Origin of the sequence: Winogradskyella alexanderae (assembly GCF_020166335.1) — a bacterium.
Classification (GTDB): domain Bacteria; phylum Bacteroidota; class Bacteroidia; order Flavobacteriales; family Flavobacteriaceae; genus Winogradskyella; species Winogradskyella alexanderae.
Map to the genome: position 1 here is coordinate 346028 of NZ_JAIUJR010000001.1, position 57671 is coordinate 403698.

At 34.6% G+C, this 57671-nt stretch carries 50 protein-coding genes and 1 tRNA gene (2 of these 51 running past the window's edge); 37 read left to right on the forward strand and 14 right to left on the reverse strand.

Annotation, left to right across the window (positions count from 1 at the left end; all coding sequences use genetic code 11):
* Window positions 1–863, forward strand: the 3' end of a protein-coding gene (gene lepA, locus LBU54_RS01525; RefSeq protein ID WP_224524606.1) for a translation elongation factor 4. Its footprint begins 934 nt before the window's first position; only the last 863 of its 1797 coding nucleotides appear in the window; the start codon falls outside the window, past its left edge; the stop codon is at window positions 861–863.
* On the opposite strand, the gene LBU54_RS01530 is transcribed toward lepA, so the two are convergent.
* Window positions 860–2686: a cation:proton antiporter gene (locus LBU54_RS01530; RefSeq protein ID WP_224524609.1), complete on the reverse strand. Its 1827-nt coding sequence runs from the start codon at window positions 2684–2686 to the stop codon at window positions 860–862. The two genes, lepA and LBU54_RS01530, sit on opposite strands and share 4 nt — an antisense overlap.
* A gap of 113 nt (window positions 2687–2799) precedes the next feature.
* On the opposite strand from LBU54_RS01530, the gene LBU54_RS01535 reads away from it, so the two are divergent.
* The 3 genes from LBU54_RS01535 (at window position 2800) to LBU54_RS01545 (ending at window position 7248) form a co-directional block, all read left to right on the forward strand.
* Complete coding sequence (locus tag LBU54_RS01535; protein WP_224524612.1) at window positions 2800–3660, forward strand: MBL fold metallo-hydrolase; 861 nt, start codon at window positions 2800–2802, stop codon at window positions 3658–3660.
* A 5-nt stretch (window positions 3661–3665) separates the two neighbouring features.
* Entirely contained in the window at window positions 3666–5270 is a 1605-nt protein-coding gene (locus LBU54_RS01540) for a S8 family peptidase (protein WP_224524615.1), read from the forward strand.
* Between the two features lie 166 nt (window positions 5271–5436).
* Window positions 5437–7248: a M1 family metallopeptidase gene (locus tag LBU54_RS01545; protein ID WP_224524618.1), complete on the forward strand. Its 1812-nt coding sequence runs from the start codon at window positions 5437–5439 to the stop codon at window positions 7246–7248.
* 38 nt (window positions 7249–7286) lie between these two features.
* On the opposite strand, the gene LBU54_RS01550 is transcribed toward LBU54_RS01545, so the two are convergent.
* Together LBU54_RS01550 and LBU54_RS01555 are read right to left on the reverse strand one after the other, a co-directional pair.
* Complete coding sequence (locus tag LBU54_RS01550) at window positions 7287–8477, reverse strand: succinylglutamate desuccinylase/aspartoacylase family protein (RefSeq protein WP_224524621.1); 1191 nt, start codon at window positions 8475–8477, stop codon at window positions 7287–7289.
* 1 nt (window position 8478) lies between these two features.
* Window positions 8479–10323 (reverse strand): CBS domain-containing protein, encoded by a 1845-nt coding sequence (locus tag LBU54_RS01555; protein WP_224524625.1) that lies wholly within the window; start codon window positions 10321–10323, stop codon window positions 8479–8481.
* 170 nt (window positions 10324–10493) lie between these two features.
* Between LBU54_RS01555 and rnpA the strand changes: the two genes are divergently transcribed.
* From rnpA to LBU54_RS01570, 3 genes are all read left to right on the forward strand, one after another.
* Window positions 10494–10841 (forward strand): ribonuclease P protein component, encoded by a 348-nt coding sequence (gene rnpA / locus LBU54_RS01560; protein WP_317196316.1) that lies wholly within the window; start codon window positions 10494–10496, stop codon window positions 10839–10841.
* Window positions 10838–12472 (forward strand): S41 family peptidase, encoded by a 1635-nt coding sequence (locus LBU54_RS01565; RefSeq protein WP_224524631.1) that lies wholly within the window; start codon window positions 10838–10840, stop codon window positions 12470–12472. Before rnpA ends, LBU54_RS01565 begins: the two co-directional genes overlap by 4 nt.
* A gap of 64 nt (window positions 12473–12536) precedes the next feature.
* Window positions 12537–13376 carry an OmpA family protein gene (locus LBU54_RS01570; protein WP_224524633.1) on the forward strand — a complete coding sequence of 280 codons (840 nt, stop codon included), beginning with the start codon at window positions 12537–12539 and terminating at the stop codon, window positions 13374–13376.
* On the opposite strand, the gene LBU54_RS01575 is transcribed toward LBU54_RS01570, so the two are convergent.
* The 3 genes from LBU54_RS01575 to rpiB are packed head-to-tail and all read right to left on the reverse strand — an operon-like array spanning window position 13373 to window position 15175.
* A complete protein-coding gene (locus LBU54_RS01575; protein WP_224524635.1) occupies window positions 13373–13816 on the reverse strand; it encodes a GNAT family N-acetyltransferase in 444 nt (147 codons plus the stop codon). The two genes, LBU54_RS01570 and LBU54_RS01575, sit on opposite strands and share 4 nt — an antisense overlap.
* A 6-nt stretch (window positions 13817–13822) precedes the next feature.
* On the reverse strand, window positions 13823–14740 hold the full coding sequence (locus tag LBU54_RS01580; RefSeq protein WP_224524637.1) for a cation diffusion facilitator family transporter: 918 nt from the start codon (window positions 14738–14740) through the stop codon (window positions 13823–13825).
* Window positions 14741–15175, reverse strand: a complete 435-nt coding sequence (rpiB, locus tag LBU54_RS01585; RefSeq protein WP_224524639.1) for a ribose 5-phosphate isomerase B — start codon at window positions 15173–15175, stop codon at window positions 14741–14743.
* Between the two features lie 623 nt (window positions 15176–15798).
* Here rpiB and rnr point away from each other — a divergent pair.
* Genes rnr through LBU54_RS01610 form a run of 5 tightly spaced genes read left to right on the forward strand, consistent with a single transcriptional unit; the run spans window position 15799 to window position 20389 of the window.
* Entirely contained in the window at window positions 15799–17997 is a 2199-nt protein-coding gene (rnr, locus tag LBU54_RS01590) for a ribonuclease R (RefSeq protein ID WP_224524641.1), read from the forward strand.
* Window positions 17998–18023: 26 nt separating this feature from the next.
* The gene (locus tag LBU54_RS01595; protein WP_224524644.1) at window positions 18024–18323 is read left to right on the forward strand and encodes a YbjQ family protein; all 300 of its coding nucleotides are present in this window, start codon (window positions 18024–18026) and stop codon (window positions 18321–18323) included.
* A 15-nt stretch (window positions 18324–18338) separates the two neighbouring features.
* On the forward strand, window positions 18339–19010 hold the full coding sequence (locus LBU54_RS01600) for a head GIN domain-containing protein (protein WP_224524646.1): 672 nt from the start codon (window positions 18339–18341) through the stop codon (window positions 19008–19010).
* 40 nt (window positions 19011–19050) lie between these two features.
* Entirely contained in the window at window positions 19051–19734 is a 684-nt protein-coding gene (locus LBU54_RS01605) for a LysE family translocator (protein WP_224524648.1), read from the forward strand.
* 7 nt (window positions 19735–19741) lie between these two features.
* On the forward strand, window positions 19742–20389 hold the full coding sequence (locus LBU54_RS01610; protein WP_224524650.1) for a hypothetical protein: 648 nt from the start codon (window positions 19742–19744) through the stop codon (window positions 20387–20389).
* A 33-nt stretch (window positions 20390–20422) separates the two neighbouring features.
* Here LBU54_RS01610 and LBU54_RS01615 read toward each other — a convergent pair.
* The 3 genes from LBU54_RS01615 to LBU54_RS01625 form a co-directional block, all read right to left on the reverse strand.
* Window positions 20423–20493, reverse strand: a tRNA-Cys gene (locus tag LBU54_RS01615).
* Between the two features lie 33 nt (window positions 20494–20526).
* Window positions 20527–20889 (reverse strand): dihydroneopterin aldolase, encoded by a 363-nt coding sequence (folB, locus tag LBU54_RS01620; RefSeq protein ID WP_224524652.1) that lies wholly within the window; start codon window positions 20887–20889, stop codon window positions 20527–20529.
* Between the two features lie 44 nt (window positions 20890–20933).
* Window positions 20934–21212: a zinc ribbon domain-containing protein gene (locus LBU54_RS01625; protein ID WP_317196317.1), complete on the reverse strand. Its 279-nt coding sequence runs from the start codon at window positions 21210–21212 to the stop codon at window positions 20934–20936.
* 12 nt (window positions 21213–21224) lie between these two features.
* Here LBU54_RS01625 and LBU54_RS01630 point away from each other — a divergent pair, with 12 nt between their 5' ends.
* The gene (locus LBU54_RS01630; protein WP_224524665.1) at window positions 21225–23231 is read left to right on the forward strand and encodes a glutamine--tRNA ligase/YqeY domain fusion protein; all 2007 of its coding nucleotides are present in this window, start codon (window positions 21225–21227) and stop codon (window positions 23229–23231) included.
* A gap of 92 nt (window positions 23232–23323) precedes the next feature.
* Window positions 23324–23800 (forward strand): DUF1761 domain-containing protein, encoded by a 477-nt coding sequence (locus LBU54_RS01635; protein ID WP_224524667.1) that lies wholly within the window; start codon window positions 23324–23326, stop codon window positions 23798–23800.
* A gap of 65 nt (window positions 23801–23865) precedes the next feature.
* On the opposite strand, the gene LBU54_RS01640 is transcribed toward LBU54_RS01635, so the two are convergent.
* On the reverse strand, window positions 23866–24786 hold the full coding sequence (locus LBU54_RS01640; protein WP_224524668.1) for an SPFH domain-containing protein: 921 nt from the start codon (window positions 24784–24786) through the stop codon (window positions 23866–23868).
* An 86-nt stretch (window positions 24787–24872) separates the two neighbouring features.
* On the opposite strand from LBU54_RS01640, the gene LBU54_RS01645 reads away from it, so the two are divergent.
* Window positions 24873–25571, forward strand: a complete 699-nt coding sequence (locus tag LBU54_RS01645) for a hypothetical protein (RefSeq protein WP_224524672.1) — start codon at window positions 24873–24875, stop codon at window positions 25569–25571.
* A 5-nt stretch (window positions 25572–25576) separates the two neighbouring features.
* Here LBU54_RS01645 and gltX read toward each other — a convergent pair whose 3' ends face one another.
* Both gltX and LBU54_RS01655 read right to left on the reverse strand, forming a co-directional pair.
* The gene (gltX, locus tag LBU54_RS01650; protein WP_224524674.1) at window positions 25577–27094 is read right to left on the reverse strand and encodes a glutamate--tRNA ligase; all 1518 of its coding nucleotides are present in this window, start codon (window positions 27092–27094) and stop codon (window positions 25577–25579) included.
* Between the two features lie 38 nt (window positions 27095–27132).
* Window positions 27133–28197 carry an alkane 1-monooxygenase gene (locus tag LBU54_RS01655; RefSeq protein WP_224524676.1) on the reverse strand — a complete coding sequence of 355 codons (1065 nt, stop codon included), beginning with the start codon at window positions 28195–28197 and terminating at the stop codon, window positions 27133–27135.
* Window positions 28198–28298: 101 nt separating this feature from the next.
* Here LBU54_RS01655 and LBU54_RS01660 point away from each other — a divergent pair, with 101 nt between their 5' ends.
* The 5 genes from LBU54_RS01660 to LBU54_RS01680 all read left to right on the forward strand — a co-directional run bounded on the left by LBU54_RS01660 (window position 28299) and on the right by LBU54_RS01680 (window position 35882).
* Window positions 28299–31898, forward strand: a complete 3600-nt coding sequence (locus LBU54_RS01660; protein ID WP_224524678.1) for a DUF4175 family protein — start codon at window positions 28299–28301, stop codon at window positions 31896–31898.
* A complete protein-coding gene (gene ybeY / locus LBU54_RS01665; RefSeq protein WP_224524694.1) occupies window positions 31885–32292 on the forward strand; it encodes an rRNA maturation RNase YbeY in 408 nt (135 codons plus the stop codon). The genes LBU54_RS01660 and ybeY overlap by 14 nt, the downstream gene beginning before the upstream one ends.
* A gap of 81 nt (window positions 32293–32373) precedes the next feature.
* Complete coding sequence (mnmG, locus tag LBU54_RS01670) at window positions 32374–34245, forward strand: tRNA uridine-5-carboxymethylaminomethyl(34) synthesis enzyme MnmG (protein ID WP_224524697.1); 1872 nt, start codon at window positions 32374–32376, stop codon at window positions 34243–34245.
* A gap of 43 nt (window positions 34246–34288) precedes the next feature.
* On the forward strand, window positions 34289–35158 hold the full coding sequence (locus tag LBU54_RS01675; protein ID WP_224524700.1) for a class I SAM-dependent methyltransferase: 870 nt from the start codon (window positions 34289–34291) through the stop codon (window positions 35156–35158).
* A gap of 196 nt (window positions 35159–35354) precedes the next feature.
* Window positions 35355–35882, forward strand: a complete 528-nt coding sequence (locus LBU54_RS01680) for an OmpH family outer membrane protein (protein WP_224524703.1) — start codon at window positions 35355–35357, stop codon at window positions 35880–35882.
* 27 nt (window positions 35883–35909) lie between these two features.
* Here the strand turns inward: LBU54_RS01680 and LBU54_RS01685 are convergent, their stop codons facing one another.
* Window positions 35910–37067 (reverse strand): DNA polymerase III subunit, encoded by a 1158-nt coding sequence (locus LBU54_RS01685; protein ID WP_224524707.1) that lies wholly within the window; start codon window positions 37065–37067, stop codon window positions 35910–35912.
* Between the two features lie 100 nt (window positions 37068–37167).
* Between LBU54_RS01685 and LBU54_RS01690 the strand changes: the two genes are divergently transcribed.
* Genes LBU54_RS01690 through LBU54_RS01700 form a run of 3 tightly spaced genes read left to right on the forward strand, consistent with a single transcriptional unit; the run spans window position 37168 to window position 40971 of the window.
* Window positions 37168–38355, forward strand: a complete 1188-nt coding sequence (locus LBU54_RS01690) for a phosphoglycerate kinase (protein WP_224524711.1) — start codon at window positions 37168–37170, stop codon at window positions 38353–38355.
* A gap of 59 nt (window positions 38356–38414) precedes the next feature.
* A complete protein-coding gene (locus LBU54_RS01695) occupies window positions 38415–39968 on the forward strand; it encodes a LysM peptidoglycan-binding domain-containing protein (protein ID WP_224524714.1) in 1554 nt (517 codons plus the stop codon).
* Between the two features lie 22 nt (window positions 39969–39990).
* Entirely contained in the window at window positions 39991–40971 is a 981-nt protein-coding gene (locus LBU54_RS01700; protein ID WP_224524715.1) for a DUF4837 family protein, read from the forward strand.
* 53 nt (window positions 40972–41024) lie between these two features.
* On the opposite strand, the gene LBU54_RS01705 is transcribed toward LBU54_RS01700, so the two are convergent.
* A complete protein-coding gene (locus tag LBU54_RS01705; RefSeq protein WP_224524717.1) occupies window positions 41025–41204 on the reverse strand; it encodes a twin-arginine translocase TatA/TatE family subunit in 180 nt (59 codons plus the stop codon).
* Between the two features lie 113 nt (window positions 41205–41317).
* Between LBU54_RS01705 and LBU54_RS01710 the strand changes: the two genes are divergently transcribed.
* The 14 genes from LBU54_RS01710 to LBU54_RS01775 form a co-directional block, all read left to right on the forward strand.
* Window positions 41318–42187 (forward strand): M23 family metallopeptidase, encoded by an 870-nt coding sequence (locus tag LBU54_RS01710; RefSeq protein WP_224524728.1) that lies wholly within the window; start codon window positions 41318–41320, stop codon window positions 42185–42187.
* Window positions 42187–43689 (forward strand): GH3 auxin-responsive promoter family protein, encoded by a 1503-nt coding sequence (locus LBU54_RS01715; protein WP_224524731.1) that lies wholly within the window; start codon window positions 42187–42189, stop codon window positions 43687–43689. The genes LBU54_RS01710 and LBU54_RS01715 overlap by 1 nt, the downstream gene beginning before the upstream one ends.
* Before the next feature lie 26 nt (window positions 43690–43715).
* Entirely contained in the window at window positions 43716–45407 is a 1692-nt protein-coding gene (locus LBU54_RS01720) for a DUF6909 family protein (protein ID WP_224524734.1), read from the forward strand.
* Window positions 45408–45410: 3 nt separating this feature from the next.
* Window positions 45411–46463 (forward strand): hypothetical protein, encoded by a 1053-nt coding sequence (locus tag LBU54_RS01725; protein WP_224524737.1) that lies wholly within the window; start codon window positions 45411–45413, stop codon window positions 46461–46463.
* A complete protein-coding gene (gene rfbB, locus LBU54_RS01730) occupies window positions 46456–47478 on the forward strand; it encodes a dTDP-glucose 4,6-dehydratase (protein ID WP_224524741.1) in 1023 nt (340 codons plus the stop codon). Before LBU54_RS01725 ends, rfbB begins: the two co-directional genes overlap by 8 nt.
* On the forward strand, window positions 47475–48338 hold the full coding sequence (rfbA, locus tag LBU54_RS01735) for a glucose-1-phosphate thymidylyltransferase RfbA (RefSeq protein ID WP_224524744.1): 864 nt from the start codon (window positions 47475–47477) through the stop codon (window positions 48336–48338). The genes rfbB and rfbA overlap by 4 nt, the downstream gene beginning before the upstream one ends.
* A 1-nt stretch (window position 48339) precedes the next feature.
* A complete protein-coding gene (gene rfbC / locus LBU54_RS01740; RefSeq protein WP_224524746.1) occupies window positions 48340–48879 on the forward strand; it encodes a dTDP-4-dehydrorhamnose 3,5-epimerase in 540 nt (179 codons plus the stop codon).
* A 1-nt stretch (window position 48880) separates the two neighbouring features.
* Window positions 48881–49732 (forward strand): dTDP-4-dehydrorhamnose reductase, encoded by an 852-nt coding sequence (rfbD, locus tag LBU54_RS01745; RefSeq protein ID WP_224524757.1) that lies wholly within the window; start codon window positions 48881–48883, stop codon window positions 49730–49732.
* A gap of 1443 nt (window positions 49733–51175) precedes the next feature.
* The gene (locus LBU54_RS01750; protein WP_224524759.1) at window positions 51176–51676 is read left to right on the forward strand and encodes a hypothetical protein; all 501 of its coding nucleotides are present in this window, start codon (window positions 51176–51178) and stop codon (window positions 51674–51676) included.
* A gap of 339 nt (window positions 51677–52015) precedes the next feature.
* Window positions 52016–53143, forward strand: coding sequence for a non-hydrolyzing UDP-N-acetylglucosamine 2-epimerase (gene wecB, locus LBU54_RS01755; RefSeq protein ID WP_224524761.1), 1128 nt, complete (start codon window positions 52016–52018; stop codon window positions 53141–53143).
* A gap of 1 nt (window position 53144) precedes the next feature.
* A complete protein-coding gene (wecC, locus tag LBU54_RS01760; RefSeq protein ID WP_224524762.1) occupies window positions 53145–54365 on the forward strand; it encodes a UDP-N-acetyl-D-mannosamine dehydrogenase in 1221 nt (406 codons plus the stop codon).
* Window positions 54366–54372: 7 nt separating this feature from the next.
* Window positions 54373–55806, forward strand: a complete 1434-nt coding sequence (locus LBU54_RS01765; RefSeq protein WP_224524764.1) for an oligosaccharide flippase family protein — start codon at window positions 54373–54375, stop codon at window positions 55804–55806.
* Window positions 55799–56902: a polysaccharide pyruvyl transferase family protein gene (locus LBU54_RS01770; RefSeq protein ID WP_224524766.1), complete on the forward strand. Its 1104-nt coding sequence runs from the start codon at window positions 55799–55801 to the stop codon at window positions 56900–56902. Before LBU54_RS01765 ends, LBU54_RS01770 begins: the two co-directional genes overlap by 8 nt.
* A gap of 328 nt (window positions 56903–57230) precedes the next feature.
* A protein-coding gene (locus LBU54_RS01775; RefSeq protein ID WP_224524783.1) for a hypothetical protein crosses the window boundary here: on the forward strand, window positions 57231–57671 show its start. It continues 444 nt past the right edge of the window; 441 of the gene's 885 nt are visible here — the first part of the coding sequence; it begins with the start codon at window positions 57231–57233; its stop codon lies off the right edge, out of view.

Here is a 57671-nt window from a genome sequence, read left to right on the forward strand (position 1 = left end):
CCATGGAAAAATTACAACTAAATGATGCTTCCTTAGTTTTTCAGCCTGAAAGCTCTGCTGCCTTGGGCTTTGGCTTTAGATGTGGGTTTTTAGGAATGCTGCATCTAGAAATTATACAGGAACGGCTTGAGCGTGAATTTGACATGACTGTTATCACTACGGTTCCTAACGTTAGTTACTACGCTTACACAAACAAGAATCCGGACGAAATCATCATTGTTAATAATCCTTCTGATTTACCGGAGCCATCAACACTAAACAGAGTAGAAGAACCTTATATCAAGGCTACAATTATCACCAAATCGGATTTTGTTGGTCCCGTAATGAGCCTTTGTATAGAGAAACGTGGCCAGATTACCAACCAGACTTATCTAACAACTGAGCGTGTGGAGTTGAGTTTTGATATGCCTCTTGCTGAAATTGTTTTTGACTTTTATGATCGTTTAAAAACAGTATCAAAAGGTTATGCGTCTTTTGATTATTCTCCTATTGGCATGAGAGCATCCAAGCTAGTACGTGTAGATATATTATTGAATGCTCAAACTGTTGATGCCCTTTCGGCATTGGTGCACGCAGATAATGCATACACTATTGGAAAGAAAATGACAGAAAAACTTAAAGAGCTTATCCCAAGGCAACAATTTGATATTCCTGTTCAAGCGGCTATTGGAGCGAAAATTATAGCGCGCGAAACCATAAAAGCACTTCGAAAAGATGTTACGGCTAAATGTTATGGTGGTGATATTTCGCGTAAACGTAAACTTTTAGAGAAGCAAAAGAAAGGTAAAAAGCGTATGCGTCAAGTTGGAAACGTTGAAATACCACAGCAGGCTTTCATGGCGGTTTTAAAGCTTAATGATTAGGCGACCGACTTTCCTAAGTAAACTAATTTACTTTTGGTGTCTATTTCCTTAGCCATTTTAGCATCAATGGATGGAATAATATGAATGTCACCGCTACCTGTTTTTACAAATAAGGGAACTTGATCCTTATTTGCCTTTATCTTTTCTAGCAAATTATTATAGTCTTCGGTATTTTTAATCTTTATTTCTCTGATCTGAGGGTATTTTTCAGAGACTTCCGCTAGGCTATTGAAATCATCTGACAGAGTAAATAAGCCATCTTCTGACGATATTCCTCCTGCTTCAAGCTCTATTTTGGACGCTATCCTAAACGATCCGTGTTCACCAAATTGTTCTCTGTATTTTTCCACAGCATACCTGTTTATATCAGCATTACCTGTTAATGCCAATAAGTAGCCCACATCATTTAATTCAACATTATCTGCCAATTTATCCGAATAAATATTTTCAGTATGTGCTTCCATACCCATTTCCTTGGCCTTGTTAACATTGTCTAGATTACTATCTACTAATACAACGTGCCTTCCGTTATCTACCAAGTACTGTGCTATTAAGCGAGATACTTTAGACGCCCCTACAATTAAAATCCCTTCTGACTTTGTTAAGAAAACACCAGAGACTCTAGCAAATAATCGAGCCGTGGTTGCATTTAACAAGACGGTGCCTAAAACAATCATAAACACTAAGGGTGTAATGTATTCCGCCCCTGTAATGCCCTGAGAGCTTAATTTGCTACCAAAAAGTGAGGCAATACCTGCGGCTACAATACCTCTAGGGCCTACCCAACTGATAAATACTTTTTCATTGGTCTTTAGTTTAGAGCCTTGTGCGCTTATAAATACCGCCAGGGGTCTAACAAATAGAACAACAGCTAAAAATAAGGCTAAAGTTTCCCAGCGGTATAGCAACATCATATCATCATAATTTATGTTTGCTGCTAGAAGTATGAATAAAATTGAAATAAGCAATACACTAAGAGACTCTTTGAAATAAAGCAGTTCTTTAATATTGTCTAGTTTGCTGTTTCCTATTACCATTCCCATTACCACAACGGCTAACAACCCCGACTCGTGAGCAAATACCTCTGACTCAATAAAAACCAGCAAAACAACAGATAGCGAAACAACATTCAATAAATAGTGGGGAATAAATTTCTTGTTAATAGCAAATACGAGCGCATGAGCAAATGTAAAACCAAAGGTTGTTCCAAAAAGTACAATTTTACCAAATTCCATTAATGCTGTTTGGGTAAAACCCGCTTCGCCTCCAACGGAGATAAATTCAAACACAAGTACAGCAACTAACGCTCCAATCGGATCGATCAGTATCCCTTCCCATTTAAGAACTGCCGAAACATCTCGTTTCAATGGGATATTTCTTAAAATTGGTGTTATTACTGTTGGCCCAGTGACAATTATAAGTCCAGAAAAAAGAAAGCATAGATCCCAAGACAATCCAAAAAGGTAATGGGCCAAGACAGCACCACCAAAAAATGTAACTGTTGCGCCAAGGGTTATAAGCTTTGTGATAACTGGTCCTACATTTCTAATTTCACTGCGTTTTAATGTTAGGCCTCCTTCAAAAAGAATAATACTAATAGCTAAAGACACAAAGTAAAATAACCCTTCGCCCGGAAAGAGTCCTTTTTTACCATTCCAAATAGGCTCTATCCATTTAGTGCCATCTTCGTTGATAAACTCTGCCGCGATAGGTCCGACTAATAACCCTATTAAAATTAATGGTAAAATTGCAGGTATCTTAAATTTCCACGCAACCCACTGTGCCAATATACCAAGAATAATTATGCCTGCTAATTCAACCATTCATGTTTGTTTTTTGATGTTCTCGAAAATAGAGTTTTTTTTGCAACTCAAAAAATCCTAATAAAACCTTAAGATTTAAGGCCGTTCAATTACATTTTGTAAATTGCGATTCTATGAACTTGTACCCTATAAATGCTGGTAATTTTAAACTAGATGGTGGCGCTATGTTTGGCGTTGTACCAAAATCTTTGTGGTCCCGAACCAATCCAGCAGATTCAAATAACATGATTGATATTGCGGCGCGTTGTTTATTAGTTGAAGACGGCAACCGTTTGATTTTAATTGATACTGGCATGGGCGATAAACAGAGTGATAAATTCTTTGGATACTATTATCTATGGGGTGACGACACCATAGATAAATCACTAGCGCGCCACGGTTTCACTAAAGATGATATAACAGATGTGTTTATGACACATCTGCATTTTGATCATTGTGGCGGTAGTATTCAGTGGAATAAAAACAAAACGATTCTCGAACCTGCTTTTAAAAATGCGCGGTTTTGGAGCAATAAAGACCATTGGAAATGGGCCACACAACCAAACAGAAGAGAAAAAGCATCTTTTTTAAAAGAAAATATCTTGCCTATGGAGGAGTCTGGTCAATTAAAATTTATTGGCCTTCCTGAAATTGACTTACTGGAGAATTCAGAACTAGGCTTTGATGTTTTTTATGCTAATGGACATACAGACAAACAAATGATACCTATGATACGTTTTAAAGGGAAAACTATTTGTTTCATGGCAGATCTTTTACCAACAGCTGGCCATTTGCCTATACCTTTTGTAATGGGTTATGACACAAGGCCATTACTAACACTAGATGAGAAAGAAAAATTTCTGAATATGGCTGCGGATAACAACTATTATCTTTTCTTGGAACATGATGCTCACAATGAAATTATTACTGTGCAACATACCGAAAAAGGCGTAAGATTAAAAGAAATTTATACGTGTAACGAGATTTTTAATTAAAATATATGAATTTAAGTAAGAAACTATTTGGAATTATTTTATTGGTGTCTGCGCTATTTTTTGGTTGTGGCGGTACTGCCGATATATTATCAACACCTGTTGAAAACATTGATACCTCACCTCTTAAGGTTACCGAATTAACCGAGGCCGAGAAGAAAAATTGGGGTCATTTAGACTTAGAAAGGGATACAATTCCTGGTATGGCAGTAGATAGGGCGTATTCTGAAATAATTAAAGGCAAAAAGGGTAAAAAAGTTATCGTTGCTGTTATCGATTCGGGAATAGATATTGATCACGAAGACTTAGACGAGGTAATTTGGACAAATAAAGACGAGATTCCTAACAATGGTAAAGACGACGATAATAACGGTTATATTGACGATAGACATGGATGGAATTTTTTAGGCGATACGTATAATGAACAATTAGAGTATGTGCGCCTTATTGTTTCTGGAAATACTTCAGACCCGAGGTTTGAAGAAGCAAAGAAACAATACGAAGAAGATTATCAAATGTGGTCCAACAGAAAAATGCAATACGATCAAATCGCACAAGCTGTAAATAATGCCCACACAACCCTAACTAAGCAACTTGGCAAAGAAGATTATACGATCAAAGAAGTTAATGGTATAAAATCAGAAGATCAAAATGTTATTCAAGCAGTACAAATTGCAAATAATATCAATGCTAACGGCCTTACGACGCAGGACGCTAAGGTAGAAATTGATGCGGCGCTTGTAAGCATAAACGAACGCCTTAACTATAATCTAAATAAAAACTTTAAAGGAAGAAAGGTTAATGACGATATCAATGATTTATCTGATACGGGTTATGGTAACGGAAATGTAAAGCCTATGGTAAAAGACGAATCTCACGGTACTCATGTTGCGGGTATAATAGCTGCCGAAAGAAATAACGGAAAAGGCGCTAATGGTGTAGCTAACAATGTTGAAATTATGGCCTTAAGAGTGGTGCCAAATGGTGACGAATACGATAAAGATGTAGCACTTGCCATACGTTATGCGGTTGATAACGGAGCAACAGTAATTAATGGAAGTTTTGGGAAATCATTTTCTCCTTACAGCGAATGGGTAAGAGACGCTATTAAATATGCAGGAAATAATGATGTTGTTTTTGTTCATGCTGCAGGCAATGACAGCAATAATGTTGACGTTAAACCAAATTTTCCAGACGATAATGTAGACTTTGTTGAAGTATCAGATAATTACATAAGAGTGGGTTCATTAACTGAGAAGTACGGCTCAAAAATGGTTTCAAGTTTTTCTAATTATGGTAAAAAGAATGTTGATGTTTTTGCTCCTGGGTCTTCAATTTATTCAACCATGCCGGAAAATGAATACGATTTTAACAGTGGTACGTCGATGGCCGCTCCAGGTGTTGCGGGAATTGCCGCGCTAATTAGATCGCAATACCCAAAATTATCGGCTTCGCAGGTTAAACAGGTAATCGTAGATTCTGGTTTGCCTTTAACAACAAAGGTTGTGGTTGGTGGAGACGCTTCTAATGTTAAACCATTTTCTGAATTGTCAAAATCAGGAAAAATAGCTAATGCATACAACGCATTGATACTAGCTTCAAAAATTAAATAAGCCCTTTTGCGAACTTTAAAAAAGTAACTATTATATGACCTATAGAATAGTTGCTTTTTGATTTATATAGATCTCAAAATAAAGTATTTATGATTGAATCTTAAACAAAGTCTTTATTTAATAGCTCTAAAATACAAATTGGTCTTTGAGACAAAAAAATGAAAAAATGAAAGAATTGCATTTTAAAATTATTGTTATCGCTTTGGTGTTCTCATGTGGGGCAACGGAAAAACCGTTGAAAAACATAGCTAAAGCAAACGCAGGTACTTCATCCTATGGTTACTGGCAACAACATGTAGACTATGATATGGAAATTGATATGGATGTAAATACATATCAATATAAAGGAAAACAGAAGTTGGTCTACACCAATAACTCACCAGATGTACTTAATCGCGTATATTATCATTTGTATTTCAATGCATTTCAACCTGGAAGCGAAATGGATGTACGCTCAAGAACCATTGCTGATCCAAGTGCTAAAATAGGAGATAGAATAAGCAAATTAAACCCAAACGAAATAGGTTACATAAAAGTAAATTCATTAAACCAAAATGGATCTCCACTTAAATATGAAACGGTAGGGACCGTTCTTGAGGTTTCGCTTAACAAACCTATACAGCCTGGCGAAATTGTCACTTTTGATATGGTTTTTGATGCTCAAGTCCCTGTTCAAATACGTCGTTCTGGACGAAATAATAAAGAGGGGGTTACGCTTTCTATGGCACAATGGTATCCTAAACTAGCGGAATATGATGATGAAGGTTGGCATGCAGATCCATATATAGCTAGAGAATTTCATGGTGTGTGGGGTAATTTTGACGTGAAGATTTCTATTGACAAAAACTATGTTGTTGGTGGTACAGGATACTTACAGGGAGAACCAGAAGTAAAAAGTGGTACGAAGATTTATCATTTTAAAGCACCCAAGGTTCACGATTTTACATGGGCTGCAGATCCGGACTTTATCCACGACACTTATCAAGTTCCCAATGGACCGTTATTGCATTTTTACTACAAAAAAACTATGGATCAAGAGTATCTCGATAATTGGAAAAAATTGCAACCAGATACGGCTAAATTAATGCAGTTTTTCAGTGATAATGTTGGTAAATACCCTTACAAACAATACTCAGTAATTCAGGGTGGTGATGGAGGAATGGAATACGCTATGTGTACTTTAATTACCGGTGAACGCAACTATAGAAGTTTACTAGGCGTCACTTCCCACGAAATGGCCCACACTTGGTTTCAGTTTTTGCTTGCCAGCAATGAAGCTAAGCACGAGTGGATGGACGAAGGATTTACAAGTTACATTTCTTCTCTTGCGACAAATTCTTTAAGAGGAAACAATAGCTCAAACCCGTTTGCTAGTTCATATAGAGGTTACATTGGTCTTGCGAAATCTGGTTACGAACAACCGCTAACAACGCATGCTGATCGTTATTCATATAACCAAGTTTATGGTGCCGCGGCTTATAGCAAAGGATCGGTGTTTCTTGCTCAGCTTGGATATGTAATTGGTGAGGAAAATCTTAAAGCAACAATTAAGAGGTATTTTAAGGATTTTGCTTTTAAGCACCCCAAGCCAATGGATATAATCCGTACTGCAGAAAAGATAACTGATTTGGAGCTAGATTGGTATTTAATTGATTTTGCACAAACTACAAATACTATCGATTATGGTATCAAGTCTGTTGAAGGCAACAAAATTGAACTGCAACGAATTGGTTTGATGCCAATGCCAATAGATTTAAGTGTAACATATACCGACGGTTCTGTAGAAGAATTTTACATTCCCTTGCAAATGATGCGTGGCGAAAAACCAACGACGGCAACCATTATAAAGGATTGGCCTTGGGCTATGCCAACTTACACGTTTAACACCAAAAAATCCGTAAAATCTGTTGAGATTGATCCCTCGCAGATGATGGCTGATGTAGAACGAGGAAACAATACATTTGTGATTTCAAAATAATAGAAAGCCTAAAAAACCGCAATTGATAAGTTGGGTTTTTAATACCAGCTTTCGTTCTTATACATCTCCTTTTTGGATACGCGTTCTCTATTGTAAAGTAGCAGGTGGGTTTCGTCTATTTGCTTGTTTCTATAACCAAATAGATGAAATATTGACTTTGCTAAAAACCTAGTGACGGATAAATTAGCTTTCAGAATCCCTTGTTTTTTGTCGTACCAAGTTATTCCTGGTAAAATTGTTAATAAAACATCGGCCTTAATGTCTCTTAGCGAAGTAGATAGTTTAAGAAAGAATCTTGGGATTTTTCTTATTATAAAAAACCCGTCGTTTCCGGAGTTCTGATAAAGTGGCATGAACAATTGCGCGTTAAAATCAGAATAAAGGCGCTTGCCGTTTGACGTTGCTAAAAAAGTCCCCTTCTCTATGTTTTGAAAGCTCTTAAAACCAGGTTTCATCACAAAAATTTCTCTTGGTTGAATATGATGCTTGTAAATAACTTCAAATATTGAGTTTACATTTTTAGAAGCTTCTATGAGAGTTTTTTCATGAATAGTATAATCCCCAAGTTCATTGTTTAATAAATGACCTGTGTGTTTAAGTACCAACGAAACAAATGCAACACAACTCTTTATAGATTGGGGGTCTACATGTTGACCCGCTTCAAAACCCAAGGAAACATATCCCAATTTATTCAAATAACTAAGAAGTGGGCCTTCTAAATACTCTTCAATTCCTAAAACAATTGGCACCGGGAAACACTGAGAAAACTTTCTGTTAATGATCGCATCGTTTATGGTTATAAACGGAAGACTCTTGCTAGAGGTTGTGTGCAGATCTATAAAATATAAAGGTGAAGGTGATTTTTGAAATAATTGCTTTATAAATTCAAAAAGTTCAATCTGTTCTTCCTCTTCTTGTGTGAATTTGGATTTACCTTCAAGAATATCCAGTTTTTGCGTGGTCCACATTCTATTAAGGTCTAATTCTAAAAATCTTTTATTTTCCTTAAGTGCCTTTATATTGCCGTAGACCGCATATATTTCTCCGTTCAGATTGGCCGCATCAACTTTGTTTAATACTTTGTTAAGGGCATCAACACCGGCAAATTCATTGCCGTGTATACCGGCAAAAAAAACAACAGTAGCGCCAGGATATTTTCCTTTTAAATAATGAAAAACTCTTTCTGGTTTGCTCTCAGCTTCTTTATGGGACTTAATTGCTGTTTGCATTTTAAAAATCGCTTGATGTAAGTATTCCTAAAAGCTCTTTTTTTCTTACAACAGGCAAACAGTTTATATCATGGGTTTTCATTAAGTTTTTTGCATCCTCTAAATGGGCTTCTTGTGATATTGTAATTAGATTTCTTGTCATAATGTCCTTCACTCTCAAATGTAAGCTTTTATTGCCTAATTTAATCAAATCTGTCCATGACAATAGACCGGTTAATTCTTTCTTTTTATTTATTACTGGCATATGGTGGATTTTTTTCCAGCGCATTATATTGCTTACCAACTCCAAACTATCATTTTGGTCAACCATTAATGTTTTTGTGTTCATATTGTGTTTTACAATTCTGCTAACATCAATTTTTAAATTATCATCCGGATTGAAAATTCCCCATTTATCAACAGTTTCATCTTTAAATTGATGCTTATACATAAATGCTGTTAAAATTTGTAGCGCTTCAAAATTTGTTTTAGTTTTTTGTAGGTTTCTGAAGTTTTTTATCATCCATTCCGATCCGTTATTTGAATTTACGCGATCCCTTATGATAGAAAGATATTTATCAATATCGGTTTTATTTATGCCCGATTCGGTCAGTCCTGCTCTAGAAATAGGAAGTAATTCTTCTAGAATCAAGGTTCTTGCCGGTACCTGTTTGCCGTTCCATTTAAACTGGGATTCCATACCATTTCTTGCGGCTTTAAAGAAGTTGTTTTTTACATCTCTAAAATCCATTCTATTATGGACAGACTTAAAATGTTCTGGTTGCCCCTTAATTAAACCAACCCAAAACATCATGTTTGCTATCTCATCGGTTAGTGTTGGGCCAGAAGGTATATAACGACATTCTATTCTTAAATGTGGTTTACCGCCACCAACTCCATAACAAACACGATTCCATTTGTAAACCGTTCCATTGTGCAATTGTAATGCTCTTAATTTTGGAATTTCACCATTCTTATATACTTCAAAACTATCATCATGTTCGTCTGAGGTTAGTAAGCTTCTAAATCGAGATATATGATCTCTAAAAATATCGGTTACGCTTCCGCGCTCCCAATCTTCACCAAAACTTACACGAGATTGCTTTTCATGATGAATAAAAGAATTTGCTCTAGTATCAATACTCTGTGTAAACAAAGCTATCCTGGTTTCTGCCCAAAGTTCTCTGCCAAATAATAATGGTGAATTTGTGCAACTCGCCAAAACAGGTCCTGCAATGGCTTGTGCCCAATTGTATTTATCAACAAATTCCGTTGGGCTTATTTGCAAATGCGTCTGAAAACTAGTGTTACAGGCTTCTAGCATTACGCAATTATGCCTTAAGTTTAGTTCATCTATACCTTTTATATGGATATTAAAATTTTCCCTTCTTGAATCCTTTAAAGCCTCATTTAATATATGATACCTTGGTTTATCGGTCATATATTTTTTACTTATGTGCTTTAAGCGTAGTGTTGGTAAAATACCGGTTAATATAATTTTAGAATTCTTCTTCTTTGCTCCTTCAACCGCTTTCTCTAGTAGTTCTTTTAGTCTATTGTGTAATTGAGAGAAACAGTCGCCTTCTAATTTTAAGGGGTTTGAGTTTATTTCCAAGTTATACTTGCCAATCTCTGTAGTAAAGTGTTCATCGCCTATCTCATCCAGAACCTCTATGCTATTGTTATTGGGAAAATAATCTTTAGTTACTAAGCAAAACTCTTGTTCCGCCCCAATTCTTATCGGTCCTTCTTCGATAATTCCTTTTTTAAGCATCATATCCAACACTTCCAAATCTTTTACCAAATGATGGATATATAATGCTTTATCTTTGGGGCTTTTAAGTTGTTTTACATCTAAATGTCCCATAACGAAAGCCAAATATTGATTAATCTATGTAAGTTAGTCGAATTAATAGGCTTAAAACATGATTTTTATCATGGCATATAGCCTGTAACACTAGTAAAAGCTGGTAACAGTACTAATTTTATAGCCTACAATTCTTTAATATGTCATTAAAATACGGTAAAAAAGATAAATTGAAAAGTAAAAAGTTAATTGAACAGCTCTTTGCTGAGGGCGATTCATTGACAGTTTTTCCATTGCGACTAGTTTATTTAAAAACCAATTTTAACGACAATAATAATCTAAAAGCAGGAGTATCTGTGAGTAAAAAACTGCACAAAACTGCAGTTTCTAGAAATAGAATAAAACGTTTAATAAGAGAAGCTTACAGGCTTAATAAGAGCGCTTATTTTAACAATAGTTCAACATCTTATGCGTTAATGATTTTGTACATTGGCAAGAAAGGAACAACTTTTGATGAAATCAATGAAACCATGAAGAAGTTGTTTCAAAAATTTCTTGATAAAACCTTAATTAAATGAAAAATGCCCTAAAAAAAAGAATAATTGTGCCCCTTTTAGCGTCTATACTATTTTTGAGCACAACGGCTTTTAAGAATGACTTTTTCGAAATTGCAAAACAAATAGAAATTTTTACAACTCTATTTAAGGAACTCAACATGAATTATGTTGATGACACTAATCCGGGTGAGCTTATGGATACAGCCATAAAAAGCATGCTAGATAAATTAGATCCCTATACACAGTTTTACAACGAACAAGATGTTGAAGCTTCTCGAATCAATAACGCTGGTGATTATACGGGAATTGGCGCAAAAGTTTTAACCCTTAAGGATAAGTTAGTGATTGTTGAGCCTTATAAAGACTATGCTGCAGACAAGGCGGGTCTTAAAGCGGGTGACGAAATCATAAAAGTTGATAATGTAAGCGTTGCAGACTTTAAGGATGATGCAGCAAATCTATTGCAAGGCGCCGCTGGTACAGAGGTCAATATTACATATAACCGCCAAGGAAAGACAAACACGACAAAGATTATTCGTGAGTCACTAGAAATTAAGGCAGTTCCGCATTACTCTATGGTAGATCAAAAAACCGCTTACATTGTTCTTCGTAAGTTTAATGAAAAAGCTTCTTCTGAGACAATAAGTGCACTAAGAGTATTAAAAAATCAAGGCGCTTCCCAGCTTATTTTAGACCTTAGGGGTAATCCCGGGGGACTTCTAAGTGAGGCTGTAAATGTTACAAATATTTTCGTGCCAAAAAATCAATTGGTTGTTACGACGAAATCTAAGGTTAAGAAATACAACAAGACCTATTATACCAGAAGGGATGCTGTAGATACTGAAATTCCATTAGTTATTTTAATTGATGGCAGAAGTGCATCGGCAAGCGAAATAGTATCGGGAGCCCTTCAAGATATGGATAGAGCCGTAATCGTGGGTACACGGAGTTTTGGAAAAGGATTAGTGCAGCGTCCTAAAGCCCTCACATACGGTACACAAATGAAAATTACGATCTCAAGATATTATACACCATCAGGCCGATGTATACAGGCTCTTGATTACTGGAATAGGGATGAGGACGGGAAAGCAACACGTGTTAAAAAAGAGAATTACAATAGCTTTAAGACCAGAAATGGTAGAGAGGTCTTTGACGGTGGTGGTATAGAACCAGATGTTGAAGTAGAATTTGCAAAAGAATCTGCAATTACAAAAGCAATATTGCTTGATAATTTGGTGTTCAACTATGCAACAAACTATTACTATAACAATTCTGTTGAGAATTTAGATAGTTATTCATTTTCAGATTCAGATTTTAACGACTTCAAAACCTACTTGAAAAATTCTGGGTTTGATTTTGAAACAAAAACCGAACAGGCTTTTAATGATGCCATTACAGTAGCTAAAAACGAAGAACTAGAGGGTTTAATCACTCAAGAGTTTCAAAACTTGTCAAATGCTATTCAGTCGTACAAATCGAGTGCTATAGATGCGAACAAAACACAATTAAAATCCCTATTAACAGACGAAATTATCAAACGTTACTTCTATAGCGAAGGATTATATGAGCATTATACTTCATATAATACAGAAATAAAAAAAGGGTTGAGTATTCTAAATAACCCAAGACAATATGCGAGCATTTTGAGATAAGAAATTAAAATTATTTATATTTAACGTTGTTGAAATTTCCCAATTTCAAGAAACTAATATCAAAATGAGACCCTTAATCATTATACTGTGCTTTTGTTTTCAGCTTTCATTTTCACAGAAAGTACTGAAACATCAGGTCTATTTTGAAACCGATAAATACATCATCCCAGAAACCGAACACAGCAGGTTGCTCCTGTTTTTGTCTGATATAGAAAATCTTGATATTGAGAGGGTTTCTATATATGGGTTTTGTGATGATCGAGGTAGTGATTCTTATAATATGGTGCTTTCTCAACAACGGGCAGACGCCATCAAAGAAGTTTTCTCTAACAATGAATTTGATGAGTCTAAAATTACTAATGTTGATGGTAAAGGTGAAATCTTAGTCAATATTGTGCATGAAGAAAACCTAAGTAAAATCCGTGGTTTAAATCGAAAAGTAGAGATCTTGGTACAACCCTATGATCCACCACGACAAATTGTTGCAAAACCCGCTAAAAGATCGACAGAAGAGAAACTTAAAGGTGAGCTAAAGGAAGGCGATAAAATATTACTTGAAAATATTTTGTTTAAAACAGGATACAGTTATTTGACTAAAGAGTCTAAAATAAGATTAGATAAAATAGCTGACGTTCTGGTAGAACGAAAGGATATTCATTTTACTATTGAAGGCCATGTCTGTTGCACATATGGTACACGTGATGCTATTGATAGAAAGACAAAAAAACGCAATTTATCCGTAGCCAGAGCAAAGACAGTGTATGACTTTTTATCTAAAAGAGGTGTGAGTAGATCTCGCATGAGTTATGTTGGTTTAAAAAGAAAATTTCCACTTGGTGGTGATCCTACATTTGACAGACGTGTAGAAATACAGGTAACACAAATTAATGAAAATTCAAACTAGACTTTTAACATATTAATGTGTGGAATACCGTCCTCTAAGTACTCCTCTCCTACTTCAATAAATCCTAAATTATTATAAAACGTTTTTAAATAGGTCTGAGCAGAAATCCTAATTTTTGAAACCTTGTAGTACAACGAAACAGCTTCTACTGAAGCGTTCATAATTTCATAACCAAATTTTTGCTGTCGAAATTTTTCTTTAACCACTACCCTACCAATACTTGCCTCGGTAAAGTAAATTCCTGGTTTAAAAACTCTAGTATAAGCTACCAAAATTTCATCATTATATCCCAGTACATGTAAGGCGTTTTGATCCTTACCATCTATATCTTGATAGACACAGTCTTGCTCAACTACAAAAACCTCACTTCTTAATTGGAGTAAGTCATATAACTCTTTAGTAGTTAACTCACAAAAAGATAAAATTTTTATGTTCAACATATCTTACTAATCTTGTACAATAACATCTTTAGCATCACATTTTCCATATTCTGGCTGGATATTCATGTGGTTAATCTCGTATTTGTGAAAAATCATCTCTTCAATATCACTTAAAATATTATCAAACTCGGACAAGGTGATATTTTCATTAAAATCTATATGTGCTTCAAGATGAATCTCATCTTCATTGAGTTGCCAAATATGAACATGATGAACATTTTTTACAGCATTAAAAGTTTGAATGTCCCTAACAATAGATTTTACCGAAGTAGAATCTGGTGTGAACAGCATCAATACCTTAAATGAATTTTTTAATAAGTCCCATCCCATTACTATTAGATATATTGCAATTGCTAATGTTAGTACACTGTCAATCCACCAGACTTGATAATATTTCATAAGTAAACCACCTATTAATACAGCTACGCTTGCCATCATATCGGTAAATAAATGCAGATAGGCACTCTTTATATTCATATTATCGTCTGCATTTTTCCTTAATAGTAAAACACTTAGGCCGTTACCTAAAATTGCTATGGCTGATAGCCATATAACCAGATTTGATTCTATCTCCTGCGCATTTGTAAACCGTTCAATGGCTTCAATAATTAATAAAACTGCTATTATTATTAGAGTCGCTGCGTTAATAAAAGCTGCTAAAATTTCTGCCCGTTTATATCCAAAAGTACGTTTTAAAGATGCTTTTTTCTTTACCAGTTTATTTGCAATCCAACTGATTATAAGTGATATAACATCAGTAAAGTTATGAAGTGCATCACTTAATAGCGCTAAACTTCCTGAAATTATTCCTCCAACAACCTGAGCTATGGTTATAACAATATTTAAAAGAATAGAAATGAACAGATTACGACTATTATGATCGTGTTGGTGATGATGGTGTTTATGGGAATGCGAATGGCCCATTTAACATGCTATGGGTATTTTATCTATTCTTCTTTTATGACGCCCACCCTCAAATTTGGTATTTAAAAAAACATCTACCATTTTTATAGTTTGGGGAATAGAAGTGAAACGTGCTGGTATACAAATTATATTGGCATTATTATGTAGTCTTGCTAACTCTGTTATTTCACTATTCCAACAAACAGCAGCTCTTACATTTTTATATTTATTAGCTGTCATACCAACTCCATTAGCAGTGCCGCAAATTAAAATACCAAAATCTACCTTGCCATCATTTACATCAGTAGCAACTGGATGTACAAAATCTGGATAATCAGCACTGTCAGTTGTATCGGTGCCATAATTTTTTATGGTGCATCCTTTACTTTTAAGATATTCTACAATTGCAGATTTATATTCAGGACCTGCATGATCATTACCAATCGAAATAGTCATTTTTTAAGCTATTAAAAATTAAATACAAAGTTACAATTTTTTAAATCCGGTTAATAGTATATGTTATTACATGTTAATAACTGTTTACAAGTATTTAAAAGAAAAATTAGGATTATCTATTAATTTTTTAAAACTAAAATAGAAAATGAAAAACCAAACTTTTTAATCATTTTTTAAAAGGAAGTTATTAATATGGATTATAGATGAAATTAACAGATAATGTAAACAAAAATATCACAAAAATCTATGAACATCTATTATTAACAGCTGTTCATAATTATATGGATTTGCCTATATATCAAGGAATTTCATATTAATTTAATGTTAACTAAAACGTAATAAATTGTAAACTACAATTTCTCAAAACAAAACGCTAAAAAGTTATACTAACTATTAACAAGGTATAATAAACATCATTTTTAATTTTAAAAATTTTAAAAAGAATAATAATAGTGCATTAGGATGTTAATAAGTGGTCTTTTACTTATTTAACCTTATCTAAACACTATTAAATTTTATTAGTGTAATTTTGTACTTAACTTAATAACTTCACTTCCACCTTTATTAAGTTTAAATTGAAGAATTCCTAACACTTTCAGGAAATGAAAATGATTAAAAATTAAATGACAAGAAAGAAAAAAAGGAGGTCTAGAAATAATAAGATTTCCAACCTTACAAATACAATCTTAAGTATATTAAAAAAAGAACGAAATAAAACCTTCAACTATAAACAAATAGCTTCTAAATTAGGGGTTAACGATGCTAGTAGTAGAAATCAGATTATAAAAAAATTGGCTCAACTTAAAGCTAACCAAGAAATAGAAGAGGTAGAACGTGGTAAATTTAAAGCCTTAGTTACGACAGAATACCATACAGGTATTTTAGACCTATCTTCAAAAGGAAACGGTTATGTGATTTGTGATGATTTTGAAGAAGATATCTTTATAGCATCAAATAATATAAACAAAGCTTTAGATGGAGATGAAGTAGAGTTTTATGCCTATCGCAGAAAACACAGGGGTAAACAAGAAGGTGAGATTACTAATATTATAAAGCGCGCTAAAAGCGAGTATGTTGGCACTATTCAAATTCAAGATAAAAAGAACTTTGCCTTTGTAGTAGCAGATTCTGCAAAGATGTATACCGATATTTTTGTACCAATCAATAAAACAAAACGAGCTCAGGATGGGGATAAAGTACTTGTTACATTGACAGATTGGCCTGAAAATGCAAGTTCTCCATATGGAAAGGTAGTTGAAGTTTTAGGTAAACCAGGAGAGCATAGTACAGAAATTCATTCCATTTTAGCAGAGTATGGTTTACCACACGAATTTCCTTATGAGGTAGAAGCCTATGCAAACAAATTAGATACCTCTATCACTCAAGAAGAAATCGCAAAACGACGAGATATGCGTAAAGATTTAACTTTTACCATAGATCCTAAAGACGCTAAAGATTTTGACGACGCACTTTCGTTTAAGGTTTTAGGTAACGGTCTTTATGAGGTAGGAATTCATATTGCTGATGTATCTCATTATGTAAAGCCAGATACGATTTTAGATGAGGAAGCCTATGAACGCGCAACCTCGATTTATCTTGTAGATAGGGTAGTACCTATGTTACCTGAAGTACTCTCCAATGGCGCATGTTCCTTAAGGCCTCATGAGGAGAAATATACATTTTCGGCTGTTTTTAAAATAAATGAAAACTCTGAAATAAAAAACCAATGGTTTGGTAGAACAGTCACTTATTCTGACGCTAGATTTGCCTATGAAGAAGCCCAAGCTGTAATTGAATCTAAATCGAATAAAATACCAACAGAAGTATCCTTAACAGGAGAGGCTTATTATACAGATCAAAAAATTGCAGATGCGATTTTGAAGCTTGATGAACTAGCTAAAAAAATGAGAGTTAGAAGAATGAGATCAGGAGCAATTTCATTCGATAAAGTAGAGGTAAAATTTCATTTAGATGAAGAGGCTAATCCTACAGGTGTTTTCTTTAAAACAAGCAGAGACGCCAATAAACTCATTGAAGAATTTATGCTCCTAGCCAATAAGAAAGTAGCTGAGTTTATTGGGAAACAAAACCCAAAGAAAACCTTCGTTTATCGAGTTCATGACCAACCAGATGATGCAAAATTATCTCAACTGCAAACAGTAGTGGGTCGTTTTGGTCATAAGTTAAATTTTAAGGACAGAAATAGCATAGCATCGTCTTTAAATAAACTTCTTGTAGATGTTGAAGGTAAAAAGGAACAAAACCTTGTAGACACACTTGCCATAAGAACTATGGCCAAAGCGGAATATACTACTCAAAATATTGGACATTACGGCTTGGCTTTTCAATATTATAGCCATTTCACATCGCCTATCAGGCGATATCCAGATGTTATGGCACATCGTTTATTGCAGCACTATCTTGATGGTGGTAAATCAGCAAGCGAAGATATTTATGAAGAGAAATGTAAGCATAGTAGTAATATGGAATATTTGGCCACAAAGGCAGAGAGAGATTCAATAAAGTACATGCAAATTCGTTTTATGCAAGACCATCAAGATGAAGAATTTCGAGGTGTTATTTCTGGCGTTACTGATTGGGGAATTTATGTTGAAATCATTTCTAATAAATGCGAAGGGATGGTTAGTGTTAGAGACATGAAAGACGATACGTATGATTTTGATAAAGACTATTATGCTATGATCGGAAGAAACACACATAATATGTATCAATTAGGTGATGATGTGATTGTTAAAGTGAAAAATACCGATCTTATAAAAAAACACCTGGATTTTTATTTAATAGGTAAGGCGCACGATTAAGATTAATTTAATAAAGAGTTTTAAATATGATTCTTACAACAACAAACTCAATTGAAAATTTTAAAATTGTTGATTATCTTGGTATTGTTACCGGAGTTGCAATGAACGATCAAGTACTTGCGTTGGGTTTTAGCATGTCTAAATATGCCAGAAAGATTCAAGATAGTGTAGATTTAGTAAAAGAAAGAGCCTTTCAAACCCTAACAGAGAATGCAAAAAAACTAAATGCCAATGCGGTAGTTGGTATAAAAGTTGAAATAGAATTAACAACAAGTAATTATGCAATGGTATCCGTAACAGGTACAGCCGTAAAAGTTGCAACATAAATTTATTAAATCATTATGAAAAAATTTCTAGTAATCTTTTCCGCTATAATTTGTTTACCAGTATTTGGACAAAATACAATAGAGAAAAGTATAGGTGAGTTTTCAACCGTTAAGGTTTACGACTTAATCAACCTTAATATGATTCAATCTGACGAAAATAAGGTAATAATCTCAGGTAAGAATAAAAACGATGTTGAAGTGGTGAACAAAAACGGGAAGTTAAAAATCCGCATGAATATTGAAGAAATTTACGATGGCAATGACACCGTTGTTAATTTATATTTTACATCTGTTGGCGAAATAGACGCCAATGAGGGTGCAAAAGTTGCTGTTAAAGAAACAATTGAACAATTCGAAATTGAATTAAGAACCCAAGAGGGCGCAGAGATCAAAGTAGATTTAAAAACAAAATATGCTACCGTCAGGGCGGTAACTGGAGGGATTATTAATGTATCCGGAAACTCCAAAAATCAAGACGTTTCAATATATACTGGCGGAATTGTTAACGGAGAGGAGTTAGTAACCGAAAAAACAGAAGTTAGCGTAAATGCTGCTGGTGAAGCCTATGTAAATGCATCAGAATTTGTTGATGTCAGGATAAGAGCTGGTGGTGATGTATTTATTTATGGAAATCCAAAAAGAGTAGACGAAAGTCGGGTATTCGGTGGACGCATAAAACGTATGTAATATATAGATTTGTTACTTTTGTGTAAACCGCAAGTTTTACATGATTGATGATATTTTAACAGCAATTCCATTTGGTATTATACTTGCCTTTACTATTGGTCCGGTATTTTTTGTTCTACTTGAAACTGGAGCGACTAAAGGCTTTAAAAGCGCTGTTATTTTTGATTTGGGTGTCATTTTTGCGGATGTAGTGTTTATAGCGCTGGCTTTTTTTAGTACGTCCAAGCTGATAGATAAAATTAAAGACGACCCAAATTTTTTGATTTTTGGCGGTGTATTATTAGTTGTGTACGGTTTAATATCATTTATCAAAACGTCGAGATCATTTAGGTCTATAGTCAAGGAATACCGAAGAATAGACTTACCAAAACGGGACTATGGAAAACTGTTTATTAAAGGGTTTTTGCTAAACTTTATTAATATTGGTGTATTGCTCGGTTGGCTTGGGTTTATTGTTATAGGAACATCACTAACAACTTCAGAAAATGGGGTAGTATTATTTATTAGCACTATGCTAATTAGCTATTTTTTAACGGATCTTATAAAGATAGCGTTGGCCAAAAGACTTAAAAGTAAACTTACGCCAAGACGTATTTTTAAGACAAAAAAAATCGTGGCATTGGTTATTTTGGGTTTTGGTATTTTGTTATTGTCACAAGGTCTGTTTCCCGAGCTTTATGAAAAAAGCAAAGAGCAAATAGATAAGGTAAATCCAATAAATTAAAATTACTATGTATAAAATAAAAATTACACATGCATTAATATTGTTCACAATGTTGTCCTTTTCACAGAGTAGAGCAGAGCACTATGTATTACCTGAATTTTCGGAAGGAGTTATAATTATGAAAAACGGTGAGCTTAGTAAAGGGATAGTTAACTATAATGCTTTAACAGAGTCTGTTATCCTTAAAGAAGGCGATAAGTATATGCCCCTGCGCTTAGATTTAGCCAGAAATGCCGATACGCTCTATGTAGATGAGAGAAAATTTGTAAATAGAAGCGGAAAGTTCTATGAATTATTGTTAGACTCAAAATCAAGCTTATATGTTGAATACTATTGTGTTTTAAAATCAAACACTCAGGATAGGAGTGCTTATGGAAGTTCAAGCCAAACCAGTACATCTATTTCACTTAACCAAGTATATAATCAGAATATTTTCTATCAGATAGAGCTACCAGAACTGTACACAGCAGAATTAAAATACAGATACCACCTCGTAACCGATAAAGGAGAATATTCTTTTGAAACCATAAGAGACATAAAAAAGAAATACAGTAAATTAAAAAAAGATTATAACGCTTATCGCAAAGTTCATAAAGTAAACATCAAGGATCCAAAGAGCGTTAGGGACTTAATAAAATTTCTCGAAAACGTTTAAAACAAAAACCCCTTTTTAAAGGGGTTTTTTTAGAGGCGTCTAGCGGATTCGAACCGCTGTACAAGGTTTTGCAGACCTTTGCCTAGCCACTCGGCCAAGACGCCATTTACAGGGTGAACAAATATAAAAATTATATGTTATTTATTCCGCGTCTGAGACATTTTTATAGTTACCATTTCCACATCACCGCCAATTGGAGGATTTATTTTACTAACTGAAACGCTTGCTTTTTTCACAAGTATATCTTCACCAAATATTCGGTCTAAAATGCGTTGCGCAACAGTTTCCAGTAACCTTGAAGCAATGGCCATTTCTTCCCTAACCACTTTATTTAAAAAGACATAATCGACTGTATCTGATAGTTCATCAGTTTTTGCAGATTTTGATAAATCCGCTTCAACCTCAAGGTCAACTCTATAGTCACTGCCAATAATGGTCTCCTCTTTTAAACATCCATGATTTGCATATACACGGATATTTTCAACTCTGATTATTCCCATGGGGCAAAGATAAGTCTTATGGTCCTCATAAAATATTTATAGGACTAATTAGTAAAAAAGTCAAATATGTTACTAATAGTGGTGGTTTTTGCTGTAAAAAATTCTGTATAAGTACATTTTTTGCATGTTACTGACGTTAATTTTTTATTCTGGACATCGAAGACTTTCGACAACGCGCCAACTGTTGCTCGTATTTCTCCAATTTCATAGGTCGTATTCCCACATTTTGGACATTTATATTTCATAATTTTTTGTTTAACAGGTTTCCATTCTACACGTAGCCCATAGTGCATTAAAGTTACATTTTGCTTAATTTTACACATTAAAATTTTGAGATGCCAGAAGAATCAAAGTCGCTCAATTTTATTGAGCATATCATAGAAGAAGATTTAGCAAATGGTCTTCCAAAGGAAAAGTTACGGTTTCGCTTTCCACCAGAACCAAACGGTTATTTACATATTGGCCACACAAAAGCTATCGGCATAAGTTTTGGATTAGGAGAGAAGTATAATGCGCCAGTGAATTTAAGGTTTGATGACACAAACCCAATTAAAGAAGAGCAGGAGTATGTAGATGCGATTAAAAAGGATATTGCGTGGTTGGGATACAAATGGGAAAACGAACTGTATTCGTCTGATTATTTTGATAAGCTCTATGAATGGGCAGTTCAAATGATAAAAGATGATAAAGCCTATGTCGATAGCCAATCGTCAGAAGCTATGGCAGAACAGAAAGGCACACCTACAGAACCAGGCACCAACAGCCCATATCGAAATAGAACTACAGCGGAGAATTTGGATTTATTTCAACGCATGAAAGCAGGTGAATTTCCAGCAGGAACACACGTATTAAGGGCAAAAATTGATATGTCAGATCCAAATATGCTAATGAGAGATCCAATCATGTACCGCATAATGTATGCACACCACCATAGAACGGGTGATCAATGGTGCATTTACCCCATGTACGATTGGACTCATGGCGAAAGCGATTATATAGAGCAAATTTCACATTCCCTTTGTTCCTTAGAGTTTAAACCTCACAGAAAGCTTTATAATTGGTTTAGAGACCATGTGTATGAATACTCCAAGGATAAGTTACCACTACCGCCTAAACAGAGAGAATTTGCGCGTTTAAACCTAAGCTATACCATTATGAGCAAACGTAAACTCCTGCGTTTAGTTGAGGAAAAAATTGTGTCTGGCTGGGATGATCCGAGAATGCCAACCATATCAGGTTTGAGGCGCAGAGGATATACACCGAGCTCAATTAGAAATTTTATAGAGAAGGTTGGTGTGGCAAAACGTGAAAACGTTATTGATGTATCGCTTTTAGAGTTTTGTGTCCGTGAAGATCTTAATAAGTCTGCTAATCGAGTTATGGCAGTATTAAGTCCGGTAAAGGTGGTGATTACCAATTACCCTGAGAATAAAGAAGAATGGTTAGAAGCAGAAAATAATCAGGAAGATATGTCTGCGGGTTTTAGAAAAGTACCTTTCTCTAGAGAAATCTATATTGAACGAGAAGATTTCAAAGAAGCGGCAGGTAATAAGTTCTTTAGGTTGAGGCTAGGAGGAGAGGTAAGGCTTAAAAATGCATATATCATTAAAGCCAATGAGGTTGTAAAGGATGAGTCTGGTGAAATCACGGAAATTCATTGTACATACGATACAGACACAAGCAAAAAGGTGAAAGGTACATTACACTGGGTGTCCATCAAGCATGCGATTACAGTAGAAGTTAGAGAGTACGATCGTTTGTTCATGCATGAAGCGCCAGATAGCGACAAGGAGAAGGATTTTATGCAATTTCTTAATCCAAACTCGCTTAAGGTAAAAATGGGCCACCTCGAACCCAGTCTGTCCGAAGCTAATGTAGGAGAACGATATCAGTTTCAGCGCTTGGGATATTTTGTTGTAGATGAAGATTCTCAAGATGGTTCTTTGGTGTTTAACAAAACGGTTGGCCTACGGGATAGTTGGGCAAAACAAAAACCAAAACCACAGAATAATCAAAAAGCGCAACAAAAACAGCCACAACAAAAGCGCTCTGCCATTAGTATCGTTCAGCAATTAGGTAAAAAATACACAAATTTACCAGAAGAAAAACAAATTAAAACTAAGGCAGAAATTCAAAAACTTGCCAAAGAAATAACTTATGATGAGTTAGAACCATTATTTGGGACGGCAGTTAAAAAATCTGGAACTAGAATTGCAACGATGATTGTACTGAAGGAGTTGTTGAATAATGGATTAAAAAGAAATCAGAGCATTGATGATTTTATTAATAAGGCGCTTGAAGATAAGAACGAGCTGTTGGTTAGTGAAGCATCAGAAATATAGATTTATATAAAAGTATTAAACCGAGAAAACCCCTGACTTAAACTTAGGGGTTTTTTGTACATTTATTTTACACTAACTAAAACATTTACAATATGGAATTAAACTTTATGGCTATTGTGGTTGCCGCAATTGTTCCCTTGGTAATTGGTGCTGTTTGGTACAATCCGGCTGTGCTAGGAACCGCATGGATGAAGGCCTCGGGAATGACAGAGGAGAAAATGAAAAGTGGAAATATTGGGATAATTTTTGGTATTACCCTTGTTTTATCCTTTATGTTGGCCTTTAGCGTAAACGGAATGGTAATCCACCAGGTAGCAGCCCAACAATTGGCGTTTACAAATCCAGATGCAGAATCATTTAAAGCATTTATGGAAGAGTTTGGAAACATGCATCGTAGCTTTGGACATGGCGCACTGCACGGAGCAATAGGAGCGCTATTTTTTGTTTTACCCGTTCTTGGTATTAATGCCCTTTTTGAAAGAAAAGGATGGAAGTATATTTTGATAAATTTTGGTTATTGGCTAGTTGCCTTAACCGTTATGGGCGCTATACTTTGTGGTTGGTCATAAAATTAATCTATACAAGTAAAAGAGTGTCATTTTTTGTGGCCCTCTTTTATTTTTATCTATTTCTATTAATCTTTTTTACCAGCATTTTTCATTGCTTCCCCAATTTGATTGCTAGCGGTGAAACTAGCGACCATGTCGTTAAGCATATTGCTTCCTGCTTGGGGTGAGTTGGGTAAAAGTATTAAGTTGCTGTTGGTTTCTCCACCAATGGCCTGTAAGGTATCATAGTGCTGTGTTACAACAATTAAAGCAGAAGCTTCTTGGGAGTTAATACCTACCTTATTCAAAACCTCTACAGACTCTTCTAGACCACGAGCAATTTCACGTCTTTGGTCAGCAATACCTTGTCCTTGTAAGCGCTTACTTTCTGCTTCGGCTTTTGCCTTCTCAACTATTAAGATTCTTGCAGCATCACCCTCAAATTGTGCAGCAATTTTTTCTCTTTCAGATGCATTGATGCGATTCATAGCGGCTTTTACTTGTGCATCTGGATCAATATCCGTGACGAGGGTCTTAATTATGTCGTAACCATATTCTGACATGTATTCTTGCAGGTCTCGTTTTACCGCGATAGCGATATCATCTTTCTTCACAAAAACGTCATCTAATTTCATTTTTGGCACCTCTGCTCGCACCACATCAAATACGAACGATGTTATTTGATCATGAGGATATTCGAGTTTATAAAAAGCATCGTAAACATTAGTTTTAACAACAACGTACTGAACAGAAACTTTTAGTTTAACAAAAACATCATCCAAGGTTTTAGTTTCTACAATTACGTCTAGTTGTTGTATTTTTAAACTAAGTCTACCCGCGACACGATCCACCAAAGGAATCTTCATTTGCAACCCCGATTGCCTTATGCTTTGATATCTACCAAAACGCTCTATAATTGCTGCGGTTTGTTGCTTTACAATAAAAAACGATGAAATTAAGACGATAAGGCCAAAAAAGATAATTGGCACTAAAATAAATTGACCCATAACTAAGATTTTTAAGGTTTGTAAATACTAAAAATAGATAATATTAAGTTATTTTGGTTAGGTTTGTTGCCAAAGCTTTAAACTTTATGAACACAAACAAAAACAGTTTATTAGTAGTTTTTTGTCTACTTTTTGTTACAATTTGTTATTCACAGCATAGAAGATTTATCATAAAAAATGGAATTGCTATTGGCGGTGGTATTACGCAGTTTGATATTGCATCAGATAATTTTACGACCACGGCAGGTAATGGTTGGCTCATAAGTTCTTCTGCAACGGGAGACCTACCAAATAAATGGTATAATGTAAGCTATGGTCTTCAAATTTCTGGCAACTCTATTGAGTTTTCGGGTTATGAATCAAATTTGGGAACAGAAAATGACACACAGATTGAATACGACATTTTTGCGGCTCAACTGGCATTTATGTTTCACGCCAAAGTTGTACCTAATTTAATGACTATTGACGCGGGCCCGATGGTTCAATATAATGGAAAATTGGACTTGAACTCAAATAATGAGGAAAACCTTTATGTTTATTTAAATAACGCTAACAGTATTTTGGCAAAGGACATTGAAGATATTTCTCAAATAAATGTCAATGGCGCTATCGGAGCCACAATTGGTTTAGGCGCCTTTAAGTTTAGAGCGCAATACATTTACGGATTTAGTAATATTCTGAATAAACTGAACAACACAGACTCTGAAATAGGGCCACAATCCGGAGATACAGACTTTAAAGGAAACCAAACAATGCTAAATTTTATGGCCTTGATTACTTTTTAAATAAATCAGAACGATTCTATTGCTATTTCAATACGTTTAATAGATTCGTCTTTACCTACCATAAACATAATATCAAAAACATCTGGACCCTGAAGCGCCCCAACTAAAGCCAAGCGCAAAGGCATCATGACTTTTCCAAACCCAATATCCTTAAAGGCAATCCATTCTTTTATTGCCACTCTGAGCGACTCGGCAGAGTTGGCATCCGTATTTTCTATTACAGCGACCAATTCACGCATCAGGTCGTCGGTACCTTCTTTCCATGCTTTTTTAGCTGCCTTTTCATTGTAGCCTTCAGGCGCAAAGAAAAAGTAATGGCTCAAATCCCAAAAATCACTAACAAATGTGGCGCGCTCTTTTATTAGAGCAACAACCAATTGAATATAGTTAATATCAAAAGGCGCAAGTTCAGGTTTAGATTTTTTAAATAGTACGGCCAATTCAGAATCAGACTGTTCTTGCATGTAGTGGTGGTTAAACCATTTCGTTTTATCGGGATCGAAACGCGCTCCGGCTTTATTGACCTTATTTAGATCGAAAGCATTAACAAGCTCTTCTAAACTGAATATTTCTTGTTCTGTACCGGGATTCCAGCCAAGAAAGGCTAAAAAATTCACCAAGGCCCCAGGGAAGTAGCCGTCCTCTTTGTAGCCTCTAGAAATAGCATTGGTTTTTGGATCTTTCCATTGTAAAGGAAAAACAGGAAATCCTAGTTTATCGCCATCGCGCTTGCTTAGTTTTCCTTTTCCGGTTGGTTTTAATATCAAAGGCAGATGTGCAAATTTCGGTGCTTCCCAACCAAAAGCATCGTATAAAAGTTGGTGTAATGCTAAAGAAGGCAACCATTCTTCACCCCGAATGACATGAGAGATTTCCATTAAGTGGTCATCTACAATATTTGCTAGATGATAGGTAGGCATACCATCGCTTTTAAACAAAACCTTATCGTCAAGCACGTTTGTATCAATAGTAATATTGCCCCTAATAATATCCTTTAATTGTAGCGTTTGGTCTTGTGGTGACTTAAATCGAATAACGTAATCTTCACCAGATTTAATTTTGACTTGTGTCTCCTCATCAGAAAGCACAAGTGAATTTACCAACCGGCCTTTTTCACGATTGTGCCAATTGTATGTAAATGTCTTGCCATGGGCCTCGTGGTCCCTTCTGTGTGAGTCTAATTGATCTGGTGTATCAAAAGCATAGTAGGCCTTGCCATTAGCAACAAGTTCGTCCGCATATTTACGATAAAGGTGTTTGCGTTCGCTTTGTCTATACGGCCCAAACTTTTCATTTTTTCCAGGGCCTTCATCAAAGGGAATACCGCACCAATTCAAAGCCTTTACAACATAGTCTTCGGCTCCTTGTACATACCTGTTTTGATCTGTATCCTCAATGCGCAATACAAAATTACCGCCATGTTTTTTGGCAAACAAATAATTAAAAAGGGCGGTTCTAACACCACCTATATGTAAGGGCCCGGTTGGGCTTGGCGCAAAGCGCACTCTGACATTTTTAGACATATTAAAACTTTAAAGCGTAAAGATAGTTTGATATAGCTTTACAACAAAGCAATTAAAGTCCAAGATACAATCATTGACCTTGGCACACGGCTGTTCATAATTTTAAACCATAGTGGCGGAACCATAGACAAAACCATAGAGGTTGGATATCCAAAAGGCATTTGAGGACTTTCTTCGTGACAGTGTAAAACTTGATATTTCTTTGAGGACTTGTAATGATGATCACTATGCCTTGTTAATTCATACAAAACAATACGCCCAATTACATGGTTCGAGTTCCACGAGTGCACCTCTTTAACGCGTTCATATCGACCAGATTTCGTTTGTGAACGCAATAAACCATAATGCTCAATATAATTGACGGTTTCCAACAGAACAAAACCAACAATACCTGAAGCTATAGCAAACAGCAATGTTTTTGGGCCAAAAGTGAGAACAACTAAAGCTAGATAGGCCAATTGAATAAAGGTGTACCAAAGCATATCATTCTTAAATGACCAAAATGAATTACCAGTATTTTTTAGAAGCTTTTTTTGAATACGCCACGCACTAAAATATTGTCTTATGGTTGAGGTAAACCAAAAGGAGTAAACGGATTGATTATATTTTGCTGTGGCAGGATCTTCAGGTGTTGCTGCATTAAGATGATGCCCATAATTATGCTCAATGTAAAAGTGCATGTAAAAGGAGGGCAGGAGCAATGCTTTCCCCAGAAAGCGTTCATTCGTTTTCTGCCTGTGGCCAAGTTCGTGCCCAACATTTATTCCATTTACGCCTAACACGATACCGACAGAAAATATGAGGCCAACGAATTCATAAGTTTCTAAATTTGATGTAGAGACTAGATACAGCCCATAAATTAAAATCCCATATACTACAGGAAGGTTTAGGTATAGCAGCCAATCGAACACTTTGTTTTTGAGTTTAGAATCTGCGGTTTTATCATCCAAGTTTGATGTGTCCATAGGAAAAATAAGTTCTAACACAGGAATACATACAAACGCAAAAACAGGCGTGGCCCAGACCCAATAATTTTGAAACATTAATCCAATAAGTGCAACGGAAGGTATGGAAAATGCAGCTAAGTACTTTAGATCTTTCATATGAATTTAACATTTATAGATTCTAAATTAACAGAATCTTACCAAATTTAGGGAAATGGCAATTAAAATAAAATTGTAGTTTAGTAAGTTAGTATATAGTAATGAGCAATTTTAATGACATAAAATCGAAGCTTGAAGCCTTTATAAAGAAGTATTATACAAACGAACTTCTCAAGGGCGCAATTTTATTTTTTGCCATAGGATTTCTCTATTTTTTAGCAACACTATTTATTGAGCACCTGCTTTGGTTAAATACCACATCTAGAACCGCCTTGTTTTGGATTTTTGTAGCGGTTGAGTTGGTCCTGTTTTTAAAATTTATCGCCATTCCTCTAGCCCAATTATTTAAACTTCGGAAAGGAATCAACCACGAAAAAGCTTCCCAACTCATTGGAAATCATTTTCCAGAGGTAAATGATAAACTGCTTAACGTGTTACAGCTTAGCAAAAGCTCAGACCATTCAGAGTTGCTTTTAGCTAGTATAGAGCAGAAGGCAAAAGAGCTCAAGCTCGTACCCTTTCAGTTGGCAATTAATTTCAGGTCTAACTTAAAATACTTAAAGTACGCTGCAATACCTGTGATAATTTTGCTTTTGTCTTTTGTTTCGGGTAAAATTAATTGGTTTAGCAATAGTTACGAGCGTGTAGTAAACTACAAAACCGCTTATGAACCACCTGCGCCATTTCAATTTTTTGTGATTAATGAATCTTTGAATGCAATAGAGAATAAAGATTTTAAGCTTAAGGTAAGAACCGCAGGAGATGTAATACCAGAAAATGCACAGATACGATTTAATGACCAATCGTATTATTTGCAACCAATTGCACCTGGAGAATTTCAATTTGTTTTTAATCTAATAAAAGAGAATACTGAGTTTACCCTCACGGCAAACGGCACATCTTCAAAACCTTATGTGTTAGAGGTCCTAAACACACCAAATCTTACTAAATTCGAGATGGTTTTAGATTATCCATCACATACTAAGAAGCAAGACGAGGTGCTGAAAAGTACTGGCTCAGCAATTGTCCCAGAAGGCACTAAGGTTACCTGGAGAGCTCAAACCAAATCAACCACTACGGTTAACATTTATTCTAAGGATACATTAAGTTTTGAGCAAGATGAAGAAGGGCGATTTGTAGCCTCCAAGCGCTTGTATAGTAACTACAACTACAACATAACGACAAGTAACAAGAAGCTCAAGGACTACGAGAATTTGGCTTATAATATCAGTGTGGTTAAAGATGCACACCCTGAGCTTAAAATCGTAGTTCAGAAGGATACTATGGATCAGCAAAGCTTATATTTTTATGGCCAAGCAAGTGATGATTACGGATTAAGCAAATTGCAGTTGGTTTATTATCCTGCTGAGGACGAAACTCATAAAACCACCGAAGAGCTAATGGTGTCAAAGTCTAATTTTAGTGAGTTTGTAACAGCTTTTCCAAACCAATTGAATCTCCGTGAAGGTGTAAGCTATCAGTTGTATTTTGAGGTTTTCGATAATGATCTGGTTAACAAGTTTAAACGAACAAAAAGTAGTGTGTTTAGCTATAGAAAACTTACAAAGGAAGAAGAAGAGCAGAAACAACTTCAGGAACAGAACAAAACCATAAACGATATAAGCAAGACTTTTGAGAAGCTTGAGGAGCAGGACAAAAAGCTTGAGGAGTTTTCTAAAACACAGAAAGAGAAGGAGCAACTGAATTTTAATGATAAGAAAAAGTTCGAAGAGTTTTTGAAGCGCCAAAAGCAACAAGAACAGCTGATGAAGAACTTCAATAAAAAACTCCAGGATAATCTTAAAGAGTTTCAAAACGAAAAAAAGGAGGAAGACCAATTCAAAAAGGATTTACAAGAACGTCTTAAGGAAAATGAGCAAAAATTGAAGCAAGACGAAGAGCTTTTGAAGGAATTGGAAGAACTAAAGGATAAGATTAATAAGGAAGAATTCACTCAGAAGCTAGAAGAGCTTGCAAAGCAAAACAAAAATAAAAAGCGCAGCATGAATCAATTGTTAGAATTGACAAAGCGTTTTTATGTTATGAAAAAGACTGAGAAGATAGCCAATCAATTGGATGAACTATCCGAAAAGCAAGAAAAGCTCTCTGAGAATAAGGACGAAAACAATAAGGAAAACCAGGAGAAACTCCAGGATGAGTTCAAGAAGCTTCAGGAAGATATTGACGAATTAAAACGCGACGACAGAAGGTTACAAAAACCCATGAATGTACCTCGAGATGAATTCATTGAGAGCGAAGTCAATTTTGACCAAAATGATGCTAAGGAATCTTTAGAAGAAAAGGAGCTAATAGAAGAGCAGAAAGGACAAGAAACACAAGAGTCTAAAGAACAGCTTCAAAAGGCGAAGGAGCGTCAAAAAAAGGCTTCAAAGAAAATGAAGCAACTTAGCGAGATGATGAAGCAATCGCTTTCAGGAGGAGCCGGAGGAGGCGACCAGGCAGAAGAGGATGTTGATATGCTTCGCCAGATTCTGGAAAATCTTCTGCTGTTTTCATTTGATCAAGAAGCGTTGATGAACACATTCGAAGAGATTAATATTGACAACAACAAGTATGGCAAATATATTATAGAGCAAAGTAATTTGAGAGAGCATTTTGAGCACGTTGACGACAGCCTGTTTGCACTTTCATTGAGACAACCAAAAATTTCCGAAAAGGTAAATTCTCAAATTACAGAGGTTTATTTCAACATTGATAAATCCTTGGATCAATTAACCGAGAACAGGCTGTATCAAGGCATAGCTGCACAACAATATGCAATCACCGCCAGTAATGAACTAGCAAGTTTCCTTAGCGATGTTTTAGACAATATGGAAATGTCCATGAACGCAATGCCTAGCACAGGTCAAGGAAAGGGGCAACAGCTGCAAGACATAATTATGTCGCAGGAAGAGCTCAATAAACAAATGGAAGAAGGCGTTAAGAAGAGCGAAAAAGGAATTGAAGGAAAAGAAGGGCAAGAGGGTAAAGAAGGCAAGGGTAAAGAACAAGGTGAAAAAGGCGAGAAAGGTAAGGGTGAAAGCGAGGGCAATGAAGGTCAAGAAGCGAGTAAGGGCGAGAATGGTCAATCTGGTGAAAATGGAAATCAAAACGGACAGAGTGGACAGAACGGAAATAATGGCCAGCAAGATGGTGAGGGAAAAGGCAACAATAATAACGGCAACTCCAAAGACGGTAAGAATGGCTCAAGAGGGCAGGACGGACATGGAGATCAAGATGGCGAAGAGAATAATGACGGCTATGGACAAGGTGGCAATGAAGAACAAAACGCTGAGCTGTTCAAAATTTACCAACGCCAACAACAACTTAGGCAGGCGCTGGAGGATAAAATCTCAAAAGATGGTGAAATACAATCAGCGGGTGAGTTAATTAAGCAGATGGAAGAAGTAGAGCTTGATTTACTTAACTATGGATTCACAAATCAGACGCTCCAAAAGATGATGGATCTGCAACACCAGTTGTTGAAATTAGAGAACGCTACGTTTCTACAAGGACAAGATTCTAAGAGAGAATCTGAGACTAATAAGAAGGAGTTTAATAATACAAATACCAACCAAATACCAACAGCCAAACAGTATTTCAATACTACTGAAATATTAAACAGGCAAGTCTTACCTTTACGAAATCATTTAAAGAAAAAGATTCAAGATTATTTCAAAAGCGCAGATGGTAAATTTTAATTATGAAGCCGATTTTAAACTTAACAACGAAGAGAAATTAGAGCATTGGATTAATGACGCTGTGTCTGAAGAGAATTTTAAATTGGGTGATGTAAATTACATTTTTTGTACCGACCCTTACTTACACAAACTTAATGTAGAATTCCTTGGTCACGATACTTTAACGGACATTATTAGCTTTGATTATACTGTAGGAAAAATTATACAAGGGGATATTTTTATTTCTGTAGAAAGGGTACAGGAAAATGCAACGTATTATAATGTAGATTTTAATAACGAGCTATTACGTGTTATGATACATGGAATACTGCATTTTTGTGGTTACAAAGATAAAACAGATGGCCAAGCAAAAATCATGCGCTCTAAGGAAGAATACTATATGGTTAGGTATTGATGCTATCATAGATTCAACGTATATTTGCAAACTTAAATTTTTTAAACAAATTGTTCCACGTGGAACGCTAGATTAAGAATCATGTTTAACGATGTATATGATGTTATTGTAGTTGGAGCTGGTCACGCTGGCAGTGAAGCCGCGGCAGCGGCAGCCAACATGGGAAGCAAAACATTGTTAATTACAATGAACCTTCAAAATATTGCACAAATGTCTTGCAATCCCGCAATGGGTGGTATTGCCAAAGGCCAAATTGTACGTGAAATTGATGCCCTGGGTGGTTACAGCGGTATTGTTTCTGATACCTCTGCTATTCAGTTTAAAATGCTTAATAAATCTAAAGGGCCTGCAATGTGGAGCCCAAGGGTGCAGAGCGACCGAATGCGATTTGCAGAGGATTGGAGGCTAATGCTAGAGAAAACGCCAAATCTTGATTTTTATCAAGAAATGGTTTCAGGGTTATTGATAGAAGGAGATAGAATAGTTGGGGTTAAAACATCTTTAGGAATAAAGGTAAAGGCCAAAACAGTGGTTCTAACGAATGGTACTTTTTTAAACGGTCTTATTCATATAGGCGACAAGAATTTTGGAGGAGGTAGAGCAGGTGAGCGTGCAGCAACAGGAATTACTGAGGAGCTTATTGAAATAGGTTTTGATTCGGGTAGAATGAAAACGGGTACACCTCCGAGGATTGACGGAAGGTCTCTGGATTATTCGAAAATGATTGAACAACCAGGAGATAAAAGCCCAGAAAAGTTTTCATATTTAGACGCCACCAAACCACTTAAAGAGCAGCGTTCTTGTCACATGACGTATACGAGTCCAGAAGTACATGATTTGTTACGCGAAGGATTTGATCGGTCGCCAATGTTCAATGGACGTATTAAAAGTGTTGGCCCAAGATATTGTCCATCAATTGAAGATAAAATAAATCGTTTTGCAGATAAGGATAGACATCAATTATTTGTAGAACCTGAAGGCTGGAACACCGTTGAAGTTTATGTAAACGGCTTTTCGACCTCGTTACCTGAAGATGTACAATTTAAAGCTTTAAGGTCAGTTGTGGGTTTTGAGAATGTTAAGTTTTTTAGACCGGGTTATGCTATAGAGTACGATTATTTTCCGCCCACTCAATTGAAGCACACATTAGAAACGAAACTAGTTGATGGGCTGTTTTTTGCGGGTCAAATAAATGGTACAACCGGATACGAAGAGGCGGCCTCACAAGGTTTAATGGCAGGAATTAATGCCAGTTTAAAGGTTCAAGAAAGAGATCCATTTACCCTTAAAAGAGATGAAGCTTATATCGGCGTACTAATAGATGATTTAATCACCAAGGGAACAGAAGAGCCTTATAGAATGTTTACATCTAGAGCGGAATACAGAACCCTATTAAGACAAGACAATGCTGATTTTCGATTAACGCCGAAAGGATATGAATTGGGTTTAGCGTCGGAGCAACGCTTACGACGGATGGAAGAAAAGAAATCTAAATCTGATGCTTTTGTACAATTTTTTAGAGATACTAGCGTAAAACCTGAGGAGGCAAACCCTGTGTTAGAATCTAAAAATAGTGCTCCGGTTAAACAGCAGGATAAGATGTTTAGACTCTTTGCGAGACCCAATATTACGATCGATGATGTAAGGAAGTTTAAGGCTGTTGAGAAGTATTTAGACCAGAACGAATTAGATTCTGAGGTTATCGAACAGGCTGAAATTCAAGTCAAGTATTCAGGATACATAGAGAAGGAAAAGAATAATGCCGATAAACTAAATAGGTTAGAGAATTTAAAGATTCCACAAGGATTTGATTATTCTAAACTGAAATCTATGAGCACGGAGGCACGCCAAAAGCTGAAGGAGATTCAACCCGTAACCATCTCTCAAGCCGCTAGAATTAGTGGTGTTTCTCCTAACGATATTTCAGTTTTATTAGTTTATTTAGGAAGATAATAGTGTTCCACGTGAAACATTCTATCGTAAAATGAATGGTAAAATGAACCAATCAACTTATTTAAAGGTAAAAGACCATTCCGTTTCTGGAGAAGAATTTCAACTGATTCTTAATGAAGATCTCCAAATGTTGGAGACTTTTCCAAAGCCTACAGAAGAGAAATTATCTCAGTATTATAAGAGCGAAGATTATATTTCGCATACAGATTCTAAGCGAAACGTATTCGAATATGCGTATCACATAATTAGATCGAGAGCTTTAAGAAATAAGTTGAAGCTCATCAATTCATTTGATACAGAAGCCAAAGACCTGTTAGATATTGGTTGTGGCACAGGCGATTTTTTAAGAACCGCTCAAAATTCTGGTTGGTCAATCACTGGAATTGAACCGAATGTTCAAGCCAGGACAATTGCGAATGACAAAACAGGGAACAAAGTATTTGAGGCTGAGCAGCTATTAAGTATTGAGGAAAATAGTTTTGATGTAATTACACTTTGGCATGTTCTTGAACACCTTCCAAAGTTGGAAACTCACATTAGTCTTTTTAAAAACCTTTTAAAACCTAACGGTTTTCTTGTTGTTGCAGTTCCTAATTTTAAAAGTTATGATGCACAGCATTATAAATCGTTTTGGGCAGCTTATGATGTACCAAGGCATTTATGGCACTTCTCAAGACAATCTATTAAGCACCTTTTTGGAAAATTTGGTTTTACAGTTGTTAGTACTCGTCCAATGATTTTTGATTCGTTCTATGTAAGCTTATTGTCTGAAAAATATAAGAGCGATTTTATGAATCCGATCAAGGCGTTTTGGATAGGATTACTTTCTAATATTAAAGCAAGAGATTCAAAAGAGTATTCATCGCTTATTTATATTATTAAAAAGACTAGTACCCTTTCTCTTGCGCTGTAATAAACTATTTAAGGAATAGATTCACAATTACACCTTTCAGTTTTAAAATCTCTTTAAAACGCTTTATTTGACTCAAATATTTATTGATAAAACAAATAGCTACACATTAAATTATAGTTTTTGTATATATCTTATAAAAATATGTTTCACTAGTTTACTTTTATACATTTGCAAAAATTAAATTGAAATCAATATCATGAAAAAACTAATAACGATTTGTATCATAGCGCTAACGTTTTCATCCTGTCAAGAACAACAAAAAATTGCTTTTGTGGATAATACCAAGGTTGTGAATGATTATCAAAAGAAAAAAGACTTTGAAGAAAAGTTCAAAATCAAAATTGAAAATTTCAATAAAAAAGCAGACAGCTTACAGAAAGCAATTCAATTAGAAGCACAAATGTTTCAGTCTCGTGCAACAAAGATGAGTCAAAGTAAGGCAGAAGAAGAGTACAACGCGCTTGTGCAAAAAAAACAAATGCAAGATTATCAACTTAATAATGAGGAGAAACTATTACAAGCTGAAGGCCAAAAAGAAATAGATACCCTTGTTAAGCAGGTAAAAGCATTTATAAAAGACTATGGAAAACAGAATGGTTACACATTTATTTTAGGTGCGAATGAAGCTGGAAGTGTATTATATGGTGCTGATAAACAGGATATTACGGAAGAAATCCTAACCATGCTTAATGGTGTAGGATCTAAGTCTGAAGACAAAGAGTAATTAGTATAAAAATCAATAAAGCCAGGCTTATGCTTGGCTTTTTTTATGTAGTAATCGCGTCAGTTTAATTGATAAATCTGTCAGAATAATTTTAGAATTACCATTTCTTTCAATATGGTATACAGCTTCTTGAAGTTCGTGTGAAATCTCCATTATATTGTTGTCATGAACAAACGGCGCAAATTTTTCAAGTTTAAAATTTTCTGACTTGGGTTCTAAATATACTAATTGGTTAGCCTTATAATTCAGCAATAATGCTTGTCTAAAATAATTTAAGCAAAAGTTTAAAAATTTCTTTTGTGTTTCCCTGCCTGTTTTAGCAATTTCCTCGGACCATAAAATTAAATCATGTATAGCACCTTTATTACCCTTCGCTTTAAATGCAGATCTAACCCAAGCAACAAACCATTTTTCAAACTGTATGTCTTCACTGTCTTGATAAATAAGATCACAGGCCTTGTTGTAATTTCCATTAGATTGGTGTGCAATTTTTGAGGCAATTGATTTTTCAATGTGGTAATTTTTTACCAAAGCTTCTGCTATAACTTCTTCGGATAAAAGTGGAAAATGTAAAACTTGGCAACGCGACCTAATGGTATTTATAATTTGTTCTTCATCTTCAGCAATAAGAATAAAAACTGTTTTTTCCGGAGGCTCCTCAATAAGCTTTAATAATTTGTTTGCACAGGGCGTATTCATTTTTTCGGCCATCCAAATTATCATAACTTTGTACCCGCCTTCATAAGATTTCAGGGAAAGAGATTTCACAATTTCATGTGCCTCGTCTACACCAATTTGTCCTTGTTTATTGTCAACCCCAAGCAGTTTATACCAATCAAACAAATTTCCGTAAGGCTGTTGTTCTAATAATTGGCGCCACTCTTCGAGGTAAAAATTAGAAACAGGCTTACTTTTTACCTTATTACTTGTCGTTACAGGAAAAGCGAAATGAAGGTCAGGATGAGAAAAGTTTTTAAACTTTAAATTACATGACTCGTTACCACCTGAATTTTCTTCGTTTACATTATTACATAATAGATATTGGGCATAGGCCAGTGCCATAGGCAAAGTACCGCACCCTTCTGGCCCTACAAATAACTGAGCATGAGCAATTCTGCCCTTGTCAACACTTGTGGTGAGATGGTTTTTGATATGTTTTTGACCTAAGACTTCCGAAAAAAGCATAGCGCAAAACTATGTAATTTTTTGTTGTTTATTGCCTTATTAATATTCATCTTGCCAAATGCACTTTATGCACTTATATTTGTCACTTAAATAAGAAGAAATGAAGACATTAAACGATTTTAATTTTAAAGATAAAAGAGCACTAGTTAGAGTTGATTTTAACGTACCTCTTAATGACAATTTTGAAGTTACAGATGCAACTAGAATTGTATCAGCTAAACCCACAATTATTAAGATATTAGAGGATGGTGGTAGTTGCGTTTTAATGTCTCATTTAGGAAGGCCAAAAGGCGTACAAGACGAGTTTTCTTTGAGGCATATTATATCTAAAATAGAGGACATCCTGGGTGTTGAGGTAAAGTTTGTGGGCGACTGTGTCGGAGAGGAGGCAACCGAAAAAGCCAATGGTTTAGAACCAGGAGAAATACTCTTATTGGAGAACCTGCGCTTTCACGACGAAGAGAAACAAGGCGATGTAGATTTTGCAAAACAGTTATCTCAACTTGGTGATATATATGTAAATGACGCTTTTGGTACAGCCCATAGAGCACATGCATCAACGACTATAGTTGCCCAATTTTTTCCAGAAGCCAAATGCTTTGGACATCTTTTAGCAAAAGAAATTGAGAGCATTAAAAAAGTATTGGAGGATGGAGAAAAACCGGTGCTTGCTGTATTAGGAGGCGCTAAAGTCTCTTCAAAAATAACGGTGATTGAAAATATATTAGACAAGGTAGACCACCTTATTATTGGAGGAGGTATGACATTTACCTTTATTAAAGCTCAGGGCGGAAATATCGGAGATTCCATTTGTGAAGACGACAAAATGGAACTTGCTTTAGATATTCTGAGGCAAGCTGAAGCAAAAGGTGTAAAAATTCATTTGCCTGTGGATGTTGTGGCGGCTGATAGCTTTAGCAATGAAGCGGCTACTCAAGTAGTGGACGTTAATCAAATCCCTGAGGGATGGCAAGGTTTGGATGCGGGGCCAAAGTCCTTAGAAATCTTTGATCAAGTGGTTAATAATTGCAAAACCATTCTTTGGAATGGGCCATTAGGAGTTTTTGAAATGGAAACCTTTTCAAAGGGTACAATTGCACTAGGTGACTCTATCGCAAATTCTACTAGAAATGGCGCATTTTCTTTAGTTGGAGGGGGAGATTCAGTTGCTGCGGTTAAGCAGTTTGGGTTTGAAGATAAAGTGAGCTATGTAAGTACTGGAGGTGGCGCAATGTTAGAATCTCTTGAGGGCAAAACGCTTCCTGGAATTGCGGCCATTTTAGATTAAGATTTAAATACTATATTTAATTCGAAAAGCGTTTACATAAACGCCGTTACGGATTATCCATGAATTTTAGGACCACACTTCTCGGTTTAATTTGTTGCTTAGCACAGTTGTGTGTTTCGCAAAACGATACTATTGTTGGTAGTAGAAATACGCCAATTAAGGTTGGAGATTCCATTATTGACGGAAGACCAATTAGCACGGAAAATAAAATTCCCATAGAAAAAGATTCTTTTGGCATTAAGAGCTTACAAGATTTAGAAGAGGCAAAGGCATTAGATGCAAAATGGCTTGAAGAACTCTATAATAATACTTTATACGATACTATATACAAGACTATTTCCGAGCTCACCTATGAACCTGTTGATTACCCAGAGCTTTCAACTGACACACTCAAAGCGAGACTAGAGCGACTCAATGCGCGAACACCGTTTAATGTAGAATACAACCCTTCGCTAGAAAGTGTGATAAAGCGCTTTCTTAAACAAAGAAGAAGTTCGCTTGAAAGGTTAATGGGTCTGAGCCACTTCTATTTTCCGATGTTCGAGGAGGAATTTGATAATTACAATATTCCTCTTGAAATGAAATATCTCGCCATTGTCGAGTCGGCTCTGAAACCAAGAGCTAGATCTAGGGTTGGCGCGACAGGTTTATGGCAGTTTATGTTTGCCACAGGAAAAGAGTACAAACTTGATGTCAGTAGCTATGTAGATGAACGTAGCGACCCAATCAAATCTACAACGGCAGCCGCACAATATTTGTCTAGGCTTTATAGAATCTTTGGCGATTGGGATTTAGCATTGGCTGCGTATAATTCTGGCCCGGGAAATGTTAATAAAGCAATTCGGCGCTCTGGAGGCTATAAAAATTATTGGAATATTAGGGCTAATTTACCACGAGAAACAGCGGGTTACGTACCTTCATTTTTAGCTACCATGTATATTTTTGAATATGCAGAAGAACATGGTTTTAAACCGGAAAGACCACCTTTTCAGCACATACAGACAGATACCATTCGTGTTAAAGAGATGATTAGCTTAGATCAAGTTTCTGAGGTAACAGGGGTTAATATTGAAGAGCTACAATTTCTTAATCCTTCTTACAAATTAGACATAATTCCAAAGATTGAAGGTAAAACCTATTATCTAAGACTACCTCGTGAGGCGGTCGGTATTTTTACTAGTAACGAGGAAAAAATTTATGCTTTTGCAAAGTCAGAATTTGACAAACGCGAGAAACCTTTACCGCAATTATTTAATCAGGACACTAAAATTAGATATCGGGTAAAGAGTGGTGATTATTTAGGCAAAATAGCCAGACGTTATGGTGTTAGAGTTAGCCAAATAAAACGTTGGAACGGTTTAAGAACTAATAATCTTAGAATTGGCCAACGCTTAACCATATATCCAAGAAATCCTGTTGCTCCACCTCCCCAAAAAACTGGAAAAAAACCCGTAAAAATTGGAGAAAGAAAGACCTACAAGGTAAAAGAAGGTGACTCGCTTTGGAGTATAGCACAAAAATTTTCTGGAGTTTCAGTTCAAAATCTTAAAGATTGGAACGATATTAGTGGTAATAATCTCAAAATAGGAATGACACTCATTGTGTCAGAGTAGTAACCAACAAAATTCTTAAAAAATGAGAGTCATATTTTCAATGCTTATTTGCCTTTTATTGTTCACATGTGGAAACGATTCCAAAAACGATAAAAAAGTTTATTTACCTGCTTCAAATGGAAACTTAAACAGTATTTCTGTCGTAATAGACAACCAATTATGGGAAGGACGAGTTGGTGAAAATATTCGCAGTATTTTTGCGGCCCCTTTAAATGGACTTCCAGTAGACGAACCTTTATTTAAGATTCGTCAAATACCTCCACAAGTTTTTGACGGCTTCGCAACAAGAAGCAGAATAATTTTAAAGATTGAAAAGGAATACTTAGAAGCAACTACAAAGATTGTCGATGAAGCCTTCGCCAAACCGCAAACTGTTGCTGTTGTTGGCGGTAAGACGGACGACGATATCATTAATCAATTAAAAGATAACAAAGACAAGATAATCGACGCATTTAATAAGGAGGAAGTAAAGGAAAAACAACGACGAATAAACCTTTCACTATTGCGTGATGAGAAAATGGAAGAAGCTCTAGGCTTTACGGTAGATATTCCTTCTGCATATCGAATTAGCAAGGCAACAGATGACTTTTTCTGGATTAGAAAGAATATTAGCAATTCTAAAACTATGGAATTGATGTTTTATGAGGTACCACTTGAAACCATTTCAAAAGGTGATAGTGCAGTAGTAGATATTGTTAAAATGAGAGATAATATTACTAAAACAAAAATTCCAGGAGAAGAGGGTATTTATATGAAGGTCGAAGAAGCTTATGCGCCCTCATTGTTTAATACTATAATTGACAATAAGCCAACCTATGAAGTTAGAAGTGTTTGGAGAATGAATGAATATCCTATGGCAGGACCCTTTATCACTTACATGATTGAAGATAAAATTAATAACAGATATTTAGTTGCAGACGGTTACGTATATGCGCCCTCTCTCAGTAAGCGCGATCTAGTTTTTGAACTGGAGTCTATCATTAAATCTGTAAAAATCAAATAATAAAAAAAGCCAGCGTTTACTGCTGGCTTTTTTTATTTATTGCTGTTAATCTCTTATTCTTTTTCGTCCTTTGCAGATTCATCCTTACTTGCATCTTTGAATTCTTTTAATCCACTACCAAGACCTCTCATTAGTTCCGGGATTTTTCTTCCACCAAAGAGGATTAAAATTACTACTGCTATCAGTACAACCTGAGGCCAACCAATTGCTAATGGTATTGTAACAAAACTCATAATTTTCAATTTAGATTACAAAGTTAATAATTAAACTTAAAAAACCACGTTGTTTGTCTAACTTTAGCACCAAGCAGAGTTTACGTTTAAGTATTTTGATTAATTTTGATTTAATGGCAAAAAAGAAAAAAAAAGAAAGGAAATTTGCTAAAAAATTACTTCATCAATATCGGTTAGTAATTTTAAACGAAGACACTTTTGAAGAGCGTTTTGCTTTAAAACTTTCTAGATTAAACGTGTTTGTTTTAACTTCAATTTCGGCCATAGTATTGGTTTTCCTTACAACGCTTCTTATTGCTTTTACACCTTTAAGAGAATATATTCCCGGATACTCTTCTGCGAAATTAAAAAGGCAAGCTTCTTTTTTAAATTATAAGACAGATTCTTTGGTTAGAGAATTAGAGCTAAATAAACAGTACTATGCCTCAATTAGAAAAGTTTTGACAGGAGATATTTCTTCTGTGAATTTTAATCGAGATTCTATAATGGCGCTTGCGAAAAATGATATTGAAATTCTTGAAGTAGAAAAAAATAGAGAAGATTCCATGTTAAGAGCTAAAGTTGAGAAAGAAGATAAATACAACTTGTTCGAATCTTCCATAGATCCGTCAAATTTTGTGTTGTTTCCACCTGTTAATGGGACAATATCCGAGGGTTATAATGTTGAAGAAAAGCATTTTGCAGTAGACGTTGTCGTTGCAAACAATACCCCTGTTAAGGCTGTTGCAGATGGTACAATTGTGTTCGCTGAGTGGACTGTAGAAACGGGTTATGTTGTAATCATGAAACACAATCAAGAACTGATCTCGGTTTACAAACACAATTCGGCCATAACAAAAGCACAGGGTGACTTAGTCAAAGCAGGTGAGGTTATTGCCATGTCTGGAAATACGGGGGAGTTAAGCACGGGACCACATCTTCATTTTGAATTATGGAGTAAAGGCTATCCCGTTAATCCAACTAATTTTATTGATTTTCAGTAATGCCGTCATTAAAAGCAAAACTCTCTAAACTATTTGCAAAAATAATTGCAAGGCGAATACAAAAATGGGCAAATAAACCAATAGAAACCCAAGAAAATGTACTAAGACACTTAATATATAATGCTAAAAATACTGCGTTCGGAAAAGATCACGAGTTTCATTCTATCAAGTCATACGAAGAATTTAAGACTTTAGTCCCTGTAAGAGATTACGAGGCTTTAAGGCCTTATGTAGATAGGGTTGTAAACGGCGAAGAAGACATTCTCTGGAGGGGGAAACCATTGTATTTTGCAAAAACATCAGGTACTACTTCTGGCTCAAAATACATTCCTATTACTAAACAAAGTATGCCAACCCATGTTAAAGCGGCCAGAAATGCCATTTTAATGTATATCAATGAGACTGGAAATATTGATTTTGTTGATGGAAAAATGATATTCCTTCAAGGTAGCCCTGTGCTGGAAGAGAAGAACGGGATTAAATTAGGGAGACTTTCAGGAATTGTAGCGCATTATGTTCCAAAGTATCTTCAAAAAAACAGAATGCCTTCTCTTGAAACCAATTGTATTGAAGATTGGGAAACTAAAGTTGATGCCATTGTTGACGAAACTGTAAATGAAGACATGACTGTTATTTCAGGAATTCCGTCTTGGGTACAAATGTATTTTGAGAAACTAATTGAAAAAACCGATAAAAAGGTTGGTGAGGTTTTTAAGAATTTTAATTTATTCATCTTTGGTGGTGTTAATTACGAGCCTTATCGCGCTAAGTTCGAAAATCTTATCGGAAAAAGGGTTGATAGTATAGAATTGTATCCGGCAAGCGAGGGTTTTTTTGCCTTTCAGGACAAACAGTCTGAAAAAGGTATGTTGCTTCAACTCAATTCAGGAATATTTTATGAGTTTATAGAAGCTGATAAATTTTTTGAAGATAATCCCGAAAGAATTACAATAAAAGATGTAAAGCTTGGTATAAATTATGTAATGATAATTTCAACATCTGCAGGCTTGTGGGCCTATAATATTGGAGACACTGTTGAGTTTACTTCATTAAAACCATATCGTGTAATAGTAAGCGGAAGAATAAAACACTTTATTTCTGCTTTTGGTGAGCATGTAATTGGCAAAGAAGTTGAACAAGCGCTGAAGGACGCGATTGAAAATACTGAAGTTTCAGTTAATGAGTTTACCGTTGCGCCACAAATTAATCCAGAGAAGGGCCTTCCATATCACGAATGGTTTATAGAATTTGAAAATGAACCCGCTAATCAAATAGCATTTATTAATACTTTGGATAAATCCTTACAACAACAAAATAGCTATTATTTCGATTTAATAGACGGAAAGGTGCTAACGCAATTAAAGCTTACGAAAGTCAAGAAAGACGGTTTCCAGACTTATATGAAATCCATTGGAAAACTAGGAGGACAGAATAAAATACCAAGATTGTCTAATGACCGTAAGATAGCACAAAAATTGTATGAGCTGCAATTAACCAAATAATCTATATTTGCAGGTTAAAATAGATAATGGGGAACAATAACAAAAACCACAAAAGAACAAGGGCTCAGGAAAGCTCAAATGCTATTGAGCGCATGTATATAACCATGCGTCATTTGTTTAATAGAGGGTTTTACAAACCAATGGGTGTCTCAGGAGAGACCCTTAGAGAAGCATTACTTCTTTTAAGACCAGAAATATATGGATCAATAGCAGATGAGAAAGCGGAGCTTGACGGGTTATTATATGTAATTGACCGATTGCCGAAAGGTATTGAAGAATGCACATACATTAATTTAACAAGTGATGAGGGTTATACAAATTCGCATTTTAAACCAATTATACCATTAAAGAGAAGACGAAACTGCTACCGTATTGATAGCGAACAGATGAATATTGAAATTACGCGAGGACGCTCTGAAATTTACGATATCCTTACCCATTTAACGTTTCTATTTGTTGAGTCTCATAAAATAAGTAAACGTGTCTTAATCAATGAAGAAGGCGATACTATTAGAGATTGGGAAAAATTAGAAAAAGCAGTTAAGGCTACAAAAAAGCTTTCTCAAGAGGACCGGGAAATAGCAATCACTCATACTGCCAATATATTAGGCAGAACTTTTAATGAAATTACTCTGGCTTATCCTGATTTTTCTGCTGATAGCCAACCAGATCGGTTCTTGCATATTATCTATTGGTTGGGTAAATTAGCAATTGACGAGAAAACATATAACAAAAAGAGAACAATAACCTTTAGTCCCGTTCTGCGAGAACGATTAGGGCACCATATTCACGGAGAAATATGGGCAGATGAAATAAAAAGAGTATTACATCAAAATAATTTGTTAGAAAGGCCAATTCATATCATAAGTGCTAATATGCATAGCGTTATGAATTCATTATTTACAGGCGCAACACTAAAAGGGGCTGACGCTAAAAAAGATATTTTTGAAGTTTATAAATCGTTAAGCTTGCCAATTAATAATACCGCAAGAGGCAAAGTGGAAAAAGTGGCTTTTCAAAACGGAATGATTTACATCAAGGATACATCAGGGACTAACATTGATATTCAGATTTTTGATACTGACAAGATTGATTTTTCTAAAACCAAGTTTAATTATCAAGAATCAATAAAAAATGAAAAAGCAGTAATTCTTGTAATGGATTACGCGTTTGGAGAACAAGCTTATGAAACATTAGATGAGCTATTGAAGCCAGTAAAAGTAAGTGGTAAAAAGACACATTTAAATGTAAAATCCATTTCAATAATGGGTAAGGCAGGGATACTTGAAGGAGGCAAAGGAGATGTTATGATCCCATCTGCCCATATTTTTGAAGGCACAGCAGATAATTACCCGTTTAAAAATGAATTATCTAAAAACGATTTAGTAGATTGCGGCGTTGATGTTTACGAAGGCACTATGATTACTGTTTTAGGCACTTCTTTGCAGAACAAAGAAATTTTAAAGTTCTTTAAAAACTCAACCTGGAACGTAATAGGTTTAGAGATGGAAGGCGCACATTATCAAAAGGCCATACAGGCCGCGTCTAAAGTTAGAGGCAATATCAATGAAGATGTTAAAGTAAGATACGCGTATTATGCAAGTGATAATCCTTTAGAGACGGGCAGCACATTAGCTTCAGGAGGACTTGGAGTTTCTGGTGTTAAACCAACATATGTCATTACAAAAAAGATTTTGGAACAAATATTTAATTCTTAAAAAATGAGTGAGAATTTAAAACAAAACAATCCTAATGAAGAGGTAGATTTAGGTCATGTTTTTAACGCAATTGCTAGACTTTTTGAAAAGTTATTTGCATTAATAGTAAGAATTGTAAAAACACTTTTTTCAGCAACCATTTATGCGTTAAAACCAATAGTGAACAACTTTAAATTGGTTGCAATCGTTGTAATGCTTTCTGCTATTGCCGGATATATCTCGGAGCAGTTTCAAAAACCTGTCTACTATTCTGACATGTTGGTAAAGCCTTATTTCGACTCAAAATATCAATTAGACAATAATGTAAATTATTTTAATGCATTAATTCGTTCAAAAAACGTTAAGGTTTTGTCAGAGATATTTGAAATAGATACGGTTAGCGCGGGACATTTAAGAGGTTTTGAAATGCATATTGGTCCCGAGACTCAAAACTATTTGTTACAACAGTATGATAATTATCGAAAATCTATTGACAGCACCTTGGCTGCGGAGATAAGCTATGAAGATTATATTGAAAATAGGGACATACTTGCAGGTTCTGTTTTCTCTATAGTTGCAAAAGCAAAAAGTAATGACATTTTCCCAAGCCTTGAAAAGGGTTTTGTTAAAACATTTGAAAATGAATATTCACAAAAACTCAAAAGAGTTAGGGACTCTACAATTTTAATAAGAAAAGCTAGTTTTCAGAGAGAACTGAGAAGAGTTGATAGCCTACAAAATGTCTATTTAAATATTTTAGAAAAAGAATCTGATAAAGAAAATCTTACAATTGGTGCTGGAGGTATTTTTCCTGTTACACAAGAAAGATCAAACACAAGGGAATATGAATTATTTAAAGAAGAATTAGAAATACGGAATAGACTAAGAATACTTGATGAAAAGATGATTGAAGAAAGTGATTTCTATGACATACTTTCTGGTTTTGAAGAGGTGGGATCTATAGAATCTTCTATATGGAAAAAACATACTTTAATATTCCCAATAGTTTCTTTCATGTTATTGATTGTTGTTTATATAGCATACAGAGTGTTTAACTACATCAAAAAATATGAATAATTCAAAGACCATACTTGTCACTGGAGGAGCAGGTTTTATTGGGTCTAATTTTATTATTTATTGTCTTAATAAAAACGATAAAATCAAAATCGTAAATATCGATAAGCTCACCTATGCAGGTGAGCTTTCTAATTTAGACGAGGTCAAAGACCTTGACAGGTATAATTTCATTGAGGGCGATATTTGTAATAAAGACCTTTTGAATGATTTGTTTAATGATTATAAAATTAATGGAGTTATACATTTCGCTGCAGAATCTCATGTAGATAACTCCATAGCTAAGCCCGATGAGTTTATTAACACCAACATAATTGGCACATTTAACCTATTAGAGGTTGCGAGATCTAATTGGATGGATGGTTCATTTTCCTTTAAAAACGGGTGTGAGGCAAATCGATTTCATCATATTTCAACGGACGAAGTCTATGGCTCGTTGGGAGAGACAGATTTTTTTACAGAAAGCACTCCCTACGCACCAAATAGCCCATATAGCGCCTCTAAAGCTTCTTCAGATTTTTTGGTCCGTAGTTATTTCCACACCTATGGGATGAATGTTGTTACAACCAACTGCAGTAACAATTATGGCCCCAAACAAAACGATGAAAAATTAATACCTACAATTATACGTAAGGCACTAAAGAATGAAGAAATTCCAATTTATGGAGACGGAAAAAATATTAGGGACTGGTTATTTGTTGAGGACCACTGTTATGGCATTGATTTAGCTTTTAAAAATGGAATTTCTGGAGAAACATACAATATTGGTGGTGGTAACGAGTATAATAATATTAGTATAGCAATAAATATTTGTAATATATTAGATGAAATCGTACCCAAAGAAAAATCTTATACTAATCAGATAAAATTTGTTAAAGACAGACCTGGGCACGATTATAGATATGCAATAGATGCATCAAAAATAACGAATGAATTAGGTTGGAAAGCAAAAGAAAGCTTTAAAACAGGCATTTTAAAGACAATAAATTGGTATTTAAAAAAATATAATCAAGGATGAAGGGAATTGTTTTAGCAGGAGGGTCCGGAACAAGATTATACCCTTTAACCCTTGCTTTAAGCAAGCAACTAATGCCCATCTATGATAAGCCAATGGTTTACTACCCATTGTCAACATTGATGTGGGCGGGAATTAATCAAATCCTCATTATATCCACACCGGACGATTTACCGCTCTTTAAAAGACTTTTAGGAGATGGCAAAAAATACGGATGTGCTTTTGAATACGCCACACAAACCTATCCTAAAGGTTTGGCGGAAGCCTTTTTAATAGGGGAAAATTTTATTGGAAATGATAAAGTAGCTCTTATTTTAGGAGATAATGTTTTTTATGGTACAGGATTGTCAGACCTTCTTCAAAAGAACAATAATCCAAAAGGAGGTATAATTTATGCTTATCACGTCCAAGACCCTCAGCGTTATGGTGTAGTGGATTTTGATGAGAAAGGAAATGCTATATCCATTGAAGAAAAACCCACTAATCCGAAATCAAATTATGCTGTGCCAGGAATTTATTTTTATGACAATTCTGTTATTGAAAAAGCAAAGAATATTCAGCCTAGTAAAAGAGGTGAATTAGAGATAACAGACATTAATAAGGCGTATTTAAACGAAGGGAATTTGAAGGTGAGTGTTCTTGACAAAGGAACAGCATGGCTAGATACAGGCACATTTAATTCTTTGATGCAAGCATCACAATTTGTGCAAGTAATTGAACAACGTCAAGGCTTAAAAATTGGCTCAATAGAAGAAGCCGCCTTAAAAATGGGCTATATTAATGAAGAACAATTTATTAAACTTATTGAGCCACTACTTAAGAGTGGCTACGGTCATCATTTGAAAAGTTTATTAAAAAGATAGTATGCTTATTACTAAAACAGAGTTAGAAGGTTGTGTAATTCTAAAACCAACGATTTTTAGAGACGAAAGAGGTTATTTTTTTGAGTCTTTCAACAAAACAACTTTTAAAAAACATATAGGATTAGATTTAAACTTTGTACAAGATAACGAATCAAAGTCTTCAAAAGGAGTGTTGAGGGGTCTACATTTTCAGCGAGGAGAACACGCACAAGCAAAACTAATTAGAGTTGTTAAGGGTAAAATATTAGATGTTGTAGTAGATGTGAGACCAAGTTCACCTACATACGGAAAACATTTGTCTATAATTTTATCTGCCAAGAATAAAAAGCAATTATATATGCCACCAGGATTTGCACATGGTTTTGTAACGTTATCCAAACAGGCAGTTGTTAACTACAAATGCGATAACTATTACAACAAGGATTCTGAAGGAGGTATTATATTTAATGACACCACTTTAAATATAAATTGGGTTTTAGATCACAAAAAATTGATTATTTCAAAAAAAGATTTATCATTGCCCAGTTTTAATAATATTTAAAATGCCAACGGTTTTAGTTACGGGAGCAAAAGGACAATTAGGCAAGAGCATCGCGTCAATTACGTCAGATTATCCTGAAATAAATTTTGTTTTTGCCAGTAAACAAGATCTTGACATCACGAAGAAAATCAACGTAAAAGAATTTTTTGACACAAAAAAAATAGACTGGTGCATTAATTGCGCAGCCTATACAAATGTTGATAATGCAGAGTCTGATTACGATAATGCTTATAAAGTCAACGTATCTGGAGTAAAGGAATTAGCCGAAGCATGTAATGCATTTGGAGTTAAGTTAGTGCATATTTCTACTGATTTTGTTTTTGGCGGTGAGCACAATAAACCATACAAGGAGTCTGACCCAACCAACCCAATTGGAGCCTATGGCGAAACCAAACTAAGAGGTGAAGAAGAAGTAATTAAGATCTTAAAGAAACATTTCATTATTAGAACATCTTGGCTTTATTCAGAATACGGCAATAATTTCATGAAAAGTATGTTGAAATTAGTAGGCAATAAAATAAATTTAAATATAGTAGATGACCAGATAGGTACACCTACAAATTCTCAGGATTTAGCAAAGGTAATAATTAGATTAGTTGAGTTAGACAATTCAAATTATGGCCTTTACCATTATAGCAACGAGGGTTTTACCAGTTGGTATAATTTTGCTGTAACTATATTCAAATTCATGAACATAAATGTTGAGGTAAGTCCTATTAGTTCTAAAGACTATATGACTCCCGCCAAAAGACCCACTTATAGTGTTTTAGATAAAAGCAAAATAAAACACACATTAGGAATCAAAATACCACATTGGGAAGAAAGCCTTAGAAAGGCCTTGTCAAAACTTTGATTAAATCAATGAGATTTAGCAATCGCTAATAAGCCCTCACAAAAAGCAGTAAAACCAATCACGGCATTTGCGATTCGGAATTTAATATAGGCATTAAAGAGGACGACACTTCAAACACTTTGGCAGATAAACAGGAAAATGAAGCAATTATAAGTTGTTTAAGATTAACCAATATTCCAATAATTAGTGAATAAAATAGTGAGTTGCCTTATCTGAAAAGAAAAAATTGGCGCCAGTTTTGGATTGTTGATAAACTTGACGGGGCAAAAGAATTTACAAATAGAAATGGTGAATCCACCATTCGATTAGTCTTTGTTAGAAATGGCCAACCAGAACTGTGATTTATTTACATACAAAAAGATTTGACTTTATACTTTGCAAATACACCATTTGGCTTGGCCAATAAATGTAAGCTAAATGAATATGAAACACGATTAAACAAATAAATCAATATCAGTAAAAAACAATATTGTTTTTAGTAAAAATGAACAAATTGTTATAGTTAGAAGTCACTCTCACATGAACAAGCAAACTATTAATCTTATTTAAAATTTAAAAAATCACAAGAAATATAAGAATAGTAGTTAAAGAGAGTTCCATAAAACTTTATATAGTTGCCGATGTAAAGGTAGATGTTTATTCTAGATTTATACCAAAAATATAGTTGGATACTGTTACTGGACAGAACATTTACAATGCCACTAGAATTTAAGTCATTTCGCTATCTACCAAGTAACCACTTCTCCATAATCAGAAGAACTTATTTCCCTTACTTTCATGTTAATTAATACGACGCTTTACAATTTAAAAAAATGACATTTTACAAGCACTTATAATTGCTAATGAATTGTTTCTACTGATAAATTGGTAATAGTACAGTTAAAATCAGTAATCTATCATATAAGGACAACAATTAATGTAATAGAACTTGTTTTAAAAATGTTCTTAAATAATTGCTATTATAAAATACTTTATAATGGTTTGGTTTCAGGGACTTTTTGGATTGGTCAGGACTCTTTTGGTAACAAATCAGAAATAGATTTACAAAAAAAGCACAAAATTATATATTCTAGATGATTATAAAATTAGAACACGCCATAACAGCGATTTAATCTCTTTTCAAAAAGACAAAACAAAAATATACGATGAATTTAATGATAAGCTCTAAATTCAATATTGCTTGTGGATATAACTGTATTATCCGCATTTGAATTGTCTTAAAAAATATTTAGAAAGAGTAAAAGGGGTCATTAAAGATGTTAACTTTGTTTAGATTTTTCAAATACCAGTTTTAGAGGTAAAAAGGGGCAATGTAAATGGATAATAATGGTCAAGCTGGACTAGAATTTAATTAAAAAACCTGATTAGGACCTAAATATAGAGCAATCAGGAATTCATTAAACTGCAATAAAATAATGTACATAAAAAAATAAAATATAAGTTATGAAGAAAATAGCATTAGGTGTCCTTTTGTCATTTGTATTGTGTTGCAAAAATGAAAAAACCAGTAAAAATGAAAATGGCAAAAATGAAAAAACGGAATTAAGAAGCTCATACGAAAAGAGTCTTATAGATTACAGAGATCTCAACATGCCTCTTGCGACTGATTTTATCATTGAAGCATTTGGAATGAAAAAGGTAAAGGAGCGTAATTATGCATTCGTTTTTAAATTAAATAATAATATTGAACAGTCTGTTTTAGACAAATACAGTGTGGGAATACGAGGATTTGAAAACTATTCAGATGATTCGTTTGAAACAACTTTCAATCCAAAAAACATTTATGATATAGAAGGAAGAAAGTATATGATATGCACAAAATTAATTAATAAAATAAGATATTTTGACAGCCTTGAGGTCTTTATTTACAATAGAAATAATTGGGAGAATAGTGGCAAATTGGGAAGTATTAAAATTATAGATATTTTGTTTGAGGATGAGTAGTATTTTAAATTATCCGGATTATTGAGAGTAAGGTAAATATGTTTACTTAAGGAATTTTGGCTCAATTTCATAATGCTTACAAGAATTTTCGAGAAGGTAAAGCACTATTTTGTTATCTTACTATCAAAGAAGCCCTTTTTTTAATTGCATTACCATTTATGTTATTAGATGTTGATAATTTGAATCAAAACAAAATGACAAGGGCATAGTATTCACTGGAATTATTAGCTACCAAACTATTGTCACTTGTATGATTGTATGTGCTTAAATATCTTGAATAAAACAATTATAATGGTATTTTTGTTTCTAAATGTCTTAACAATCAACTTGAACACTTAAATGAAGAAGAAAAACCTAATAATATTTGGTACAAGACCGGAAGCAATAAAGATGGCGCCTCTCGTCAAAACTTTCTTAGCAAATCAAGAAAAATTTGAAACTCGGGTTTGTATTACGGCGCAGCATAGAGAGATGCTAGACCAGGTTTTAGATTTTTTTGATATAACGGCAGACTATGATCTGGATTTGATGAAACCAAACCAAAATCTCTATGGACTTACTGCTGATATTATCTTAAATTTAAAAGTGGTTCTAGAAGATTTTAATCCAGATTACGTATATGTTCATGGAGATACAACAACCACTATGGCAGCTAGTATTGCATCCTTCTATTCTGGCGCGAAAGTATGCCATGTAGAAGCCGGTTTGAGAACTTTTAATAAACGCTCTCCTTTTCCTGAGGAAATTAACAGAAGTATAGCGGGCAGTGTAGCAGATTATCATTTTGCGCCAACATCTACCTCAAGAGATAATTTATTAAATGAAAATATAAATAAGGACAATATATTAATTACGGGAAACACCGTGATTGATGCGCTACATTTCAGTTCTAAAATTGTAAACTCAAACCAATACAAGGACAAAGAAATTGAAGAGTTAGAGGCAATAGTAGACAGTAAAAAACGACTAATATTAGTTACTGGTCATAGAAGAGAAAATCATGGCCAAGGATTTGTTAACATTTGTAAAGCACTAAAAGAACTTGCACTAAACTATGAAGATGTTCAAATAATATACCCAGTTCATTTAAACCCTAACGTTCAGAAACCAGTTTATGAATTGTTAGATGGAATTGACAATATTAAATTAATTGCTCCCTTATCCTATCCTTCTTTTGTATGGCTCATGAATAAATCATATTTAATAATAACAGATAGTGGAGGTGTGCAGGAAGAGGCGCCAAGCCTAGGAAAACCTGTTCTGGTAATGCGCGATACAACTGAAAGACCCGAAGCGGTTGATGCCGGGACAGTCCTCTTGGTGGGAACCAATGTTGAAGAAATTGTAAATAAAGCCGGCAAACTTTTATCAAATGATAGCGAGTACAATAAAATGAGTATGCTCCATAATCCATATGGCGACGGAAAGGCTTGTGAGAGAATAGTTAATTATATATCAAATCTATAGTATGAGAAATCCTGAAGTTGTAATGATAGGGCTTGGATATATTGGATTGCCAACGGCTGCATTAATAGCTCAAAATAAAACCCAAGTACATGGCGTAGACATTAACCCTAAAGTTGTAAGCACAATTAATGCGGGCCAAATACATATAATTGAACCAGATTTAGACAAAGCGGTAGCCACTGCTGTTAAAGAAGGTTTTCTAAGGGCAAGCACCACACCTGTTGAAGCGAACACCTATTTAATTGTAGTTCCTACACCATTTAAAGGTAAAAATGAACCGGATATTTCCTTTGTAGAAAGTGCCACAAAAGCTATAATCCCGCTTTTGAAGCCGAATGACCTATATATTATAGAATCCACCTCACCGGTCGGTACAACTGAAAAAATGATGAATCTAATTTATAGTGAGCGACCTGAATTAGATCAAAAATTATATATGGCTTATTGTCCAGAGAGGGTTTTACCTGGAAACGTGATGTACGAACTGGTACATAATGATCGCGTTATTGGTGGCGTCAACAATGAGTCAACAGAAAGAGCGATAGATTTTTATGCTCAGTTCATAAAGGGAGACCTTCACCGTACCAATGCGAGAACTGCCGAAATGTGTAAACTTGTTGAAAATTCCTCAAGAGATGTTCAGATAGCGTTTGCCAATGAATTATCATTAATTTGTGACAAGGCAGATATTAATGTTTGGGATCTAATCAATTTGGCAAACAAGCACCCGAGAGTAAACATACTTCAACCAGGTTGTGGCGTTGGAGGTCATTGTATCGCTGTTGATCCATATTTCATAGTTTCAGATTATCCAATGGAGTCACAGATAATTGGTAAAGCTAGAGAAGTCAATAATTATAAATCTTTTTGGTGTGCAGAAAAAGTACAAACAGCCAAACTAGAATTTGAATTGAAAAATGGCAGAAAGCCGTCTATTGCTTTAATGGGATTAGCGTTTAAACCAAACATTGATGATCTAAGAGAATCACCAGCAAAATACATAGCTCAAAAAGTTCTTCAGAATGCCAATAACGAAGAATATTATATTGTAGAACCTAATATAGATTCTCACAAGGTTTTTAAATTAACAGACTATAAAGAAGCATACAATAAAGCTGATATTATAGTCTTTTTAGTTGCCCACAATGAGTTTACAGCCCTTAAATTATCAAATGATAAAGTAATTTTAGATTTTTGCGGTATCATACAAAAAATTAAATAACGTTCTTTTGAAATTCTCCAAAGAAACCTCGCTACTGCTTAGTAACTCATTGTGGTCATTAATTGGTACCCTTATCTCTAAGGGGCTTATGTTTCTGTCATGGATTTTGGTTGCCAATATTTTGGGTAAAGCGGTTAATGGTGAAATAGGTGTCTTAAGAACCACTGTTAATCTATTTATTGCATTTGCAGGTAACGGATTTGGAGTTACCCTAACAAAATATTTAGCAATAACTAAAAGTGATGAAAATGACTTTAGAGGAAAACTTTTGGGTTTATCGTTTTTATCAGCCTTGGTATTTGGGCTGCTTATATGTGCAGTTTACTATATACTAACACCTTGGTTATCTAGTAGTATTTTAAATGCCCCACATTTACTGGGTGTTTTAAAACTAAATACGTTTTTGTTATTCTTCAGTATATTAAATGGTGTATTAATTGGTTGTCTTCAAGGATTTGCGAAGTTTAAGGAAATTTCAATTGTAAATTCAATATATGGAGTTTTACTTTTTTTAGGTTTAGTCTATGGTGCCTACAATAGTGGAATTTATGGGGTATTCTCGGGGTTTTTAATTGCAACAATAGTATCGGTGTGCTTGTCCATTCTTTATACCTATAAAACCATAACTATTTTAAAAATAGATATAAGTCTTAAATTTAAATCACAACTAACTATATTAAGAAAATTTACCCTACCCGCTATTTTAACCGGTTTAATGGTAATACCATTTAAATGGTTTTTAGAAACCATGCTAGTTAGGGAGCCTAGTGGCTATCAAGAAATGGGATTGTTTTCGGCTATATTTTTGTTTCATACACTTGTACTGATGCTTGCCAACACTGTCAATGCCCCTTTTATTGTTTCTATGTCCAATGCTACAAAAAGCAAAAAAATGGAGAAAATGAATTTATTGCTGCCTTGGGGATTTAGCTTAATTATTATTACACCAATTTTAATTTTTCCTGAACTTTTGGGCTTACTTTTAGATGATGAGTATCTTGCTGACCCCAACTTTAAAATGACAACAATACTCATTTGTGTAATAACTGTTTTGGTTTTATTTAAGCATGGGATGGCAAGAATTATGATTATAAATGATTTAATGTGGTTTAGTTTTTTTAGCAATTTAATTTGGGGTGTTGCCTTGCTACTAACGTTTTATTTTAGTTCAGTAAAGAATGCTTCAACAATTTCTTTTAGCTACGTAATTGCATATGTGGTAAATGTTGTTTTTGTAATTCCATATTACTTAAAAAAGAATATTATCCCAAGGAAAATTATACTTTCAAAAAATGCACTTGTAACGTGGTTGTTATTTGGTTTATTGGTAGTATTTACTATGTTTACTTCAAATATTAATATTTTAATAAGACTTTTTATATTGATCATAGTTATGAGCGCATTTTCATTCAATTTTTATAAAACATACAGCCATGACTAAAATAAAAATAGGTATAAGAGGTGCTTATGGGGAACAGAATTTTGGGGATGATGCCCTTATGTTGTTTTTATATAAATGGTCAAAAAAAAACAATCTTGGCATCAAGTTTATTGGTAATGAGAACGAGTACATTTCACAATTAATTCCAGCAGATAGTTACATATTCAAAACCCAGTTTCATAAAAACAAATTTGATATTCTAATCTTGGGAGGCGGAACACAATTTTTTTCTTTCGAAAATTCTCCTAAACCTACTAATAAGCTAACTTTATTATTTACCAAACCGCAGGTGTTTTTTTCAAAGGTTTATGGAGCTTTAGAAAAAAAACTAATCTACAAACAAACCAATTATAAATATCTTTATGCTGCCGGCATAGGTCTAGGGCCATTTGTAAAAGACTCTGAAAACGAAATTCTTGCTAAAGAACAGTTGTCTAAAATGCAAGGATTATATGTAAGAGATACCTATAGCTTCAATTTCGCAAAATCAATCAACCACAATACCTTTTTAGGAACTGACATTTGTTTTTTACCAGATATTTATGATATGAGCCCTTATTATAATACTTCTGATAAAGTTGTGAAAGTTGGGATCATTGTTAGAGACTGGAACTACTCAAAAGCAGGGCAAAACTATTTATCTAAAATTATTAAGCAGGCAAGAAAGATATCTGACGCGGGATACTTTGTAACATTCATTTGTTTTAAAAATGAGCCGCAATGTGAAGAACTTATTGACCAGAACAACTTTGAGAAATTAAAATGGGATCCCATTAAGAATACATTAGAAGATTTTATTAAAGAACTCTCTTTATTTGACCTATTTGTTTCCGCAAGGTTTCACGGTGTTATTTTTGGAGCTTTATTGGGCGTACCAAGTATTGCCATTGAAGTAGAGCCTAAACTCAAGGTCACAAAAGAACTCTTAGATGATGGCGTTGAGGTTTGGGAGCAACCTTTCTCTTCAGAATTACTTGATATAATACAGAAGTTGAATTATTTAAATGCTAAACAAAGTTTGAAAACCGCTGTAAATACCCAAAGGGATCGAGCCAAGGAAATGTTTAATAGGCTATTGGCGGCCATTACTAAATAGTATGAAAGTAAATATTGGCTATTTCGTCCTTTTTCTTCAACTAATAATCGTTTTTCTTTCAGATTTTATTAGTAGGGCACTAACTTTTTTTAGTCATACTACACAATTGTTCTTTAGTTTACTATTTATTGCAATATTGTTGTTTGCATACAGGCGAAGAGTCAATCTTGATCTTGTAAAATTTATTTTATTATCCTTGACAATTTTATCTATCGGGATACTTAGAAACCAGTTTTTTCTAAATCTGTTACAACTCATATTAGTCTCATCTAATTTTATTTTCATATTCTATTCAGATAAGTTAAAAGAGAGGCATCTAAGAAAATTAATGAATTTGATTTTAATTTTTTGCTTCCTACAATTGTTTTTTGATTTGCTATTTCCAAGAGATGTTATTGATATAATGGATAAATATTCCGGTACTTTTATCATGGCAAATAACAAAAGTAGGTTTCTAATGTTTGTATACCCTTACGCGGTATTTCTCCCTAAGCATTATTATCCTTACAATAATTTAGGTAAAATCACTTTTTTAGTTGCAGTAGGCTTTAGTATATATATTGGATATTCAAATTTGGCAATTGCAATTTTTTTCTTGAGTCTTATTATAGCTTTTTTAACTAAAAACATTTATGTTGTTGGACTTTTCTACATATTTGGTTTTATGGCATTATCTTCAATAGTTGAGTATTATGCTTTAAGAGATACCAATAAGGATTATACTCCTTTAGAGATGAATTATCATAGGTTTTTTCATGACGAACATGGC

What these genes read in the sequence shown, in the direction of transcription:
- wecC (WP_224524762.1), top strand. Translation starts at nt 53,145, where the DNA reads ATGAGAAATCCTGAAGTTGTAATGATAGGGCTTGGATATATTGGATTG.
- rfbB (WP_224524741.1), top strand. Translation starts at nt 46,456, where the DNA reads ATGAATAATTCAAAGACCATACTTGTCACTGGAGGAGCAGGTTTTATT.
- LBU54_RS01580 (WP_224524637.1), bottom strand. Translation starts at nt 14,740, where the DNA reads ATGGGCCATTCGCATTCCCATAAACACCATCATCACCAACACGATCAT.
- LBU54_RS01635 (WP_224524667.1), top strand. Translation starts at nt 23,324, where the DNA reads ATGGAATTAAACTTTATGGCTATTGTGGTTGCCGCAATTGTTCCCTTG.
- LBU54_RS01555 (WP_224524625.1), bottom strand. Translation starts at nt 10,323, where the DNA reads ATGGGACATTTAGATGTAAAACAACTTAAAAGCCCCAAAGATAAAGCA.
- rnr (WP_224524641.1), top strand. Translation starts at nt 15,799, where the DNA reads ATGACAAGAAAGAAAAAAAGGAGGTCTAGAAATAATAAGATTTCCAAC.
- LBU54_RS01720 (WP_224524734.1), top strand. Translation starts at nt 43,716, where the DNA reads ATGGGGAACAATAACAAAAACCACAAAAGAACAAGGGCTCAGGAAAGC.
- folB (WP_224524652.1), bottom strand. Translation starts at nt 20,889, where the DNA reads ATGGGAATAATCAGAGTTGAAAATATCCGTGTATATGCAAATCATGGA.
- LBU54_RS01705 (WP_224524717.1), bottom strand. Translation starts at nt 41,204, where the DNA reads ATGAGTTTTGTTACAATACCATTAGCAATTGGTTGGCCTCAGGTTGTA.
- LBU54_RS01600 (WP_224524646.1), top strand. Translation starts at nt 18,339, where the DNA reads ATGAAAAAATTTCTAGTAATCTTTTCCGCTATAATTTGTTTACCAGTA.
- LBU54_RS01725 (WP_224524737.1), top strand. Translation starts at nt 45,411, where the DNA reads ATGAGTGAGAATTTAAAACAAAACAATCCTAATGAAGAGGTAGATTTA.
- LBU54_RS01570 (WP_224524633.1), top strand. Translation starts at nt 12,537, where the DNA reads ATGAGACCCTTAATCATTATACTGTGCTTTTGTTTTCAGCTTTCATTT.
- LBU54_RS01655 (WP_224524676.1), bottom strand. Translation starts at nt 28,197, where the DNA reads ATGAAAGATCTAAAGTACTTAGCTGCATTTTCCATACCTTCCGTTGCA.
- LBU54_RS01715 (WP_224524731.1), top strand. Translation starts at nt 42,187, where the DNA reads ATGCCGTCATTAAAAGCAAAACTCTCTAAACTATTTGCAAAAATAATT.
- LBU54_RS01595 (WP_224524644.1), top strand. Translation starts at nt 18,024, where the DNA reads ATGATTCTTACAACAACAAACTCAATTGAAAATTTTAAAATTGTTGAT.
- LBU54_RS01750 (WP_224524759.1), top strand. Translation starts at nt 51,176, where the DNA reads ATGAAGAAAATAGCATTAGGTGTCCTTTTGTCATTTGTATTGTGTTGC.
- LBU54_RS01575 (WP_224524635.1), bottom strand. Translation starts at nt 13,816, where the DNA reads ATGTTGAACATAAAAATTTTATCTTTTTGTGAGTTAACTACTAAAGAG.
- LBU54_RS01630 (WP_224524665.1), top strand. Translation starts at nt 21,225, where the DNA reads ATGCCAGAAGAATCAAAGTCGCTCAATTTTATTGAGCATATCATAGAA.
- LBU54_RS01565 (WP_224524631.1), top strand. Translation starts at nt 10,838, where the DNA reads ATGAAAAATGCCCTAAAAAAAAGAATAATTGTGCCCCTTTTAGCGTCT.
- LBU54_RS01700 (WP_224524715.1), top strand. Translation starts at nt 39,991, where the DNA reads ATGAGAGTCATATTTTCAATGCTTATTTGCCTTTTATTGTTCACATGT.
- LBU54_RS01605 (WP_224524648.1), top strand. Translation starts at nt 19,051, where the DNA reads ATGATTGATGATATTTTAACAGCAATTCCATTTGGTATTATACTTGCC.
- ybeY (WP_224524694.1), top strand. Translation starts at nt 31,885, where the DNA reads ATGGTAAATTTTAATTATGAAGCCGATTTTAAACTTAACAACGAAGAG.
- LBU54_RS01770 (WP_224524766.1), top strand. Translation starts at nt 55,799, where the DNA reads ATGACTAAAATAAAAATAGGTATAAGAGGTGCTTATGGGGAACAGAAT.
- LBU54_RS01640 (WP_224524668.1), bottom strand. Translation starts at nt 24,786, where the DNA reads ATGGGTCAATTTATTTTAGTGCCAATTATCTTTTTTGGCCTTATCGTC.
- LBU54_RS01685 (WP_224524707.1), bottom strand. Translation starts at nt 37,067, where the DNA reads ATGCTTTTTTCGGAAGTCTTAGGTCAAAAACATATCAAAAACCATCTC.
- LBU54_RS01660 (WP_224524678.1), top strand. Translation starts at nt 28,299, where the DNA reads ATGAGCAATTTTAATGACATAAAATCGAAGCTTGAAGCCTTTATAAAG.
- gltX (WP_224524674.1), bottom strand. Translation starts at nt 27,094, where the DNA reads ATGTCTAAAAATGTCAGAGTGCGCTTTGCGCCAAGCCCAACCGGGCCC.
- wecB (WP_224524761.1), top strand. Translation starts at nt 52,016, where the DNA reads ATGAAGAAGAAAAACCTAATAATATTTGGTACAAGACCGGAAGCAATA.
- LBU54_RS01610 (WP_224524650.1), top strand. Translation starts at nt 19,742, where the DNA reads ATGTATAAAATAAAAATTACACATGCATTAATATTGTTCACAATGTTG.
- LBU54_RS01690 (WP_224524711.1), top strand. Translation starts at nt 37,168, where the DNA reads ATGAAGACATTAAACGATTTTAATTTTAAAGATAAAAGAGCACTAGTT.
- mnmG (WP_224524697.1), top strand. Translation starts at nt 32,374, where the DNA reads ATGTTTAACGATGTATATGATGTTATTGTAGTTGGAGCTGGTCACGCT.
- LBU54_RS01530 (WP_224524609.1), bottom strand. Translation starts at nt 2,686, where the DNA reads ATGGTTGAATTAGCAGGCATAATTATTCTTGGTATATTGGCACAGTGG.
- LBU54_RS01535 (WP_224524612.1), top strand. Translation starts at nt 2,800, where the DNA reads ATGAACTTGTACCCTATAAATGCTGGTAATTTTAAACTAGATGGTGGC.
- LBU54_RS01545 (WP_224524618.1), top strand. Translation starts at nt 5,437, where the DNA reads ATGAAAGAATTGCATTTTAAAATTATTGTTATCGCTTTGGTGTTCTCA.
- LBU54_RS01675 (WP_224524700.1), top strand. Translation starts at nt 34,289, where the DNA reads ATGAACCAATCAACTTATTTAAAGGTAAAAGACCATTCCGTTTCTGGA.
- rfbA (WP_224524744.1), top strand. Translation starts at nt 47,475, where the DNA reads ATGAAGGGAATTGTTTTAGCAGGAGGGTCCGGAACAAGATTATACCCT.
- LBU54_RS01550 (WP_224524621.1), bottom strand. Translation starts at nt 8,477, where the DNA reads ATGCAAACAGCAATTAAGTCCCATAAAGAAGCTGAGAGCAAACCAGAA.
- LBU54_RS01645 (WP_224524672.1), top strand. Translation starts at nt 24,873, where the DNA reads ATGAACACAAACAAAAACAGTTTATTAGTAGTTTTTTGTCTACTTTTT.
- rfbC (WP_224524746.1), top strand. Translation starts at nt 48,340, where the DNA reads ATGCTTATTACTAAAACAGAGTTAGAAGGTTGTGTAATTCTAAAACCA.
- LBU54_RS01695 (WP_224524714.1), top strand. Translation starts at nt 38,415, where the DNA reads ATGAATTTTAGGACCACACTTCTCGGTTTAATTTGTTGCTTAGCACAG.
- rpiB (WP_224524639.1), bottom strand. Translation starts at nt 15,175, where the DNA reads ATGACTATTTCGATTGGTAATGATCATGCAGGTCCTGAATATAAATCT.
- LBU54_RS01680 (WP_224524703.1), top strand. Translation starts at nt 35,355, where the DNA reads ATGAAAAAACTAATAACGATTTGTATCATAGCGCTAACGTTTTCATCC.
- LBU54_RS01625 (WP_317196317.1), bottom strand. Translation starts at nt 21,212, where the DNA reads ATGTGTAAAATTAAGCAAAATGTAACTTTAATGCACTATGGGCTACGT.
- LBU54_RS01710 (WP_224524728.1), top strand. Translation starts at nt 41,318, where the DNA reads ATGGCAAAAAAGAAAAAAAAAGAAAGGAAATTTGCTAAAAAATTACTT.
- rfbD (WP_224524757.1), top strand. Translation starts at nt 48,881, where the DNA reads ATGCCAACGGTTTTAGTTACGGGAGCAAAAGGACAATTAGGCAAGAGC.
- LBU54_RS01540 (WP_224524615.1), top strand. Translation starts at nt 3,666, where the DNA reads ATGAATTTAAGTAAGAAACTATTTGGAATTATTTTATTGGTGTCTGCG.